This window comes from Pseudomonas sp. Mn2068, assembly GCF_049319725.1.
Classification (GTDB): domain Bacteria; phylum Pseudomonadota; class Gammaproteobacteria; order Pseudomonadales; family Pseudomonadaceae; genus Aquipseudomonas; species Aquipseudomonas gingeri.
Genome location: NZ_JBMOUG010000023.1, coordinates 1 through 57,106, shown reverse-complemented (window position 1 = coordinate 57,106; position 57,106 = coordinate 1). Strand labels below are relative to the sequence as shown.

Below are 57,106 nucleotides of genomic sequence, written 5' to 3'. Positions count from 1 at the left end.
GTGGGTTGGGCTGCATATGCTTGGTCAGGGTTTCCCAGCGCTTGAGGGCCTTTTCGCTGGCGCCGTTGTCCAGCAGCGCTTCGCGCATGGCGCGGCTCGGGTAGTAGTTGCCATGGCGCGGCCAGCGCTCCGTGGTCAGCAACAGTTTGTGTCCGCTCTTCTGTTTCAGCAGCAGCGCCAGGGCATCCCAGAACTGTTCGAAGGCGGTGGGGCTGGCGTCGGCAGCGGGTGGGTAGTGGAAGCTCTCGCTGGTGTTCTTGCTCTTGTTGTCGACGAACACCGTGCGCAAGGCCGGACCGTTGGCCGCGGCATTGAGCGAAGACTGGCGCGTGGCCCGACCGATGACGATCACCGAGTCGGCCCAGTTCGCGTCAATTTCCGCCTTGTAGCTGGTGTACCACTGGTAGGCCTCTTCCAGGGCGTTGCGGGTCGGCCCCTCCTTGACGAAGAGAAACACCGGCGCCAGCTTCAGTTCGACGACCCGTGGGCTGTCAGGCAGGGAATTGCGCCAGGCGGCGAAATCGGCGCTGTAGTCACGTGGCGTGAGCGAGTTGAAGCTGATGGAGTGAGTACCGCCGGAGGTGGTCAGCCGGCTGTTGCGATTGGCCAGGTGGCGCTTGACCTCTTCCTTGATCTCGGTGGAGGCGGTGGCGCTGACAAACGCACCGTACTCCGCCTCGACCATCGCCTTGAGGCTGGTCTTGCTGCTGAGGTAGCTCTTGGACGCGGTCATGGCATAGTTCAGCGAGCCGCCGACGAGCACTTCGTTGACGATATCGGCGCCGAAGTCGACGAAGAAGTTGAAGAACGTCTTGGGATCGGCCTGATCGAAGGTCTGGGGCAGTTCCTTGACGCGGTTCTTGAACACCTCGGTGGCATTGTCCGGATTGACCGCCAGGGTCAGTTTCCACAAGCGCACGGTGTGGCTGTAAATGGCGGCTTCGCGCTCTTCAAGCTGGGAGATATCGCTGCCGAAGGTGGCCTTGAAGCCCGCGGAGAAGGCACCGTAGCTGCCCTTGGCCTCGATGCTCGACTGGGTGTGCTTTTCATACTCGTCATGGGAGGAAAAGCTTTCCGTGAAATAGTCTTCCTTGCTCATCGGATCCAGCGTGACGTGCTGGCCGATGCTGTAGGACTTGTTGTCATGGGTCACCGTACGCTTGGCGCTTTCGGTATCCCCGACTTTCTGGCATTCCTTGCTTTCGCTGGCCCAGTCCAGTTTGTTCAAACCACGTCCCAGCAACTGTGAACCACCGATGTCATTGCTCATCGTTTTCTCCCTCGGCCCGGTTGTATTGATTGGTTCCAACTGACGGGAACCAGTATCGGAAGAGCGGGGCGGAGGAGACAGTTCAGAGCGGTGTCAGTCCGGTATCAGTTCGGTATCAGTTAAATCACCAAACAGTCGGTTCAGCCAGTGATCGCGGCCAGGATGCTGGGGTACACTCGACCGGCTGCCAGGCCATCACGGCCCGGCATTCGCTGATCTCGACATCCGTTTGTGCGGTTATTGGCGTGCCTGCCCAGGGTGACGGGGCGGCCGGGGCTATCGACATGGATTCCAGGAACCCTTCATTTTCCGCCACGGCCAGGACTGAGCCGGTGATTTCCGACGGCCGCGTGTTGCTCGATGGCGGGTTGCTGAAAGGCCTGCGCAAACAGCATGGCCTGAGCCAGGAAACCCTCGCCGAAGCCTGCCTGAACCGTCACCTGTGTGTGTCCATCGCGTCCATCAAGCGGGCCGAGACGGGCAAGCCCGTGCTGTATCGCACCGCTCGCCACCTGGCCAGCGCCTTCGACGTCGATGTCAGTGCCCTGCTCGGGCAATCGGTGGCGACGGCACTGGACGAGATCGAGCAGGCCATTGGCGAATTCCACGACAGCGTATTTCCGGCGCAGGCGGCGGATTATGCGGTCATTCGTTATGTGCTGGAATTGTGCTTCGTCACCGACCCACTCTCCGATACCACGGCCTCGGCGCTGCTGTTTGCCGAAGAAATCCAACGCTTGATCCGGCAGTTCGGCGGTGTGCCGGTCGAGGGTGCGCCGGGTCTGGTCATCGCCCGGTTCGGTTCGCCACAGGCCTATCGCAGTGACAGCGAACGCGCTTTGCTGTGTGCCCTGGCGCTGAGCCGCGAGCAGTTTGTGCGGGCGGGACACGGTATCGCGCTGCGGCTGGTTCGCGAGAGTCGCGACGTCGAGGCGCTGCCGGCCGAGGCGTTGGCCCTGATTCACCATGGGTTTCCCGTGCAACATGGCAATGCCCCGGTGCATGTCGCGCAGAACCTGGTCGAGCAACTGTCGTCGCGGTTCGAGTTCGCCGCGGGTGATGCCGCGTTTCCCGCCTATCGGCGATGCCAGCGCCAGCGCAGCCTCGATGAGAACGCACTACGGCCGCTGGTGGGCCGGGCGATAGAAGTGCTGCAGTTCAAGGGGGTGATCGAAGCCACCCAGGAGTGCCAGGACGGTCATGTGGTCTACCTGCGTGGCATGGCCGGCATCGGCAAGACGCGGCTGGTCAGCGAGTTTTTCGAGATGGCCCGGCAGGGCGGTTTTGCCTGCCATCGCGGCGATGTGCTGGATTTCGGCATGGACCACGGCCTCTGGCCCCTCGGACAACTGGTGTGCAGCCTGCTGGCGCCGGGGACGTCGGCACCCATGAGCGGGACGGTGCTGGAAGCGGCGGCGATGGGCTTGAAACTGTCAGCCGAGCAACTGATGTTCCTGCAGATGCTGACGGGCCTGCATCCCGCCGGCGAGTCGTTCAAGGCGCAACAGGCGCTGTATGCGGCGATGAGCAGTGAGGCACGCACGCAAGGCCTGTTCAACGGGTTGCTGCACCTGCTGCTGCGGATCGCGGTGCAGCAACCCTTGCTGATTGCCATGGAAGACCTGCACTGGGGCGACGCGACATTTTTCGCCATGCTCGGCAAGCTGCTCAATGCCACCGACGAGGCTCCGATCGTCTGGCTGCTGACCTCCCGCCCGGAGGGCGATCCGCTGGAAAGCCAGCTGCGCCCGCACTGCGCCAATCCCATGAGCCTGCTCGATATCGCGCCGATCCGCACCCGCGAGGCGGCCGTGCTGGCGGAGCAGTTTCCCGAGATCGATCCGGCCTATCGCGCCGACTGCGTGACGCGGGCCCAGGGCAATCCGTTGTACCTCACGCAATTGCTGTCGAGCCAGGAGGGCGTGCTTCCGGACAGCCTGCGGCATCTGGTGCAGACCCGGGTGGACCGGTTTGCCCCGGAACAGCGCCGGGCCCTGCATTACGCCGCCGTGCTCGGCAATCGCTTCGAACTGGCGCTCTGGCGCGAGGCGCTGGGCAAGCCCGACTACGTCCCCGACGTGCAGTGGCGCCAGAGCCTGTTGCGAGAGGTCGAGCCGGGCAGCTACATGTTTGTCCACGATCTGGTCATGCACTGTCTCTACGACGCGATGCCGCAGGCCCTGCGCGAACAATTGCACCGCGCGGTGGCAACGCTCTACCGCCATCGCGACCCCATCCTGCATGCCCAGCATCTGCTGCGCGCCGACGCGCCGGAGGCCTTCGACGCGCTACTGGTGGCGATGCGCGAAAAGCTCCAGGCCTGCCAGTACGACAGCGTCCTTGCCCTGGGACAGCAGGCGGCCAGTCGGGGCGAGCGGGCCGCGAGCAGCTTCGACCTGGCCTTGCTCCGCGCCCAGGCATGCTCGGGCCTGGGCCGGACGCTCGAGGCGCGTGACAGTTTCCAGCAGGCACTGACACTGGCCGCCCGGGACGAAGAACGGATCGAAGCGGCGCTGGGACTGGCAGCGGTACTGAACACCCTCGATTGCCTGGACGAAGAAGAGCACCTGATCGAACAGACCCTGCCCGTCGCCCGGGAGCAGCAGGCACATACGGCACTGGCCCGGCTGTATCACCTGCGCGGCAACATCTATTTCCCGCGGGGCGACTATGCCGAGTGTCGTCGCCTGCACGAAGAGTCCCTGTCCTTTGCCCGCATCGGCCTGCACCTCGAAACCCAGGCCAAGGCCCTCAGCGGCATCGGCGATTCCTACTATGCCCAGGGCAGCATGCAGACCGCCTACGAGGTCTTTGATCAGTGTGTGCGCCTGTGCGAGCGTCATGAGCTGGTGCAAGTGGAGGCGGGCAATCGCAGTGCGCGGGGTTCGGCGCAGTTCTACCTGGGCCACTCGGAACCGGCCCTGCGCGACGCGATGCAGGCCATCGAGAGCAGTCGCCGGATCGGCAACCACCGGGCGGAAGTGTTTTCCCGCCTGACCGCCGCCTGGGTGCTGTCGGCGGCCGGCCGCGATGGCGAAGCGGGGCAGGCGTTGTCCGCAGCCCTTGAGCTGGCGCGTAACCTCGGTGCCAGTCGTTTCGAGGCGATTCTCCTGGAAGGGCTGGCGCGGGTGGCGCTGCGCCAGGGCGAGCGGGGACGGGCGCAGGGCTTGATCATGGAGGCGGTGGAGCGGGTCGAGCGTTTTGGCCTGCAACGCTATATCGGCCCCTGGGTCTACGGCAGCCTGGCATTGATGCTCGACGACGAGGTTCTCAAACGCCAGGCGTTGGAGCGGGGCGAGGCCCTGCTCGACCAGGCGTGCCTGGCGCACAATGTCCTGCAGTTCCGTGTGAGCGCCGCCGAAATCTGCCTGCTGGCGGGCGATATCGAACAGGCGATCAGTCATGGACAGCGGATGGCGGTTCTTCCCGAGTCGGCTTCCTGTGCCTGGATCCGACACCATGTGCGCCTGATCGGCGCGGCAGGGCACTGGCTGCGGAATGGCGATCGTTCGAGCGCCGAGTTGCTGCGTGCCATCCGCCGCGAAGCCGAGCAGCTCGGCTTTGCCGCGACCATGCCCGAGCTGCTGGCGGTTCTCGACCGGTCTGCCTGAACGCCGGCTCAGGTTTTCCAGTTCGCCCGCTGTTCCAGCAGGAAATCGACGAACGCCTTGAGCCGCTGCGGTACATGTCGGCCATGGGGATAGAGCAGGGTGAAGGGGCGCGAGCGTCCGGTGTAGGGCTTGAGTACTTCCACCAGCGTACCCTCGGCGAGTTCCTGCTCGACGATAAAACGGTAGGTCTGGAACAGGCCGGCGCCATGCCTGGCCAGGGTCACGCCACCGAGTACGTCCTCCGAGCAGCAATAGCCGCTGTCCGCCAGCACTTCCCGGTCCTTGCCGTCTTCCTTGAACAGCCAGGCGATCCGTCGACCGCTGCTGGGCAGCTCGAACTGGATGCACTCGTGCTGTTGCAGGTCCTCCAGGCACTGGGGTGTTCCGGCCCGCCGCAGGTAGTCGGGGCTGGCGACCATCACCAGCGCCGCGTCCTCCAGGTGCCGGGCAATCAGCCCGGAGTCGGGCAGCACGCGGACGCGGATCGCCAGGTCATACCCTTCCTCGACGAAATCGATATTGCGGTTGCTGATATGGGTCTCGACCTTCACCGCCGGGTAGCGGGCGCGGAACGCCGGCAGCAGTGGCAGGATCCGGTGGTGCGCATAGGTGGTGGGGATGCTGATGCGCAGGGTGCCGGCGGGTTCCTGCTGCTTGCCCATGACCTCGCGCTGGGCCTCCGACAGTTGGGTCAGCGCCTGCCGGCACTGTTCGAAATAAGCGCGGCCGCCTTCGGTCAGGCGCACGCTGCGGGTGGTGCGGGTAAACAGCCGCACCCCCAGGCGTTCCTCCATCCGCGAGATCGACCGGCTCACCGCCGCCGGCGTGACCCCGGCCACCGAGGCGGCGGCGGTGAAGCTGCCGGCTTCGGCGGCCAGGCAGAACAGCTCGATGCTGCCAAGGAGGATGTCATCGAATTGTCTACGCATGATTGATTACACCGAGGATCAAATAAAGGTCGGGGCTCGATATTGCCCCGACCGCGGTTGATCAATACAGTGAGTTCAACGTGGACGCAATCCCTTGGAGAACAACATGCCTTTTGTCAGTGTGCGCATCACCCGTACGGGCGTGACCCGGGAGCAGAAAGCCCAGGTCATCGCCGAAATCACCGAGACCCTGGAGCGGGTGCTCGGCAAGGCTCCGGACCTGACCCATGTGGTGATCGAGGAAATCGATACCGACAACTGGGGGCACGGCGGCTTGAGTCTCACCGAGATCCTCAAGTCCGAATCCAACCCCCTGTAGGAGCCGGCTTGCCGGCGATCCAGGCAACGCGGTCCGGCAGGAGATCGTGTCGATACCATCGCCACAGCAAGCCGCCTCCCATGGGGCGAACTCAGTGTCCGCCCACCACCCGTGCCGAACCTGGCGCGGGTTCGGCATACACCGGCCCCAGGCGATCGAGGCGGCCGCTCCAGGCGGTCAGCGCCAGGGCGACCAGTACCACCAGCCCGCCGATCCAGGCGGTATGAATCAGACCCAGATGGGCGACGATCAGGCCGCCGGCCCAGGCGCCGCCGGCGATACCCAGGTTGAACGCGGCGATATTCAAGCCTGACGCCACATCCACCGCTTGCGGCGTGTGATGCTCTGCCTGGCGGACCACATACACTTGCAGGCCTGGCACGTTGCCGAAGGCGACCGCACCCCAGACCAGCACTGTAGCCAAGGCCAGCCACGGGTTGCTGGCGGTGAAGGTGAGGACGAACAGCACGGCGGCCAGCAGCAGGAAGATCAGTTTCAGCGCGCCGATCGGGCCACGCTTGTCGGCCAGCTTGCCGCCCCAGATATTGCCCACGGCGACCGAGATGCCATACACCAGCAGCACCAGGCTGACGGTCCCGGCGCTGAAGCCGGAGATGTCCTGGAGAATCGGCGCGAGGAAGGTGAAGGCGATGAACGAACCGCCGTAACCCACCGCCGTCATCGCATACACCAGCAACAGGCGTGGCTGTTTCAGCACCTGCAATTGTTGCAGCAGCGACGCTGGCTTGCTGTGGGCAATGTTTTTCGGCACGTAGATCAGGCTGCCGATAAAGGCGATCACACCCAGGGCCGAGACCGCCAGGAAGGTTTCCCGCCAGCCGAAATGCTGGCCGATGAAAGTCCCCAGGGGCACGCCGGTGACCAGCGCTACGGTCAGGCCGGTAAACATGATCGCAATCGCGCTGGCGGCTTTTTCCTTGGGCACCAGGCTGGTGGCGATGGTCGAGCCGATGGAGAAGAACACGCCGTGGGCCAGGCCGGTGACGATCCGCGCAATGATCAGCGATTCATAACTCGGCGCCTGCCAGGCCAGCAGGTTGCCGAGGGTGAACAGCACCATCAGCGACAACAGCAGCAACTTGCGCGGGACCTTGCCGGTGAGGGCGGTGAGCACCGGGGCGCCGATGGCGACACCCAGGGCATACAGGCTGACCAGCAGGCCGGCGGATGGCAGGCTGACCCCGAGGTCGGTGCCGATGGTGGGTAACAGGCCAACGATGACGAACTCGGTCGTCCCGATGGCGAAGGCGCTTAGGGTCAGCGCGAGCAAGGCAATGGGCATGGCTGCAAACTCCGGTGGGTTTAAATCAGGAGCGCAGTGTCGTTGTTTCACTTGTGCGGAAAAATACAGGTATCGGCACAACATATTTGAACTGAATGCAAATATCCCCTGGTTGATCGCTCCCATGCGCGGCGTGTGATGACCGCCGTGATACCGGGTGGCGGGGAATCTTCATCCACTTCGAACCGAACTTTGCTGATGCCCAGGGACTCAGTTTCTTACAGAGACTGCCGAAGAGGGCCCATCCGTGTTCCGGTTCAAGCTGGCAATCATGCTTTCGATTTTTCTGTTGTCCGTCAGTTGCGGCGTGGGCGCTGCGCCAGCCGCCGCGCCACCGACCCAGGCCTCACCGCCGCCGCTGGTGCAGGGTGGCCTGCTCGGGGCCCTGAGCTCCAGCATCGAGGACGTGCAGGACAAACTCGACCTCAACGAAAACCTGCTGGACGCCTGGCGCCTGCGCGCCGACCGGGCCGCCGATGAAATGGATCGGCTGGTCAGCCAGACTGTCGACCGCTCGCCCTGGAGCGTCGCCGCGGATTTCATCCTGCTGTCCCTGACCTGGATCGGCAGCTTTGCCGGGCTGGCGCTCCTCGGCCGACTCGCTGCCCGCCGGTTCAATCGCCATCGCCTGTTGCAGTCCCGCGAGCGCAGCCAATCGCTGGTGGGGTATGTGCTGCCCTACATGCTACCGGCGCTGATCAGCCTGCCGCTGACCCTCTACGCCAGCCACTTCCTGCCGACCTCCGTCGGTCGCGCGCTGGCGCTGTGCCTGGCCTATGCCACCAGCAGCGGCGTGTTCTCCACCGCGCTGCTGCTGTCCCTGAGTGTGCTGTTCGATGTCGGCCACAAGCGCCGGGCGGTTCGCATCATCCGTGACTACAGCCCGCGTCCGCTGTTTCTGATCGGCTTCCTCGCGGCCCTCAGCGATGCCCTGACCAGCCCGCAGATCGCCCGCCAGCTGGGCGGCAATATCACCAGCAGCGTGGCGGTGTTCACCGGCCTGTTCGCTTCGATCCTGTTCGGCGTGCTGGTATTCCGCCTGCGGCGTCCGGTGGCGCACCTGATCCGCAACCGTTCGCTGGCCCAGCGCCTGGGCCAGCCGGCGCTGCAGGAATCGCTGCGGATCTTTTCCGGCCTGTGGTACTGGCCGATCCTGCTGATGGTGCTGGTGTCGGCGATCAACCTGATCGGCGCTGGCGAGGACAGCCAGAAAGCCCTGCGCTGCGCCTTGCTGACCACCGTGCTGCTGATCGCCACGGTGTTTCTCAGCACCATTTTCCAGCACCTGTTCAAGGCCCGCGGAGCCCTGGCGATCCAGCGCAGCAGCGTCTACAAGGAACGCCTGCTGAGCCTGCTGCATGCGCTGTTGCGGATTGCCCTGGCCGTGACCTTCATCGAATTGCTCGGGCGGATCTGGGGGCTGTCGCTGTATGAGTTCGCCGTGCAGAACACCGTGGGCCGGGCCATCAGTGACGCCCTCAGCCGTATCGGCCTGATCCTGCTGGCCACCTGGCTGCTGTGGGTGGTGCTCGACACGGCGATCCAGGAGGCCTTGAAGCCGCCGATCAACCGCCGCTCCTCGAAGCAGCCGAGCATGCGGGTCAAGACCATCCTGCCGCTGCTGCGCAATGCGGTGAAGATCATCCTGGTGGTGATCTTCACCATCACCACCATGGCCAACCTGGGGATCAATGTCGCGCCGCTGCTGGCCGGTGCCGGGGTGGTCGGGCTGGCGATCGGCTTCGGCTCCCAGCAACTGGTGCAGGATGTGATCACCGGCTTGTTCATCATCATCGAGGACACCCTGTCCATCGGTGACTGGGTGGTGCTCGATTCCGGCCATGCCGGCACGGTCGAAGGCCTGACCATCCGCACCCTGCGCCTGCGCGACGGCAAGGGCTTCGTGCATTCGGTGCCGTTCGGCCAGATCAAGGCGGTCACCAACCAGTCGCGGCAATTCGCCTTTGCGTTCTTCTCGGTACAGTTCACCTACGACACCGATGTCGACAAGGCCAGCGCGCTGATTCGCGAAGCGGGGCGCTCGATCAGCGAGGACAGCTTTCTCAAGTTCAACCTGCAAGGCCCGCTGGAGGTGTTCGGCGTGGATCGCATGGACCTCAATGGCGTGGTCCTGACGGCACAGTTCCGCACCGTGTCGGGTGGGCAGTACAGCGTCAGCCGGGCGTTCAACGAGCGCCTGAAGAAACTGGTGGACCAGAGCCCGTGGGTGCATTTCGCGCAGACTTATCCACAGCAGGTGATGCTGCCGAACCGCACGCCGGTGCTGGAAGACGAGCCGCAGGTGTCTCCGGCAGAGGCTGCGCCGGTGGTCTTGTCGCGGCCCCAATAGCCGCCGGATGATCAGTGGCGGATCAGTTTCTGCCGGACCTCGGCCGCCGCCTGCTGCTCCAGCTCCAGCCAGAACAACGGCTTGCCGGCGATTTCAGCCGCTACGGGCACGCCATCGCGATACACCAGCCGATTACCCGCCAGCGCCGGGACCTTGCTGCCCGGCAACAGCGTGCCGGCGAGGTTCAACGGGTCGGCGCCACACACCGCGACGAGGCTGCCATCCAGGGGCCGGCGACGTACCTCGCGCAGCAGCGGGATGGCTTCGGGCAAGGCGAACTGTTCGCCGGCCAGGCCGCTGACAAAACGTCCGCCGCGAATCTCGCCACGGGCTTCCAGGCGATGCAAGGTGCGTAGCAACTCGCGCCAGCTCGGCAGCCATTCCGCTTCCCGTTCCAGCAGACGCCAGAACACCACGCCATAACGACGCAGCAAGGTCATGGCAACCTGTTCAAGGGTTTCCTCCGGCAGTCGCTCGGAGCCGGTCGCCTGCGTCGACGGCCGGCGCAGCAGCGCCCAGCGTCCGGCGTCGTCCATTCCGCCGACAAAGGCCCCGCGCCCGCGGCGACCGGGACGCTGCTGGCGTTTGCTGGCCGGGGTGATCAACGCCCGCAGCCCGGCGAAACTGTCGGCATTCACCAGGCCGGCGCCCACCAGTTCCTGCAACGCCGTCTCCAGCTCGGTGGGCAACAGATGGGCTTCGTGCAGCAGTTCATCGAAGAACAGCGCGCCGTGCTCGCTCAAGGCCGTATGGACTTTCAAGGTTCGCGGCGACAGTTCCTCGATGGCCGTCTGCTGCGCCAGGCTGCTCCATAGCTGCAGCCGATTGCGGGGCAACAACACGATCGGGGTGCTGCGCAACGTGGTGCTGGCAGCCTTGTTGCGCGCGTTCAGGCGTGTCCAGACCAGCTTGCCCGAGCGACACAGGTCATCCAGCCAGGTCGACGAATAATCCTTCAGGCGCGCGCTCAGCAGATCGCTGTCCCAGGCTCCGGCGGCGGCCGCATAACCTTCGAGCTGGCTGACAATCATCGGCAACGCGGCGTTGCCCTGGGCCTGGCTGGTACTGGACAGGTGCTGCCAGTCGAACAGGAAACGCATGAAGTCCTGGAGGGCCACGGGTTCGATCTCCCGCCGCAGGCGCTTGACCGTATAGCGGTGAATGCGCGCCAGCAGATGCCGTTCGCACCATTGCTCCGATGTCGCCCCGGGGGTGAATTGTCCCCGCAGCACATAACCTTCACTTTCCAGTTTCGCCAGGGCCTGGGCCAGTTGAGCTTCGTTCAGCGCCAAGGGCGCGGCGATCTCGCCCAGCGACAGCGGGCCAAAGCCGCTGAGGCGGGCACGCAGCACTTCGACGGCGGCAGCGTCCGCCTCCCAGGCCTGGTCGAAATCCGCCAGTGGCAGCAACGGCGGTTGCGCAATGGCCTGTGGATAAAGCGCCAGCAGGCAGGTCAGGCGCTCCAGGGCGACCCACAAACCGTGGCCGTCGACTCGCAGGCAGGTGGCGCGCCCGCTGGCGGCCAGGGCCTCGAGCCAGCCCGGCCAGTGCTCATTGGCCTCGGCCTCGACTGCGCCGATCACGGCGAGACTCATCAGCGCCTCATGCATTTCATCCGTGCCGTTGGGCTGTGGCCAGGCTTCCGCGCGCACCGCGGCAATGGCCTCGTTGTCCAGCGCGCCGAGATCGTCGGTACTGCTCGGATCGCTCCAGCGGCGATTGAGCACGGCCTGGGTCCGCCGCTCTTCCAGCGGTGCATCGTCGAGAAAGGTATAGGGTTTGGCGCTGAGGATTTCCGCCGCCAGCGGCGATGGCGCCGGCAGGTCGCGGGCGATCAGGCGTACCTCTCCGGCCTCCATGCGCCGCAGCAGGGCCAGCCAGCCTTCGCTGTCCATGGCTTCGTGCAGGCAATCGTCGAGGGTCTGCTCCACCAGCGGATGGTCGGGAATCTCGCGCTCGCCGGCGAGGTTTTCCAGGCAGGCGATCTGGTCCGGAAAGACACAGGCCGTCAGGTCCTCGCCTTTCATCCGCTGGATCTGCGGCGGCACCTTGCGCCCGCCGACAAAGCGCGGCAGCGCCAGCGCGACCCCGGCATTCCAGCGCCAGCGCACGCCGAACAGCGGCGCGTCGAGCACCGCCTGGACGAGGATCTGCTCGGCACTGTTGCTGCGCAGATAACGCCACACTTCCTCCAGGGCAAAGCTGTGGCTGGTGGAGAGCGACAGGACAATGGCGTCCTCGCTCGCGGCGGCCTGCAATTCGAAATTGAAGGTACGGCAGAAACGCTTGCGCAGGGCCAGGCCCCAGGCGCGGTTGACCCGGCTGCCGAACGGTGTGTGGATGATCAACTGGGTGCCGCCGGACTCGTCGAAGAACCGCTCCATCACCAGGGTGTCGCGGGACGGCAGGGCGCCCAGGGCCAGGCGGGCGCGGGCGAGGTATTCGACGATCTGTTCGGCGCCGGCCGGCTCCAGGCCTATGCTGTCGCGCAGCCAGTCGAGGCTGGGCTGCAAGTCACCGGGCGTGGCCCCCAGCAGTTGATCCAGATGCCCGTGCAGGCGTGCCACGGCGAAGGACAGTTCGTTGCTGCGTCCCGGCGCTTCGCCGAGCCAGAAGGGAATGCTCGGCGGCTGGCCATGGGCATCCTCGACCCGCACCTTGCCGGTTTCGACCCGCAGGATCCGGTAGGAACTGTTGCCCAGCTGGAACACGTCGCCGGCAATGCTTTCCACCGCGAAGTCTTCATGGACGCTGCCGATATTCAGCGCCTGGGGTTCCAGCAGCACGGCGTAGTCGGCGTTGTCCGGAATCGTCCCGCCACTGGTGAGTGCCGTCAGCTGGCTGCCGCGACGCCCGCGCAGGGTACGGGTCAGCGCGTCCCGATGGAGGTAGGCGCTGCGCAGTCCCTGACGACTGTTGAACCCCTCGGCGAGCATCTGCAGCAATGCCTGGTAATGGGCTTCGTCGAAGCCGGCATAGGGGCTGGCGCGGCGGATCATGTCCAGCAGCGCGGCTTCCTGCCACTCCTGGCAACTGACCTCGGCGACGATCTGCTGCGCCAGCACATCCAGCGGCGCCCGGGGAATCAGCAGGGTGTCCAGTTCGCCCCGGCGCACGCAATCGAGCAGGGCGGCACATTCGATCAGGTCATCGCGCGAGGTCGGGAACAGGCGGCCCTTGGGGGTTCCATCGATCTTGTGACCGGAGCGACCCACTCTTTGCAGGAAGGCCGAAATGGACCCTGGCGAACCGATCTGGCAGACCAGTTCGACCTCGCCGATATCGATGCCCAGTTCCAGCGAAGCGGTGGCGATCAGCACTTGCAACTCACCGCGCTTGAGCCGTTGCTCGGCCTCCAGGCGCTGCTCCTTGGCGAGACTGCCGTGGTGGGCGGCGACCGCTGCCTTGCCCAGGCGCTCGCTCACGTGGCGGGCCAGTCGTTCGGCCAGGCGCCGGGTGTTGACGAACACCAGGGTGGTGCGATGTTCCCGGGCCAGTTCGGCGAGTCGTTCGTAGACCAGCTCCCAGACGTCATTCGCCATCACCGGGCCCAACGGCACCGGCGGCACTTCGATGCCCAGGTCCCTTGGGCGGGCATGGCCGATATCGATGATCTCGCAGGGACGTTCGTTGCCCGCGAGAAAACGCGACACCGCGTCGATGGGCTTTTGCGTGGCGGACAGGCCGATGCGCAACAACGGCTCGCGGCACAGCGCCTGCAGGCGTTCGAGGCTCAGGGCCAGGTGGCTGCCGCGCTTGCTGGCGGCGATGGCGTGGATTTCGTCGACGATCACCGTGCGGGTGGTGGCGAGCATGCGCCGCCCGGAGTCGGAGCCGAGCAGCACGTACAGCGATTCCGGGGTGGTGACCAGGATATGCGGTGCGCTCTTGCGCATCTGCGTGCGGTCTTTCTGCGGTGTATCGCCGGTCCGCACCGCGGTGCTGATCTGCAAGGGCGGCAGGCCCTGCTGTTCGAGCTCGGCGGTGATGCCGGCCAGCGGTTCCTGCAGGTTGATGCGGATATCGTTGGACAGCGCCTTGAGCGGCGAGACATAGACGACGAAGGTTTCGTCCGGCAGCTTGCCGCCCTGGTCCAGGCCCTGTCGCACCAGCTCATCGATGACTGCGAGAAAGGCCGTGAGGGTCTTGCCGGAGCCGGTGGGCGCGGCGATCAGCGTCGAGCGGCGCTGGCGGATCAACGGCCAGGCACGCGCCTGGGCGGCGGTGACGTCCGGGAAGGTCCTGCGAAACCAGGCACTGACGGCCGGATGGAACGCCGCCAGAGCGCCGGGGGCTGGTTCGGGAAGGTTCATACCCTACTTTATGCGGGCGATGCGGATAAAGTGCAAGGCTGTGGGGACCGCAAGGCACTTTCCCCGTGACGGTTGCATCCGAAACCCGCAAAATGCAACGATTGTGGTTATTGCCAACGGGAAAACCTCGGTTTTGCCGCCAACCTCCATCGTTCTGAACAGACCTGGGCCTGCTGAATCTATGCGAATGCGCCTTATGTTGTTGGGCGGCGGGAATGCCCTCGGGCAGGCGCTGATTCGCCTGGGAGCAGAGGAAGACATCGGTTTCCTCGCCCCCCGCCCGCCGCAAGACGGCTGGGATGCCGCGAGCCTGACGCAACTGCTCGACGACACCCGTCCCGATGCGTTGATCAACCTTGCTTACTATTTCGACTGGTTCCAGGCGGAGGCGGTGAGCGAAACCCGCCTGTCCAGCCAGGAATCCGCAGTCGAGCGCCTGGCCGAACTGTGCCAGCATCACAATATCGTCCTGGTGCAGCCCTCCAGCTACCGGGTGTTCGACGGTTCGCGGGCGACCGCCTACAGCGAAAAAGACGAACCGGTTCCCCTCGGCCTGCGCGGCCAGGCGCTGTGGCGTATCGAGCAGAGCGTGCGCGCGACCTGCCCGCAACATGTGCTGCTGCGTTTCGGCTGGCTGCTGGACGACAGCATCGACGGCGCGCTGGGGCGTTTCCTCGCCCGCGCCGAGCGCCCCGAAGAATTGCTGATGGCCGATGACCGGCGCGGCAACCCGACGCCGGTGGACGACGCGGCGCGGGTGATCATCTCGGTGCTCAAGCAGCTCGATTGCGCGGCGCCGTTGTGGGGCACCTATCACTATGCCGGCCATGAGGCGACCACGCCGCTGTCACTGGGGCAGGCGATCCTCGGCGAAGCCCGCAATTTCCATGCGCTGGCGATCGAGGCACCGACCGCCCAGGCCCACGCGGCGCGCCCGGATGCCGCCGAAGAGCCGCAGCATGCGGTACTGGCCTGCAAGAAAATCCTTCACACCTTCGGCATCAAGCCCCGCGCCTGGCGCGCCGGACTGCCGGCTTTACTGGACAGGTTCTATCGTCATGGCTGATGCGCCGATTCTGATCACCGGCGGGGCCGGCTTCATCGGTTCCAACCTTGCCGAGCGGCTGCTGGCCAAGGGTTACTCGATCCGCGTGCTGGACGACCTGTCTACCGGCAAGCGCGGCAACCTGGCCCTGGACGACCCGCGGGTCGAGCTGATCGAGGGTGATGTGGCCGATGCCGCGCTGGTCGCCCGGGCGATGCTCGGTTGCCAGGCGGTGGTGCACCTGGCAGCGGTGGCGTCGGTGCAAGCCTCGGTGGACGATCCGGTGCGCACGCACCAGAGCAATTTCATCGGCAGCCTGAATGTCTGCGAAGCCATGCGCGAGGCCGGCGTGAAGCGGGTGATCTTCGCCTCCAGCGCAGCGGTCTACGGCAACAACGGCGAAGGTGAGTCGATCGACGAGGACACGCCCAAGGCGCCGCTGACGCCCTATGCCTCGGACAAGCTGGCCAGCGAATACTACTTCGACTTCTACCGCCGCCAGCATGGCCTGGAACCGGTGATCTTCCGTTTCTTCAATGTCTTCGGGCCGCGCCAGGATCCGTCCTCGCCGTATTCCGGGGTCATCAGCATCTTCAGCGAGCGCGCCGAGAAAGGTCTGCCGATCACCGTGTTCGGCGATGGCGAGCAGACCCGCGACTTCATCTATGTCGGCGACCTGGTGCAGGTCCTGGTGCAGGCGCTCGAGGCGCCGCAGGTGCAGGAGGGCGCGATCAACGTCGGCCTGAACCGCTCCACCACCCTCAACCAGATGCTGCAGGCCCTGGGTGAAGTCGTCGGTCCCTTGCCGCCGGTGACATTCGCCCCGGCCCGCTCCGGCGATATCCGCCATTCCCGGGCGAACAACCGGCGCCTGCTGGAGCGCTTCGCCTTCCCCGAGCCGACGCCGATGAGCGTGGGACTGGCGCGGTTGCTGGGGCACTGAGAGCTGGCGCGGGTAATGAAAAAGGCGCCTTTCGAGGCGCCTTTTTTCATTCGGGGGTGGGCTTAGAACTTGTAGCCCAGGCCGACCATGTAGACCATCGGGTCCACGTCGACATTGACCTTGGCACGGGTGCCGCCGGCCACGGCATTGTTGTCCACGTAGGCGGTGGTGTCGATGTCGATGTAGCGGACCTGGGCGTTGATCATCACGTTGTCGGTGAGCATGTAGTCGGCACCGACCTGCCAGGCCACGCCCCAGGAATTCTTCGCGCGGAAATTGTCGAAGCCGGCGGCATTGGCTTCGCTGCCGACGTGCTCGTCGTAGATCCAGGTGTAGTTGATGCCTGCACCGACATAGGGCTGGAATGCCGACTTGTTGTCGAGCGGGTAGTACACCACGCTCAGGGTCGGTGGCAGGTGCTTGAGGGTGCCGAGCTTGCCGTTGGCGGCGCCGAGGGCGGTGTTCTTGAGTTTCACGTCGTGTTCGAACGGGGTGGCGGCCAGCAGTTCGAGGCCGACGTGATCGGTGAGCATGTAGGCGAAGTTCAGGCCCAGCTGGGTGTCGCTGCTCATGGTCGCCTTGCCGCCGAGGTCGGCGCCGGCCAGCGGGCCGCGGTCGACCTTGACGCTGGAACTGTCGGCTTTCGGATTGACCGTGATCGCCCCGGCGCGAACGATGATGTCACCGGCATCGTGGGCATGGGCGAGCGGGGCGGCGAGGGCGAGCGCGACGAGGGACGCGCTGAGCAGGGACTTGTGCATGGAAGGCTCCAGAGGACGTTTCGAATTCACTGGAGCCAATGGTAAAGAGCGAGCTGATCCGGTCTTTGACTCAGCTCAATGAAAGGCGAGTTGCCTTATTCCGGCAACTCGTACACGTAGATCTTCTGCGCCTCCATGCTATAGCCGGCATCCGCCAGCTCGCTGGTGCTCGGCTTGACCTGCAGTTCGCCCTCGATCCAGTACGGCTGGTACAGCTCGTCGAGCTTGACCCCCAGCTCGCTGGTCACATGCACGATCTGGTTCGACGGCGGTGGCGGCACATGGATGCAGGCGCCGAAATACGGCACCAGCAGGAACTCGGTGGTGCGGCCTTCCTCACTCACTTCCAGCGGCACGATATAACCCGGCAGGCGCACATGCTGACCATCGAGGGCCTTGACCACCGGGGCATTCGGCAGGTCCTGCCTGGCTGCAGGGGCGGCCTCGGGGTCCATGTTGCCCAACTGCGACAGGTCATGCAGCGGGCGCATATCCGGGACTTCCGGCGGTGCGTCCGGCGGAATCATCTCCTGCCAGGCCAGCTCCCGCGGCTCGTCCTTGGCCCATGACGGCAGGGGCGCGAGCAACAGCAGCGCCAGCAGCAGGTGGGACAACACAGGCTTTTTCATCGCACAGACACTCATAAACGGATGGACAGGCCATCGGCCAGGGATTGTCGATAGGCGCGCCAGGCCGGCACGCTACCCATCAACAGGGCGGCGACGAGGATACCGCCGAGCAGCGTCCATTCATATTCGCTTGGCCAGGACAGCGGCAGGTACAGCCCGTAGTTCGACTGCACATAACCCTGGGCCAGGGCGATGCACAGATACAGCAGGCCCACCCCGGCGACCACCCCGGACAACGCCAGGGCAAAGGCTTCCAGCACCAGCAGGCTGGCGATATGCCAAGGCCGCGCGCCCACCGAACGCAGGATCGCCATCTCCCGGCGGCGCTCGTTGAGGCTGGTGAGGATCGCCGTGAGCATGCCGATCAAGCCGGTCAGCACCACGAACAGCGAGACCACGAACAAGGCCTTTTCCGCCGTGCCCATCAGGCTCCAGAGTTCCTGCAAGGCCACGCCCGGCAGGATCGCCAGCATCGGCTCGCCCCGGAACTCGTTGATCTCGCGCTGTACGGCGAAGGTCGCGATCTTGCTCTTGAGGCCGAGCATGAAGGCTGTGATCGCCTGGGGCGTGAGGTCCATGTTGCGCGCCTGGTCGGCGCTGATCCGCCCGGCGCCGCGGGCCGGTACGCCGTTGTGCCAGTCGATGTGGATCGCTTCCATGCCGCCGAGGCTGATATGCAGCGTGCGGTCCACCGGCGTCCCGGTACGCTTGAGAATGCCGACCACGGTGAACGGCTTGTCATCGTGCTTGACCAGGCTGATGGCCGCGACGCCATGGGCCAGCACCAGCTTGTCGCCGAGCTTGTAGTGCAGGGCGTCGGCGACTTCGGCGCCGAGCACCACTTCGAACGGATCGCTGGCGAAGGCGCGGCCGGTGGCCAGTTCCAGGCTCTGCTGGTGACCGTACTGATAATGCTCGAAATAGGACTCGTTGGTGCCCATCACCCGATAGCCGCGATGGGAGTCGCCGAGGGAGATCGGGATGGCCCATTTCACCTGCGGATTGCTGGCGAAATGCTCGTAGCTGTCCCAGCGGATGTTGTTGGTGGCGTTGCCGATGCGGAACACCGAATACAGCAGCAGGTTCACCGAGCCCGAGCGGGCGCCGACGATCAGGTCGGTGCCGCTGATGGTGCTGGCGAAGCTGGCGCGGGCTTCGGTGCGCACGCGTTCCACGGCCAGCAGCAGACAGACCGAAAGGGCGATGGCAAAGGCCGTGAGAATGGCGGTAAAGCGGCGGTTTGCCAGGCTGGCCAGGGCCAGTCGTAACAGATACATCTCAAACCTCCGCGGGCGCGGCCGCGCGATTCAGTTCGGCCAGGGACAGGTGACGATCGAACAGCGGTGCCAGGCTCTGGTCATGGCTGACGAACAGCAGGCTGGAACCGGCTTCCCGGCACTCGGCGAACAACAGACGGATAAAGGCTTCGCGGGCGTCGTAGTCGAGGGCCGAGGTCGGCTCGTCGGCGATCACCAGTTCCGGCTGGCCGATCAGTGCGCGGGCGGCGGCGACCCGTTGTTGCTGGCCGATGGACAGGGAGTCGGCACGTCGTTCCAGCAATGCCGGGTCCTTCAGGCCGAGGTGAGCGAGCAGGGTTGCCGCGGCCTGGTCGATGCTGCCGTGGCGTTGGCTGGCGCGGCTGGCGCGCAGTTTGGAAAAATGGCAGGGCAGTTCGACGTTCTCGCGCACAGAGAGAAACGGCAGCAGGTTGAACTGCTGGAAAATGTAGCCGGTGTGATCGACGCGAAAGCGGTCGCGGGCGCCTGCTCCGAGTTCGGTCAGTTCCTGGCCGAGCAGGCGGATGCTACCCCGGCTGGGCTTCTGCACGCCGCCCAGCAGGCCGAGCAGGGTGGTCTTGCCGCTGCCGCTGGGGCCCTTGAGAAACAGGGTCTCGCCGGGCTCCAGGCGGAACGCGGGAATGTCCAGCAACTGCGGGTGACCGGGCCAGTTGAAGCCCAGGTCGGACAGTTCGATAAGTGCTTGGGTCATGGGAGCCGATTCATGTGGGGCATACCCCTGTGGAAGCGGGCTTGTCCGCGAAGCGTGGTCATGCGGTATCACACGGGAACCGGGTCACCTTCTTCGCGGGCAAGCCCGCTCCCACAGGATTCATGGATGTCAGAACTTCAGGGTGGCGGCCTTCGGCGTCGCATCCACGCCCTGCTGGCCGCTTGGCGAGATGAGTTGTACCTGAATTTTCTGGGTCGCGGGGAAGGTCTTGAAGACCTGGGTCAGGTCGAGCTGCTTGAGGGCTTGCGGGGTGCTGCAGGTGAACTGGTAGTGGGCGTGGATTTCGCTGTGGTCGTGATGATGTTCGTGCTCGTCGGTGCCCTTGGCGTGATCGTCGTCATCGTCATCGTGGTCGGCGTCTTCCGGGGCCGGATCACCGAACAGCGGACTTTCCAGTTCCTGGTTGGCGACCACGCAACCGGCCTCCCTGGGCAGGTTGAACAGCGCCAGCGGCTTGTCGAGCAGGGCGCGCACGGCGGCGACCCTGGCCTTGTCGGCGTCGCTGGTGGCCGCGTGCTCGAAGCCCACGAGGTTCATCGCCGGGCTTTGCAGTTCCAGCTCCAGGGTCTGTGCGTCGAGGGCTGCGTTCAAGCGGCCGACACCATGTTCGTGGGCGCCGAGGCTGCCATGTTCTTTTTCATGGGCCTGGGCGGCGACCAGGGGCAGCAAGGCAAAAGGCAGGGCGAGAAGCAGGCGGCGCATAGCGTTTCTCCGGAAACGACGAGAGGGTGTTTTGTTATGTGATCTTATAACAATTTATCGCGCTTGCGGCCACTCGCTTGGCGATCCGGCTGACCCATGGGAGCATGCGCGCAGGACTATTCGGTCAAGGGTATCGAGGACGGTTTTATGGTGCGGATTCGCGGAACCATCGGTGAGTGGCCGGTGGATTTGACAGTGGAGTTGGATGACGGCGATTGGGCCCGGCTTGGCGCGCAGTTGCAGGTGGAGACGCCGCAGGAGCCGGTGGTGGCGGCCAGGCCGGTGAGCCAGGACGATGCGCTCTGGCAGTTGACCAGGGATCTGGTGCGTCAGGCCGGGCAGATCAGCGGACCGGAGTTGCTGGAGCAACTGGAAGGCTTGACGGGCAGCACCGCGGCCGCCAAGCGGCTGCTGGTGCGCCTGCGTCATTGCGCCGAGGTCAAAGTGCTGAGCGGCGCTGATTCACCGCTCTACAGCTGGGTCGGGGTTTGACCGGCGGGCACGGACCTTGTCTCGCCTGCATACGACAGGGATCCTGCAGGAGCCGGCTTGCTGGCGATGAACGATAACGCGGTCTGACGGATGCACCGCGGCGCCTGCATCGCCGCGCAGACCGTTTTCGTACAGAGCCTAGTACAACGCCGCGAACAACTTGCGCCGGTAGGTGGTCACCAGCGGATGGTCGTTGCCCAGCAGGTCGAACACTTGCAACAGGGTCTTGTGGGGCAGGCCTTCGCTGTAACCGCGGTTGCGGGTGAACAGCTTGAGCAGGGCATCCAGCGCGGCGTCGTACTGCTGGCGGGCCAGTTGCTGGATCGCCAGTTGGTAGACCGCCTCGTCGTCTTGCGGATCCTGCGCCAGGCGGGCTTTCAACTCGGCGGCATCCGGCAGGTCGGCGGCCTGGCGCAGGAACGTCAGCTGGGCCTTGGCGCCGGCCAGGGCGGCCTTGTGTTCGTCGCCCTTGACCGCCTCGAGCACGCTTTGCGCTTCGCCCAGCTCACCCCGTTCGGCGAGGCAGCGGGCATACAGGATCAGCGCCTTGGCGTTGCTGTTGTCTTCGCCCAGCAGCGTCACCAGGACCGCTTCGGCGTCGGCGATCCGGCCTTCGGCGAACAGCGCCTGGGCCTGTTCGAACGGATCGGCTGCGGCCGGCGGCGGCATCTGTACATGGGGTTCGAGCATGGCGCGTACCGCCGACTCCGGCTGAGCCCCGGCGAAGCCGTCCACCGGCTGGCCGTCCTTGAACAGCACCACGGTCGGCAGGCTGCGGATACCGAAGCGGGCGACGATGTCCTGCTCGGCGTCACAGTCGACCTTGGCCAGCAGCAGTTCGCCCTGATAGCTCTCGGCGATCTGTTGCAGCATCGGCATCAGCGCCTTGCAGGGCGCACACCATTCGGCCCAGAAATCCACCAGCACCGGTTTGTGGAACGAGTTCTGGATCACCGCCTGGTCGAAGTTCAGGGCGGTGGCGTCGAAGATGTAGGGCGTGTCCTGAGTCATCGGGAATCTCGAAGAGCGTGGAATGGTGCAACTATAAGGCCTGGGGCGGGTTGGCCGAAAGCGGCGGTTGCGCCTCAGGGCCGGCTGGCGTGGTACAGGCTGACCTGGCGAAACTCATGCGGCTCCATCAGGTCCGGCAGGGTCAGGGCTTCGAGCATTTCCAGGCGCCGGTACAACGGGTGATGGAAGTCCCGTACCCGTGAGTCGGCCACCAGCGTTTCGCGGCCACGGCTGAGGAACTGATCCAGCAGTGGCAGGTTTTCCCGGTCATAGAGGACGTCGGCGACCAGGATCAGGTCGAAGCGGTCGCTCTCGGCGAAAAAGTCCGCGGAATAACTCAGCTCCACGCCATTGAGCGTGGCATTCGCCCGGCACGCGGCCAGCGCCAGCGGATCGAGGTCGCAGGCCACCACTTCCAGTGCCCCGGCCCTGGCCGCGGCAATCGCCGCCACGCCGGAGCCGGCACCGAAATCCAGCACCCGCTTGCCGGCCACCCAGTGGGGGCGTTCAGCCAGGTAGCGGGCCAGGGCCAGGCCACTGGCCCAGCAGAAACTCCAGTAAGGTGGCTCGTGGAGGATCCGCAGGGTCTCTTCCGAGGTGAAGGCGCGGTCCATGTTCCCGGCGTCGATCAGCCACAACTGCAGATCGGTCTGCGGCAGAGGGCAGGCCACCAGTCGCGCATCCCCCAGCAGCCCGCTCAGTGACTGTTGCAGGTCGAGCGGTGGATTCATGGTGCGCCGACGAATTGCAGTTGGCCCATGGCCTGGGTGGTCGGCTGGGTCACCGATACGGAGGGCAGGTGCAGGATCAGTTGCCCGGACTGGCTGGCCCGGCCGCGCAGTTCGACGCGGCTGTTCGGCGGAAACACCTCCGGATTGAAGCGCAGGCGGAACGGCAGCGCCTGGCCGGTGCCATTGATCTTGCTGCTGGCCAGCAATTGTTGCGGACGACCACGCTCATCGATCACCAGCAGGGCCAGCTCGACCTCGGCATTGGCCGGCACGCCGAGCAGGGTGCCGCTCAGTTCACGCTGGAACGCCGGCAGCGGGCCGAGTTCTTCGTAGGGGCTGACCGGTTTTTGCGTCTGGACCTGGGGGACGGGTGCCGGCACGGGCTTGGGGGCGCTGCCGCAAGCGACAAGCAGGCCGGCGAGACTGAGCAAAACAAGCGGTCGTACTGACATCTACAGCTCCAACTGAGGCAGAAAACGGCGGTTCTGATGGGATAACGTTAGTCTGCCGACTGTATACCGCAAACCCTATGGCTTGTCTTGCCACGGGGATGCGCTACCATGGCCCTCCCATTTTTTGTTGCCTGCCACCATGCACTGTCCCTTCTGCGGTGCCAACGACACCAAAGTCATCGACTCGCGTCTGGTCGCCGAGGGCGAACAGGTGCGCCGCCGGCGTGAATGCCTGGCCTGCGGTGAGCGTTTCACCACCTTTGAAACCGCTGAACTGGTTTTGCCGCGCCTGATCAAGCAGGACGGCAGTCGCCAGCCCTTCGACGAAGAAAAACTCCGCGCCGGTATGCAGCGGGCCCTGGAAAAGCGCCCGGTGAGTGTCGAGCGCCTGGAAGCCGCGCTGGTGCACATCAAGCACAAGCTGCGGGCGACCGGCGAGCGCGAGATCAAGTCGCTGATCGTCGGCGAACTGGTGATGGCCGAGTTGCAGAAACTCGACGAAGTCGCCTACATCCGTTTCGCCTCGGTCTATCGTCGCTTCCAGGACCTCAACGAGTTCCGTGAAGAGATCGACCGCCTCGCCCGGGAGCCCGCCAAGGAATGAGTCTTTCCAGCGAACAGGCGGTGCTCGACGCCCACTACATGGCCCGTGCCCTGGAGCTGGCCCGCAAGGGGCGCTACTCGACGCACCCGAACCCGCGGGTCGGTTGCGTGATCGTGCGCGACGGCGTGGTGGTCGGCGAAGGCTGGCATGTGCGTGCCGGTGAGCCTCATGCCGAAGTGCATGCCTTGCGCGAGGCGGGCGAAAACGCCCGTGGTGCGACGGCCTACGTGACGCTGGAGCCGTGCAGCCACTTCGGGCGTACGCCGCCGTGCGCCGATGCGCTGGTCAAGGCCGGCGTGGGCCGGGTGGTCGCGGCCATGCAGGACCCGAATCCGGAAGTCGCCGGGCGCGGCCTCAAGCGCCTGGCCGACGCCGGGATCGCGGTGCACAGCGGCGTGCTCGAAGGTGAAGCGCGGGCGATCAACCAGGGTTTCCTCAAGCGCATGGAACATGGCCTGCCGTTCGTGCGGGTCAAGCTGGCGATGAGCCTCGACGGCCGCACCGCCATGGCCAGTGGTGAAAGCCAGTGGATCACCGGTCCCGCCGCGCGTTCCGCGGTGCAGCGGCTGCGGGCCCAGTCCAGCGTGGTGCTTACCGGCGCCGATACGGTGCTGGCCGACAAGGCCCGGCTGACCGTGCGCCCCGCCGAACTGGGCCTGGACCCCGAACTCACGGCCCTGGCCGAACGCCGGCCGCCGTTGCGGGTGCTGATCGACGGGCGCCTGCGGGTGCCGCTGGATGCGGCCTTCTTCCTGGCCGGTCCGGCACTGGTGGTGACCTGCGCAACGACCGTCGGCGCCGACTACCAGGCCGCCGGGCATGAAGTCCTGAGCGTGCCGGGCAGCGACGGCCAGGTCGACCTGCGCCAGTTGCTCGGCCTGCTGGCGGCCCGTGGCGTCAACGAACTGCTGGTCGAAGCCGGTCCACGCCTGGCCGGGGCCTTTGCCCGACAAGGCCTGGTGGACGAATACCAGATCTTTGTCGCCGGCAGGTTCCTCGGCTCCAGCGCGCGTCCGTTGCTGGACTGGCCGCTGGAGCGGATGAGCGAGGCGCCACGGCTGAAAATCACTGAAATGCGCGCGGTGGGCGATGACTGGCGAGTCACCGCGATACCTGACCCGGCACCCGGCGTATAATTTGCGGCTTGCGCCCTGCGCTGGCTCGTTCTCGAGGAGGATTTCATGTTTACCGGCATTATCGAATCCATCGGCAGTATCCGTGCGCTGAGCCCAAAAGGCGGCGACGTGCGGGTCTATGTAGAAACCGGCAAGCTCGACCTTGGCGACGTCAAGCTCGGCGACAGCATCGCGGTCAACGGCGTGTGCCTGACCGCCGTGGAGCTTCCGGGCGACGGTTTCTGGGCTGACGTCAGCCGCGAAACCTTGGACTGCACCGCGTTCAACGAATTGAAGGCCGGCAGCCGGGTCAACCTGGAAAAGGCCCTGACCCCGACCACCCGTCTCGGCGGTCACCTGGTCAGCGGTCACGTCGACGGTGTCGGCGAAGTCGTGGCCCGTGAAGAAAACGCCCGGGCCATCCAGTTCCGCATCCGTGCGCCGAAAGACCTGGCCAAGTACATCGCCCACAAGGGTTCGATCACCGTCGACGGCACCAGCCTGACGGTCAACGCGGTGAATGGCGCCGAGTTCGAGCTGACCATCGTCCCGCACACCCTGGCCGAAACCATCATGGCCGACTACCGCCCCGGTCGTCAGGTCAACCTCGAAGTCGACCTGCTGGCCCGTTACCTGGAGCGCCTGCTGCTGGGCGACAAGGCTGCCGAGCCGTCGAGCGGTGGCATCACCGAAAGTTTCCTGGCCGCCAACGGCTACCTCAAGTCTTGAAAGAAGGGGGTGCCGCGTGGCGCTCAACACGATTGAAGAGCTGGTCGAAGACATTCGCCAGGGCAAGATGGTCATCCTCATGGATGACGAAGACCGCGAGAACGAAGGCGACCTGATCATGGCCGCCGAATGCTGCAAGGCCGAGCACATCAACTTCATGGCCAAGCACGCCCGCGGCCTGATCTGCATGCCGATGAGCCGCGAGCGTTGCGAGCTGCTCAAGCTGCCGCTGATGGCGCCGCGCAACGGTTCCGGTTTCGGCACCAAGTTCACCGTCTCGATCGAGGCCACCGAAGGCGTCACCACCGGCATCTCCGCCGCCGACCGCGCGCGCACCGTGCAAGCGGCGGCCGCCAGGGATGCCAAGGCCGAAGACATCGTCAGCCCCGGCCACATCTTCCCGCTGATGGCCCAGCCCGGCGGCACCCTGGCCCGCGCCGGCCACACCGAGGCTGCCTGCGACCTGGCGCGCATGGCCGGTTTCGAACCGAGCGGGGTGATCTGCGAAGTGATGAACGACGATGGCACCATGTCCCGTCGTGCCGAACTCGAGACTTTTGCCGCCGAACACAACATCAAGATCGGCACCATCGCCGACCTGATCCACTACCGGATGATCCACGAACGTACCGTTCAGCGGATTGCCGAGCAGCCGCTGGACAGCGAACTGGGTCATTTCACCCTGGTGACCTATCGTGATTCGGTCGAAGGCGACGTGCACATGGCCCTGACCCTGGGCAATGTCTGCGCCGAAGAGCCGACCCTGGTTCGCGTGCACAACATGGACCCGCTGCGCGACCTGCTGATGGTCAAGCAACCGGGTCGCTGGAGCCTGCGGGCCGCCATGGCCGCGGTGGCCGAGGCGGGCAGCGGGGTGGTGCTGCTGCTCGGGCATCCGCTGGATGGCGACGTGCTGCTGGCGCATATCCGTGAAACCGCCGACCACGCGCCGGCGAAAAAACCGACCACCTACAGCATTGTCGGTGCCGGTTCGCAGATCCTGCGCGACCTCGGTGTGCGCAAGATGCGCCTGATGAGCGCGCCGATGAAGTTCAATGCGATATCCGGTTTCGACCTGGAAGTAGTAGAATACGTGCCCTCCGAATAAAAGGCTGGCGGGTGCCGGCCTTGATTCGCGGTTCAAATATCACTGAGGGGCGCGTACTTGACGCGTCCCGGCTCTTTAAGAGATTTGTCGAATGACCCTGAAGACCATCGAAGGTACCTTCATCGCCCCTAAAGGCCGCTATGCCCTGGTGGTCGGCCGCTTCAACAGCTTCGTCGTCGAAAGCCTGGTGAGCGGTGCCGTTGACGCCCTGGTTCGTCACGGTGTGAGCGAAAGCGACATCACCCTCATCCGCGCGCCTGGCGCCTTCGAAATCCCGCTGGTCGCGCAGAAAGTCGCCCAGAAAGGCGATTTCTCGGCAATCATCGCCCTCGGTGCGGTCATTCGTGGCGGTACCCCGCACTTCGAATACGTCGCCGGCGAGTGCACCAAGGGCCTGGCCCAGGTGTCCATGGAGTTTGGCGTGCCGGTAGCCTTCGGCGTACTGACCGTTGACTCCATCGAGCAGGCCATCGAGCGTTCCGGCACCAAGGCCGGCAACAAAGGTGCCGAAGCTGCCCTGTCCGCCCTGGAAATGGTCAGCCTGCTGTCGCAGTTGGAGGCGGTGTGATTAGCGACGAAAGCGATCGTTTCAACCCGCGCGATCCGAAGCCTGAAGGCAGCGGCAAGCCGTCCAAGAGCGCCAAGCGTCGCGAAGCCCGTCAGCTCGCGACCCAGGCACTCTACCAATGGCACATGGCCAAGCAGTCGCTGAACGAAATCGAAGCGCAGTTCCGGGTCGATAACGACTTCAGCGATGTCGACGGCGCCTACTTCCGTGAAATCCTCCACGGCGTGCCGCAGTTCAAAAGCGAGATCGACACCGCGCTCAAGCCATGCCTGGACATCGAGATCGACGAACTGGACCCGGTCGAGCTGGCGGTCCTGCGCCTGTCCACCTGGGAACTGCTCAAGCGCGTCGACGTACCGTACCGCGTGGTGATCAACGAAGGGATCGAACTGGCCAAGGTCTACGGTTCCACCGACGGTCACAAGTTCGTCAACGGTGTGCTCGACAAGCTGGCACCGAACCTGCGCGAAGCCGAAGTGAAGGCGTTCAAGCGCTGACCGGCGCTTGCACTTCCCATGGGTGAGTTCGAGCTGATCCGCAACTTCTTTGCCGCCGCGCCCTGTGCGCAGGCCGGCGAAGGCGTTGACCTGGGGATCGGCGACGACTGCGCCCTGCTCAGTGTTCCTCCCGGGGAACAGCTGGCGGTTTCCACCGATACCCTGGTGGCCGGGGTGCATTTCTCCGACCCCTGCGATCCTTTCCTGCTCGGACAGCGCGCTCTGGCCGTCGCCGCCAGTGACCTGGCCGCCATGGGCGCCACGCCCATTGCCTTTACCCTTGCCCTGACCCTGGCGCATAACGAAGCGGGCTGGTTGCAGGCGTTCGCCCAAGGGTTGAACCAGATGGCGCAGCACTGTGCCCTGCGGCTGGTGGGGGGTGATACCACGCGCGGCCCCCTGAGCGTGACACTGACGGTGTTTGGCCGGGTGCCGGTCGGGCAGGCACTGACTCGCGGCGGTGCGCAGGTTGGCGACCTGCTGTGCGTGGGTGGCGAACTGGGCAATGCGGCAGGCGCCTTGCCGTTGGTGCTGGGCCAGCGCACGGCCGCGCCGGCAATTGCCGAACCGCTGCTGGCCCACTACTGGTCGCCTCGGCCGCAGTTCGCCCTGGGCCTGGCCTTGCGCGGCAAGGCGAACTCGGCGCTGGATATTTCCGATGGACTGCTGGCCGATTGCGGGCATATCGCGAGCGTGTCCGGCGTGCGTCTGCTGATCGAGCGCGAAAAGCTGCCACTGTCCCCGGCATTGCTGGCGTTTCTCGGCCAGACTTCAGCCGGGGATGCAGCGCTGAGTGGCGGTGACGACTACGTGCTGGCATTCACCCTGCCACCGGCTGAGCTGCCCGGACTGTTGCTCAACCATCCTTCGGTGCGGGTGGTCGGGCAGGTGGTCGCCGGACAGGGCGTGGCACTGCTGGATGCCGACGGCCAGGACATCACCCCGCAGATCCGGGGCTACCAACATTTTCCGGAGACACCGTGACAGATCATCCCAAACAGGTCCCCGCTGAATTCGTGCCACCGTCGGTGTGGCGCAATCCCTGGCATTTCCTCGCCTTCGGCTTCGGCTCCGGCACCTTGCCCAAGGCCCCGGGCACCTGGGGGTCGCTGGTTGCGCTACCCTTTATCCCGTTATGGCAGATGTTGCCGGACTGGGGTTACTGGCTGATGCTCGGCATCACCATGCTGTTCGGCTTCTGGCTGTGCGGCAAGGTGGCCGACGATCTGCGGGTGCATGACCACGAAGGCATCGTCTGGGACGAAATGGTCGGCATGTGGATCACCCTCTGGCTGGTGCCGGAAGGCTGGTACTGGCTGTTGGCGGGGTTCCTGATGTTCCGCTTCTTCGACATCCTCAAGCCGTGGCCGATCCGCTGGATCGACCGGCATGTGCATGGCGGCGTGGGGATCATGCTGGATGACGTGCTGGCCGGGGTGTTCGCCTGGCTGGCCATGCAGGGATTGGTGCATTTCCTTACCTGAGGGATTGGGTATGTCTGGCTGTCGCTTGTGGGGGCTGCTGTTATCGCTGTTGCTCTGTCCGCTGGCCTGGGCCGCTGAGAACCCGGGCCTGCCCGCGCAGATCCGCCTGGTCAGCGAGGAGTGGATCGACTACACCAATGCCGATGGCAGCGGGCTGGCCTGGGATGTGCTGCGGGAGATATTCGAGCCCCGGGGCGTCAAGGTCGAGATCCGCAGCGAACCCTACATCCGCTCGGTCGGCCTGGTGGAGCGCGGCGAGGCGGATGCCTGGGTCGGCTCCTACAGCAAGGAAATCAGCGACGCCCTGTACCCGCGCTGGAACTTCGATACCGACCATATCTACGCCCTGGGGTTGGCCAGCAACCCGGCCCCCAGCCTGGAAACCCTGGGTGCCTATCGCCTGGCCTGGGTGCGCGGCTACAAGTACCAGGACTACCTGCCCAATGTGCGCCACTTCAACGAGGTCCGCCGTCGCGACGGCATCCTCTCGATGCTGCAGCACAGTCGTGCCGACTACTACATCGACGCCGTGGCCGAGGTCGACTATGTCCTCGGCCAGGCCCCGGACCCCACGGTCTTCCGGCGTACCCATCTGCTGGAACTGCCGCTGTACCTCGGTTTTTCCGACAGCGAGCGGGGACGGGCGTTGCTGGCCCTGTATGACCAGCGGATGGATGAGCTGGTCAAGGGCGATCGGTTGCGCCATCTGTTCGAGCGCTGGAAACAACCTTATCCGTTCGAAACCGGCAGCGCCCCGGCGGCAACCAATCAAACTTATTGATAGTTATCATGGATAATTCGGCCTAAGCGTCTGTAGGAACCTCCTGTTACAATGCGACCTCTGCGAATTTCCAGTCCTCATACTGATCAGGAGCACACGGTGCCCGTCGTTTTCGTCGCCGCTTCCAAACTGCCCACCCCTTTTGCGACCTTCACCATGAACGGCTTTCTCGAAGAAGCCACCGGTCGTGAACACGTCGTGCTGACGCTCGGGGATGTGGCTGATGGTGCACCGGTTCTTGGCCGCGTGCACTCCGAATGCCTGACTGGCGATGCCTTGTTCAGCCAGCGTTGCGACTGTGGTTCGCAACTGGAAGCCGCCTTGCAGGCAATTGCCCGCGAAGGGCGTGGCGTCCTGCTGTACCTGCGCCAGGAAGGCCGTGGCATCGGCCTGATGAACAAGATCCGTGCCTACGAATTGCAGGATGGCGGTGCCGACACGGTCGAGGCCAACGAGCGCCTGGGCTTTGCCGCCGACCAGCGCGACTACGCCATCTGCCTGCCGATGCTCGAACACCTGGGCATCCAGTCCCTGCGCCTGATGACCAATAACCCGCGCAAGGTCAAGGCGTTGACCGACATGGGCATCACCGTCGCCGAGCGCGTGCCGTTGCACACCGGCCACAACCCGCACAACAAACTCTACCTGGCCACCAAGGCTGGCAAGCTCGGCCACATGATGGGCAATGAGCACCAGAGCGAGGCCGATCCGGCGTGACCCGTGGTCAGGTCAAGCGTCGACTGGCGATCGGCTGGTACAAGCAACTGGTGCTGAGTGTGTTGCCGCTGTTTGTCGCCAACTGGTTTTTCGCCCGGTCGGAGTCGTTGTTGCCGGTGCTGGCGATGCCGTTCTTCATTGCCGGCGTGGCTTCGATGTTTATCAGCCTGCGGTTTTTCGGCGCCTACAAGCGTTCGCTGATCGCCACCCAGGCTGCCCTGGATACCCCCGAAGAACCGGCGGCCTGGATCGCCCTGGCGAATGTCCGGCGCAAGGCGCTGGTAGTGGCTGCACTGCCGACCTGGATCGGCACCCTGGCGGTCTTCGTCGGCCTGGAGGCGGTGCCACTGGTCTTGCTGGTGCTGTCCACCGTGGTGCTGTTCTACCTCTACCGCATTCCGCGTCAACTCGGCTGACGCATCGCTGGCTGGCGATTCTGCTGCCAGCCGCAGCGACCCCTGCCAGGCCATCGAGACACCCGATTCAGAGTCCCGGTGTCCAGATCACCCCGAACAGACTTTCCTCAGACCCGGCCGCCGCGCTGGCATTTCGGGCAATGCGACCGCTTGCGGGAACCGGCCAGCCGATTCCCGCAGGGGAGAGAGTTTTTTACAGCCCCAGCAGTTGCATGCGCCCAGTGACCGAAGCTTCGATCCCCGCCACATCCAGTCCGCATTCGGCGAGCATCTGTGCCGGCTTCGCGTGTTCCACGTAGGTGTCCGGCAGGCCCAGGTGCAGGATCGGCTTGAGCAGGTTGTCGCGCGCCAGGAACTCGCTGACCGCCGCACCGGCGCCGCCCATGATGGCGTTTTCCTCGATGGTCACCAGCAGTTCGTGGCTGCCGGCGATCTCGCGCACCAGGGCTTCATCCAGCGGCTTGACGAAACGCATGTCGACCACGGTCGCGTCGAGCTTCTCGGCCACCACCAGGGCTTCGGCCAGTTGCACGCCGAACACCAGCAGGGCGACCTTGCTGCCCCGGCGGCGAACCACGCCCTTGCCGATCTCGATCGGTTCCAGGTCTTTCTCGATGGTCGCGTTCGGGCCGTTGCCGCGTGGGTAGCGCACGGCCGCCGGGCCGTTGTACAGGTGGCCGGTGCTGAGCATCTTGCGCAGTTCGTTCTCGTCGCTCGGGGTCATCACCAGCATGCCGGGGATGCAGCGCAGGTACGACAGGTCGAAACTGCCGGCGTGGGTCGGGCCATCTTCGCCCACCAGGCCGGCACGATCGATGGCGAACAGCACGTCGAGGTTCTGCACCGCGACGTCATGCACCAACTGGTCATAACCGCGCTGCAGGAAGGTGGAGTAGATCGCCACCACCGGCTTTGCGCCTTCGCAGGCCATGCCGGCGGCAAAGGTCACCGCGTGCTGCTCGGCAATCGCCACGTCGAAGTAGCGCAGCGGGAAACGCTCGCTGAAGGCCACCAGGTCGGAGCCTTCCTTCATGGCCGGGGTGATGCCCACCAGCCGTGGGTCGGCGGCGGCCATGTCGCACAGCCATTCGCCGAACACACCTGAATACTTTGGTCCGCCGGCTTTCTTCGGCGCGGCGGCGGGAGCGTCCAGCGGTTCGAGCTTGGTGATCGCGTGATAGCCGATCGGATCTACCTCCGCCGGGGCGAAGCCCTTGCCCTTCTTGGTCACCACGTGCAGGAACTGCGGGCCCTTGAGGTCACGCATGTTGCGCAGGGTGGCGATCAGGGTCGGCAGGTCGTGGCCGTCGATAGGGCCGATATAGTTCCAGCCCAGCTCTTCGAACAAGGTGCCGGGGACCAGCATGCCCTTGGCGTATTCTTCGGTGCGGCGGGCGATTTCCCAGGCGCCGGGCAGGCGCGAGAGCACTTTCTTGCTGCCCTCGCGCATGCTCGCGTAGGTGCGGCTGGAAAGAATCTTCGCCAGGTAGTTCGACAGGCCGCCGACATTGCGCGAGATCGACATATCGTTGTCGTTGAGGATCACCAGCATGTTGGCGTCGACTTCCGGCGCATGGTTCAGCGCTTCGAACGCCATGCCCGCGGTCAGGGCTCCATCGCCGATCACCGCGATGGCCTTGCGGTCGCTGTTCTGCAGCCGGGCGGCGATGGCCATGCCCAGGGCGGCGCTGATGGAGGTGCTGGAGTGGCCGACGCCAAAGGTGTCGTACTCGCTCTCCGAGCGGCGCGGGAAGGCGGCCAGGCCGTCCTTCTGACGCAGGGTATGCATCTGCTCGCGACGACCGGTCAGGATCTTGTGCGGATACGCCTGATGACCCACGTCCCACACCAGCCGGTCATCCGGGGTGTCGAACACGTAATGCAACGCGATGGTCAGCTCGATGACCCCGAGACCGGCGCCGAAGTGCCCACCGGTCTGGCCGACCGAATAGAGCAATTCCAGGCGCAACTCATCGGCCAGGGTTTCCAGCTCGGCTTCACCCAACCGGCGCAGGCCGGCCGGCGTATCGGCACGGTCCAGCAGGGGCGTGGTCGGGCGCTTGCGGGGAATCTCATGGAACGTCGTGGGCATCAGGCGAATCGTTATAGGTATGGAGAGGCGGCAGTTTACCTTATGGAGCGCACGCTGCCCACGCGCTGTGACATCGGCGGGTCGGACGAGAGCCCCGCGCGGGTGCGAAAGGCCCGTGGCAACGCCAGGTCAGCTGCGCCGTTCAACGATATAGCGGGCCAGCTCGCGCAGCGGTTCGGCGGCCGCGTCAAACGGTCGCAGGGTGTGCAACGCCTGGTCGCGCAGTTCCAGGGCGTAGGCCTTGGCGTTGTCGAGGCCGAGCAGGGCCGGGTAGGTCGGCTTGTCCCGGGCGATATCGGCGCCCTGGCGCTTGCCGAGGGTCGCGGTATCGCTCTCGACGTCGAGAATGTCGTCCTGCACCTGGAATGCCAGGCCGATGGCCTGGGCGTAGGTCTGTAGGGACTTGAGCTCGTCTTTCTGCGCATCGCCGCTGGCGAGGGCGCCGAGGACGACACTGGCCTCGATCAATGCGCCGGTCTTGTGCCGGTGCATGTATTCCAGGGCTTTCTGGTCGAGCTTGAGGCCCACCGAGCCGAGGTCGATGGCCTGGCCTCCGACCATGCCGGCGGGGCCGGCGGCCTGGGCCAGGGTGCTGACCATGGTCAGGCGGATCTCGGCGCTCAGGTTGCTCAGGCGCGGATCGAGCAGGGCGCTGAAGGCCAGGCTTTGCAAACCGTCGCCGGCGAGGATGGCACAGGCTTCGTCGAAGGCCTTGTGGGTAGTCGGCTGGCCGCGACGCAGGTCGTCATCGTCCATGGCCGGCAGGTCGTCGTGGACCAGCGAGTAGGCGTGGATCAGTTCCACCGCGCAGGCCGCGCCATTGGCCTGTTCCGGCTTGCCGCCGAGGGCTTCGCAGGCGGCGTAGGCGAGCAGGGGGCGGACACGCTTGCCGCCGTTCATCACGCTGTAGCGCATGGCTTCGTAGAGGCGGGCGAGTTCGCCGCTCGGGGCGGCGAACAGCGTGTCCAGCGCGGCGTTGACCCGTTGCTGGCTGCTGTCCTGGTAGGCTTTGATCATTCTGGCTGTTCCGCGTCGAAGGGTTCTTCGGCCAGCTCGCCATCGCGCTCCAGCAGGATCTGCACCTTTTGCTCGGCCTGGGCCAGGGCGCCCTGGCAGTCGCGCGTCAGGCGGATGCCTTGTTCGAAAGCGGTCAACGAGTCTTCCAATGACAGCTCGCCGTTCTCCAGGCGCTCGACCAGCGTTTGCAGGTCAGCAAGGGATTGTTCGAAATCCAGGGAAACTTTTTTGCGGGCCATGGCGGCGATCTCGATAGGCGTTAAACCGGCGCGACACTAGCAGACAGCGGGTTTCGGGGCAAATGCGAGGGAGTTGCAGTCACGGTCCTGACGGGCCACCTATCCCTTGTAGGCGCTGGCTTGCCAGCGATGAGGCCCTTGAAGCTTGCATCATCCTTGCGGATGCCATCGCCAGCAGGCGGCTCCCACAGGTGGGAGATTATCCCGATTCCTGGCGAGGGGCATCCCGGTTTGTCCCGCTAGTCGGTACAAAGTCGTCTCTTTATAGTAGTCCATCGATCAAGGATGAATGATCGACATGGACCGCCCTCTCGTCGCCCCCGATATTCTCCTGCGCTTCTACACATAAGGCTGTCATCCATGGCGTCTTCTTCCGCTCGTACTCCCGGGACCGGTGTTCTGTTGCTGATCATCCTGGCCTGCCAACTGATGATAGTGCTCGACGTGACGGTGCTCTACACAGCCCTGCCACATATCCAGAAAGCCCTGGACCTGTCGCTGCCCGACCTGACCTGGGTACAGAACGCCTACACCCTGACCTTTGGCGGGATGATGCTACTCGGTGCGCGTTCCGGCGACCTGCTCGGGCGGCGCCGGGTATTTATCGTCGCCGTCACGGTCTTCACCCTGGCCTCGCTGCTCGGCGGGCTGGCGCAATCGGCCCACGAGTTGCTGATTGCCCGTGGCGTGCAGGGCATCGCCGCGGCGTTCCTCGCGCCGTCGACCCTGGCCCTGATGATGACCCACTTCGCCGCCGGTCCCCAGCGGCTGCGGGCGATCAGCTTCTACACGGCGGTGTCCGGCGGCGGTGGCGCGGTCGGGTTGGTGCTCGGTGGGGTATTGACCGACATGCTGTCCTGGCGCTGGGTGATGTTTATCAACCTGCCGGTGGGCATCGGCCTGTTCCTGCTGGCCTGGCGTTATCTGAAGGAAACCGAGCGACATACCGGGCATTTCGACCTGTCCGGCGCGCTGACGGTTACCCTGGGCATGAGCGCCCTGGTCTACTGCTTTGTCCGTGCCGGTGCCCAGGGATGGGACGATGCACCGACCCTGATCGCCCTGGCCTGTGCCCTGGTGCTGCTGACCCTGTTTGTCTGGATCGAACGTCGGGCCGAGCAACCGATCATGCCCTTGCACCTGTTCGCCAGCGCCGAGCGTTCCGGCGCCTATATCGGCCGGATGTTGCTGGTGGGCGGTATGGTCGGCACCTATTTTTTCCTGATCCAGTACGTGCAGGAGGTGCTCGGCTACAGCGCGCTCAAGGCCGGTGAAGCGTTTCTGGCGTTGACCATCACCCAGTTCGCCATGTCGATGTACGGCGTGAAGTGGCTGGCGCGGCATATCAGTGCCTCGACGATGCTGTTCTTCGGCCTGGGCACGGCGCTGGTGGGCATGCTGATGCTCACCGGGCTGGGTAGCGAAGTGGACTACTTCCCGCGGTTGATGCTGCCGTTGATCATTCTCGGGATCGGCTGCGGGGCGGCCTTTGTGCCGCTGACCAGCGCCGGGATCGCCGGGGTGGAACCGCAGAATGCCGGGGCCGCGTCCGGCCTGGTCAACGTCGCCCACCAGGTTGGCGGCTCCCTTGGCACGGCGGTGATCATTGCGATTGTCGGCATGGTTGCGCGGCTGTCGCCGCAGCCCGTCGCGGCGGGGGCCGATGCCCAGGCCCGCTTGGCCTTGAGCCAGGCGTTGTCGGTGGGCGCGACCAGTTCCGCGACCTTTTTCGCGCTGGCGCTGGTGGTGCTGTTCCTCACCTCGCGCCATACCCGGCGGCGGGAACGGCTTCAAGCGGCTGACGCGGCCTCCTGAACCCGGCTGGCCACCGCGCTCAGTTGCGAGCGCAGCCAGCGCTGGGCCGGGTCTGCATCATTGTGGCTGTGCCAGATCAGTTCCAGCGACCTCGACACGCAGTGATAGGGCAACTCCTGGGTCACCAGGCCCAGGGTCCGGCTGAACACGGCGGCGAGGGGGCGTGGGACGATCGCCATCAGGTCACTGTCTTCCAGCAGCATCGGAATGGCCATGAAATGCGGGATCAGCACCTGCCGGCGCGGCTGCAACCCCAGGGTTTCCAGGGCGTTTTCGAGGGCCGCGCGGTCGTAGCCGTCGGTTTGCCGGGACAGGCCGCGCTCCAGGATATAGCTCGGTGGCGCACCATCGGCGGCGGTGCCCAGCGACATGACCACCAGCGAATAGGCCGCCATGTCCTGCAGGGTCACGCAGCGCTGTGCGGTCGGGTGGTGTTTGCCGGTCACCAGCACTTCTTCCTGCTGCCACAGGGTATGCGAACGCAAGCGTTCCGGGCGGTCCTGGAACATGCCGAGGGCGACATCGATGCGCCCCAGGTCGATCTGTTCGGCCAGGTCCAGGCGGGTCGACGGCGTGATGACCAGGTTGACGCCCGGGGCCTCGGCAGCCAGCAGGCGGTTGAACGGCGGCAGCAGCACTGTCGACGAGTAGTCGCTGGCGGCGATGACGAACGAGCGCCGCGCCGAAGCCGGGTCGAAGGCCGTTGTCGCCCGGCTCAGCACGGCGTTGATGTTCAGCAGCGCCTCGCGCACCGCACCGCTGATCTCGAAGGCGTAGTGAGTCGGCGTCATGCCCTTGCCGGTGCGCACGAAGATCTCCTTGCCGACGCTGTCGCGCAGGCGTGACAGCGCATGGCTGACCGCCGACTGGCTCAGGTGCAGGCGCTGGCTGGCGCGCAGGACACTGCGTTCCTCCATCACGGCATCGAAGACCCGCAGCAGGTTGAGGTCGAGACGGTCGAAAGCAATCATTCACGGGGCTCCGGTGGCGATGGCGAATTCTGTGCCGAGCTGGCGCCGTGGGCAATCGGTGATGCAGGTTCCGTTGCTGATGATTGTTGTGCAGATTCGGCGAACGTTGAGAAGTGAATCCTGTGCACTTCGACAGTGCAGGAATGTCCCTTCAGTCGCCCACGTCCCTATGTGACCCTATTGCCCATGCCGCACGATCGGTTTCGAGAAAAGGTGGAAAAGTGCAATGTTCGACAACGTCAGGAATCATCGAACCCTGTGTGCCGATCCGCATGTGCAATGGCAACTGGCCGGGCAACTGGGCGCCGGACTCGAGGCATCGGTTGCCGATTACCTGCTGGATCCGGGGTCATTGACCCAGCGTCTGGTCGAGATTTCCGGTGGTCGCTTCGCTATCACCCCGCTGTATGAGCGCGAAGACGTTTTGCTGGACAGCGAATGCACGGCGCTGCAATTACCCGCCGGCAGCCGTGGCTGGATTCGCGAGATCTATCTCACCGGCCAGGGCGTGCCCTGGGTTTTCGCCCGCACGGTTATCCCGGCTGCGGTGCAGCAGATGACCGGCCAGGACTTGCGGACCCTGGGCGATCAGCCGATCGGACCTCTGCTGTTCGGTGACCTCGACTTCCGGCGTGGGCCGATAGAGTTCTGCCGTTACGAGGACTCGGCCCGCAACGGTCAGTTGACGGCATCCCCGCTGTGGGCGCGACGCTCACGCTTCGAACGGGGCGACCTGGGCATTCTGGTATCGGAAGTGTTTCTGCCGACGTTCTGGGCGAAGGTGGATGAACCGGCACTCCTGGAAAAGCGCAGGGCCTGAAAGGATGGGGAGCAGGGGCGTCGACAACCCACGGGTGCGGCTCAGACCCTACTGCGGGTCGCCAGCCAATACCCCGAAGCCCTGCGTGATCTGCAGCCGGTGTGACGCTGCTGAATAGTGGCCTTTGGCCTTGTTTTTCGCGGCTTTCACGGGATTGAGTGTGCACGACCTCTCATTTGCCGATCCGCCCGGCAAATAGCGCTTTTGCGCCATTGTGCAAGCAGATGTGAATCGCTAACCTCTGCGACTTCCCGACCTGTCCTCGACAGGTCCTTTCTGATTTCAGTGTTTCAGTGGTGCGCCGTGGATGGATCGGGCGCAGGGTTTCGTGATGTCTGGCAAGGAGGCATAGATGCGCCGGTTTTTCCCCATCCTGATCGCCCTCTGGGCCGCGAGTGCCTGGGCCGAGCCCTCGGCCGAGTTGCAGGAGCCGACAGGCGGCTGGCGCTATTCCGGTTTGCTCGATCGCAGCGATGCGCCGCAGGTCGCCTATCCGACGCCGCCCATCGACCGCGGTATCCAGCGCAGTCGCACGCCGATCGAGGGCAAGGTCAATCCGCCGTCCGGCCCGCGCCAACCTCATACCTTGTCGGTCAACGGCAACCCACTGAATCTCTACACCGATGACAACGGCCGCTTCGTGCGGCCCTATGCCTTCGGTGCTGGCTCCAACAGCGTCGAAGTGCGCAGCTCCGCCGGCAAATCCCTCAAGCGCGTGCAGTTCTACGAAGCCAACCGCTCGGTCACTCCGGCGCGTATCCGCGTGGTGCTCGGCTGGGACGACCCCAAGGCCGAACTGGACATGCACATCATCACCCCGGATGGCCAGCACGCCTTCTTCGGCCATCCCGGCCTGACCAATGGCGGCGGCCTCGACCCGGATGGCGTCGACGGCCCGGGCCCGGAAATGTTCACCATGACCGCGCCGCTGCACGGCACCTACCTGATTTACGTCAACTACTGGGGCAACTTCGGCGCCGAAGGCTATAACTTCGATGAAGGCAAAAACCAGAACGAAGTGATCACTTCGCAGATCAACCTGATCCTCGATGAAAACACCGTCAACGAGAAACGCGAGACGTTTATCGTGCCGATGCGCGCCATCGGCGACCTGATGCTGGTCAAGACCTTCAACTACTGAATATTTTCAATTACTGGGCATCCCGCTCCACGGATGAATGGGCTTTGTGAACATGAGCGATAACACTGCTTCCCCGGACGCCGGCACACCCGCCGCGGCCAAACCCGCCGGCTCGCGCCGCTGGCTGGGTCTCGTACTCGGGCTGTGCGTGGTGGGTGTGGTCGGTGGCGGGTTGGGCTGGTTTCTCCACCACAAGCCCAAGGCTCCGGCGCCGGAGCTGGCCCTGGAAAAGCTCGGTCTGAGCCGGCCGGACGCCCTGCTGGAAACCGCGTCCCTCAGTCAGTTGCCCAAGGACCTGCTCAGCGTGCCGTTCCTGCGCGAAACCCTGACCGAGGATTTCGTCTTCTACTACGAAACCCATGGCGACCGCCTGGGGTTGATCGGCAGCCTGCGCCGGATCATCTACGAGCATGACCTGAAACTGCAGGACACGCTGATCGAGCAACTGTTCGACCAGCCGGCGGACGTGGCGCTGTGGCGCGGCAAGGACGGCCGACTCAAGGACTTCCTGCTGGTGCTGGATCGCGGTGGCCTGGCCAAGGTGCTGGAGCCGCTGGCCCAGGTCGCGCTGGACGATACCCAACTGAGCAAGGTCGGCGAACTGAAGGTGGCCGGCGACAATGTCTCGCTGTACCGCCTGGCCTACAACGCCAGCAAATCGCTGCTGTTCGCCTCCCGTGGCGACAAGATGGTGGTGCTGTCCAACCCGGACAAACTCTACGACCACACCGACGATGCGGTGGCCGAGCAGGGTGAAGTCTCGCTCCAGGCCATGGCCGCGCTGCTCAATGGCGACAAGTTGTTCCCCGAGGCCTTTGGTCTCAAGCCACGGGAATCCACGGTGAAACAGCGCATCTCGGTCGGTGCCAGTGTCCTCGCCATGGGCTACCAGCGCTTTATCCCGAACTTCGTCGGCCTGCGCCTGGACATGGACGACAAGGGCTGGCACAGCTTCCTGGCCATGGACGAGCTGGACAACCAGCCGGATTTCGACTTCAAGCCGATCTGGCAAGCCATGCCGGTGGGCGCCAGCGCCTGTGTCGCCTTGCCGGTGGCGGCCGAGCAACAGAAGCCGTTGCTGGTCAAGCTCGGTGCCGACGAGGCCACCGCGCAGAAGCTTACCGAACACATGAACGGTGCCGCCGGCCTGTGCTGGTACGCCGACTCGCGTCTCTACACGCCGTTGCTGGTGGCGAGCCTCGACAGCAAGGCCGGGGACGCTCTCGACGCTGACCTGGGCAAGCTGTTCGGCTCCATGGTCGGTTCCAACGAAAGCAATGTCGAAGGCGGCCTGTTCCCCATCGACGAGCAGAAGAAAGACAGCGTCCACCAATGGAAGCGCCAGGTCAGCTCGACCTTCGGCCAGTACGCGGCCAAGGAAGCGCCGCAACCGGATGCGATCACCGGCAAGGGCTTCTTCCGCGTCAGCCTGGCCCGCCATGGTTCGACGCTGCTGTTCTCCCTGGACGACAAACTGGTGGACAAGGCCCTCGGCACCCTCGACAAGCACTTCCCGCCGTTGGCCGATGTGCTGCCCAAGGATGTGCTGATGCCGATCTACTTCGGCCCGGACTCCCTGGCGCAACTGATGAAGCAGGAAACCCTCGACAGCCTGCCCCAGGACATGGAACCGGTATTCCGCAACGCCGCGCAGACCCACCTGCTGCCCAAGCTGCAGAAGCTCGCCGGCTACGGCAAGTACGCCCTGACGCTGCCCGAAGGCAGTGAGCCGGACGGCCACTGGCAGTGGTTGCCGTTGCAATGGCGGGCAATGTGACGCCTATGCTCGGAATTGGCACAGCGCTATCGGGATGGCAACGCAGCACTACTGTGGCGAGTGGGCTTGCCCACGCTCGACTGCGCAGCAGTCGCAAAACCGGCCAACTCATTGCGCCAGATAAACCTCGCTTGCAGGTTTCAGGGCGGTTTCGCAGCCCAGCGTGGGCAAGCCCACTCGCCACAATGGGTGGGCGTGCTCGCAAATATCTGGGGGTGCTGGCGTTGCTGTTCAGCGCGCCTGCGTTCGCCCTTGAAACACCGTCCCTGAACGTCGAGCAGTCCCAGGTGTTCCGCGCCTGGTTCGTGCGCATCGCCCAGGAGCAACTGACCCAGGGCCCGAGCCCGCGCTGGTACCAGCAGGACTGCGCGGGTCTGGTGCGCTTCGCCGCCAATGAAGCGCTGAAAGTCCACGACGACAAGTGGCTGCGGGCCAATGGCCTGTCCAACCGCTACCTGCCGCCGGAGTTGGCGCTGGATGCAGGACAACGCAGCCTCGCCCAGCAATGGCAGCAGGGCGGCGGCAAGGTCGGGCCCTACGTCAATGCGATCAAGCTGATCCAGTTCAACAGCCAGTTGGTCAGCCGCGACCTCAACCAGGCGCGGCCCGGCGACCTGTTGTTCTTCGACCAGGGCGACGACCAGCACCTGATGATCTGGATGGGCCGCAACATCGCCTATCACACCGGCACCACCACCCCTACCGACAACGGCATGCGCTCCGCCAGCGTGCAGCAACTCATGACATGGAAGGACACCCGATGGATACCCGATGCAACGAACCCCAACTTCATCGGCGTCTATCGGCTGAACTTCCTCTCTCGATGAACGGGTCTCGAATGATGCGTCTGTTATCCCGAATGGTTTTTGCCCTGGCCGTGCTGCTGCCGGTGGCCGCCGGTGCCGCCGACGACTCGGTGCCGCCGAGCAATTACACGCCGGTTGCCGGGGAGAGTTTCTTCCTGCTGGCCGACACCAGCTTTGCCAGCGACGAACAGGCGATGGTCCGCCTGGAAGCGCCGGGTCGCGACTACCGGCGCTTCCGCATGGAGCCCTATGGCGGCGCGGACATCCGTGTGTACCGCATCGACCAGCCGCTGGAATTCCTCAAGCGCCAGAAGAACCTGCACCGAGTGGTCAGCGACGCCCAGTTCAAGGGCGAAGGACTGTCCAACACCCTGGCCTACCTGTGGGACAACTGGTACGCCAAGTCCCGCCGGGTGATGCAGCGTGCGTTCTCCTACGAGTCGCGCAAGCAGGTTACCGAGGAAGTGCCGGAACTGAAGATGGGCGACACCCTTGGCGCACCGACGCCTTACGACGCGCATCCGCAATACGCGCCGCTGCCGGGCCTGCCGCTGGTCAGCCAGTTCCGCTACCCGCTGTGGGAAGCCAAGCCGATCCAGCCGCCGAAGGGCGTCGACCTGGCGGGTTCGTCGAGCCAGTTCATCAGCGTTTCGCCGGGCAACGTCTATGTGCCGCTGGGCAAGCTGAAACCAGGCCTGTACCTGGTGGAAGCGCTGATCGGCAAATACCGCGCGACCACCGTGGTGTTCGTCTCCAACACCGTCGCGGTGAGCAAGATCACCGGCGACGAACTGCTGGTCTGGGCCGCGCGCAAGCATGAAGGCAGCTCGGTGCCCAAGGTCAAGGTGCTGTGGACCGACGGCCTCGGCGTGATGAGCAGCGGCGAGACCGATGCCGATGGCCTGCTGCGGCTCAAGCACGTCAGCCCGGAACGCTCGTTCATGATCGGTGAAGATGAGGAGGGCGGGGTCTTCGTCTCCGAAAACTTCTACTACGACAGCGAAATCTACGACACCAAGCTCTACGCCTTCACCGACCGGCCGCTGTACCGGCCGGGTGATTGGGTGTCGCTGAAGATCGTCGGCCGCGAATTCAAGAACGCCCGTGACTCGGTCAACCCGACCACCGCACCGGTGCGTGTCACCGTGCTCGATGCCACCGGCACCGCCTTGCAGTCCCTGGACCTCAATCTGGACGCCAAGTCCGGGACCCAGGGCCGTTTCCAACTGCCGGACAATGCCGTGGCCGGTGGCTACGAGTTGCGCTTCAGCTATCGCGACCAGACCTACAGCAGCGCCTTCCGCGTCGCCGAGTACATCAAGCCGCACTTCGAAATCTCCATGGACCTGGCCAAGCAGGACTTCCGTACCGGCGAGGCGATCAAGGGCAAGTTGCTGCTGCTCTATCCGGACGGCAAGCCGGTGGCCGACGCCCGCGTGCAACTGAGCCTGCGGGCCCAGCAACTGTCCATGGTCGACAACGAGCTGCAATACCTCGGGCAATTCCCGGTGGAACTGACCAGTGCCGAACTGACCACCGATGACAAGGGCGTTGCCGTCCTCGACCTGCCGGCGGCGGAGAAACCGAGCCGCTACATGCTCACGGTATTTGCCAGCGACGGCGCCGCGTATCGGGTCAAGACCACCAAGGAAATCCTCATCGAGCGCGGCGCGGCGCGTTATCGCCTGTCGGCGCCGCAGCGCTTCAGCGCCACCGGCGAGAAGGTCCAGTTCGGCTACGTCAGCGAAGCCAGCGCCGAGGCGGCCGCGCGCCAACCGGCGAGTTACAGCTGGGTGCGCCTGGAAGACCAGTCCACCGGCGGCGGCAAGCTCGCGGCGGTGGACAAGGGCTTCAGCGTCACCTTCGATCGTCCGGGCACCTACAACCTGTCGATCAAGGACGACCACGAGCGCATCCTCGGTGCCACCGGCCACTCGGTGACCGGCGATGGCGTCAAGGCCGTACCGGGCACCGTCGAAATCCTCCTCGACAAGCCCGAGTATCAGGCCGGTGACGAAGCCCTGGCGTTGATCACCTTCCCGGAACCGGTCAGCGATGCACTGCTGTCCCTGGAGCGGGACAAAGTCGAGGCCACCGCGTTGCTGTCCAAGGGCGCCGACTGGTTGCGCCTGGAAAAGCTCAGCGACACCCAATACCGCGTGCGCATCCCGGTGAAGGACAACTTCGCCCCCAACCTGACCTTCTCCGTGCTCTACACCAAGGGCGGCGAATACAGCTTCCAGAACGCCGGGATCAAGGTCGCCGCGCCGCAGATCGACATCGCCGTCGCCACCGACAAGGACAGCTACCAGCCGGGCGACACCGTCTCCGTGGACCTGACCACGCAGTTCGCCGGCAAGCCGATTCCGGCGCACCTGACCGTCAGCGTGGTGGATGAAATGATCTACGCGCTGCAACCGGAAGTGGCGCCGAGCATCGACCAGTTCTTCTATCATCCACGGCGCAACAACGTACGCACCAGCGCCAGCCTGTCGTTCATCAGCTACGACGTCGCCCTGCCGGGCAGCCCCGGCGCACCGGGCAAGGCCAATCGCAGCGAGCGCGGCGTGAAGGTGCTGGAGCGGCCACGGCGTGAAGACGTCGACACCGCCGCCTGGCAGCCGGAGCTGGTCACCGATGCCAACGGCAAGGTGCGTTTCACCTTCCGCATGCCCGATTCCCTGACCCGCTGGCGCATCACCGTGCGTGCCATGGCCGACGCCGGGCAGGTCGGGCAGAAGAACCAGTTCATCCGCTCCGACAAGCCGCTGTACCTGAAATGGAGCGGACCGACCCACTTGCGCAACGGCGACAAACCGACCTTCGGCGTGTTCGCCTTCAGCCAGGCCGACAAGCCGGTCAAGGCCGAACTGCTGATCCGCCTGGCCGGCCAGGAACAGCGCCTGCCGCTGTCGCTGAACAAAGGCATCAACTACATTCCGCTACCGAGCAGTGCCTTGAGCAGCGGCGAGTGGAGCGCCGAGCTGCAGCAGGATGGCAAGACCCAGGATGCCCTGGAGGTGCGCCTCACGGCCGTCGGTGACGGTTGGCAGATCACCCAGAGCCAGAGTCTCGGCGTGGCGGCGGGCGATACGCCATTGAGCCTGCCGGCGGACGCCAGCGATATCCGCCTGCGCCTGGACGACAGCCCGCAAGCGCTGTTCCGCGCCAGCCTCGACGACCTGCTCAGCTACCCTTACGGCGGCGTCGAACAGACCGCCAGCCAGTTGTTGCCGTTGAGCATCGCCTACCCGGCGCTCTCGGCCAATGCCCAGGTCCGCGACCGTCTGCGTCTGATCATGCAGAACAGCCGCCTGCGCCTGGTGCAGATGGCCGGCCCGGATGCGTGGTTCACCTGGTGGGGCGAAGACGTCACGCCGGATGCCTTCCTGACCGCCTATGCCTATTACGCCGACTGGAACGCCAGCAAGGCCCTGGGTATCAGCCTGCCGCCGGAACACTGGCAGCGGGTGCTGGACGTCTACGCCAAACAGGCCGCCGCCACACCGCTGTTGCAGCGGGCCCTGGTGGTGGCGTTCGCCAAGGAAATGCAACTGCCGGTGAACACTCTGTTGAGCGGCCTGGTGGACGAACTGGCGAAAGCCGGGGAAGGCGACAACACCAACCTGCTGGACGATGGCGAAGACAGCCTGGTCATGAGCGCACCGGATTCGGCCCTCGGCCTGGCCAGCGCGCGGGTGCTGACAGCTGCCTTGGCCCGTCAGAACAAAGTGGCCTTGCCGGACGCCTTCACCAAGCAACTGGCTACTGCCGAGCAGCGCCTGGGTGCCAGCTCGCAACCGTTCGCCACGGCCTTGAGCCTGTCGCTCAAACCGTTCAATGCCGACCAGGCCCAGGACCTGTTGCAGCGTCTGTTGCCGCAGCAATCGACCTTGGAGCGTGCGCTGGCCCTGACCTGGCTGCAACGCAGCGTCGAACAGGCGCCGAAGACCGTGGCCCTCGCCCCGGGCGAAGGCTGGCAGCCGCGCCAGGGCGCGACCGGCGAAAACTACTGGCAGTGGCAGGGCGCGGGCGTGCCGTCCGTGCTCTCGCTGAGCGGTGCCCAGGAGCGTCCCGTGCGGGCGAACCTGAGCTACCTCAGCCAGACCAAGGTCCCGGACGACCTGCCGGTGACCCTCAAGCGCCGCTTGTTGCAACTGGTGCCGGGTGATGACGCCTACAGCTTCAGCCTGAAGGCGGTGGGCAAGGAGCCGCTGTCCAGCGACAACCTCTACCTGGACGAAGTCATCCTCACCAGCAAAGGCCCGAAACCGCTGCGCTACGGCATGCTCGAAGTGCCGCTGCCGCCGGGTGCCGACGTCGAGCGCACCACCTGGGGCGTGAACATCGTCGGCGCGCCGGGCACCGATTCCGCGCCGTTGGAGAAAGCCCGTTTCGAAGCCGGGCAACTGGCCTACGCCGTACCGGTGAACAGCCTGAGTGGCGAAGTGCGGGTCCGTCACCTGATCCGCTTCTCGCAGAAAGGTCAGTTCAACCTGCCGCCGGCACGTTTCAGCCAGATCTATGCGCCGGAGCATCAGGCCCAGGAGCAGAAATCGAGCCTTGGACAGATCACGGTCGAATGACATGACCCGTCGCCTGGCCTGGCTGTTGTTGTGTGCCCTTCCTCTGCTGGCGACGGCCGAGGAAGAGCCCGTGCGCCTGGCCTGGAAGGGCGCCGATGGCTACGAACTGGTGCAATTGAATCGCACCCAGGTGCTCGCCCGCGAGCCATTGCCGGCAAGCCTGCAAGCACCACTGGGCAGCCTGTGGAAGTTGTTCGTCTACGCCTGGCTGGTGGATACCGACCAGCAGGAGCCGGCCTACGATTGCCACGGCCAGGACCGCGACGAAGTCTATTGCTGCACGCCGGGTGGCAGCATCGCCCGGGATCCGGCGCTGGTGAAATCCTGCGGACTGTATTTCGAGCCCGAGCGGCTGCAGATCGACGCCGCCCGCTGGCGGGACTACTGGCAGGCACGACACGCTCCGGCGTGGCTGCTCGATCTCGACCAGCTCAAGCCACAGACCCGTGTGTCGATTGCCGAGCTGCTGGAAACCCTGCGCACCTTGCCGGCCCAGGAACCGGCTCGCAAACTGTTGCTCGATGTGGTGCTCGGCGCCGCCGATGGCCAGGCGGTCGGCGTGTTGGGCGCACGCCTGCGGGTCAAGACCTGGAGCTGGCTGGGCGACAACGATCCGCAATCGCGCCAGGGCGGCTTTGCCGGCTGGCTGGAAGACGGCACGCCACTCTGGGTCGGTGGGCGTGGCACCAGCCAGATGGTCCTGCGGCACTACTCGGACGTCCTCGGCAACTTCCTGCCCGCGCCGTCGCCCGCGGATGTCGGGCGTTGCGTGCAGGTCGAACTGTTTTCGCGCTACCCGCTGAAAGGCGTCAGCCGCGCGGACGGCCAGACGGCCTCCAACGGTGCGCTGCAAGGCCGCTACCGGGTCGACTTCGCCAATGGCAACCAGCTGGATATCGAAAGCGCCGGCGAACTGTTCCTGCTGCAGAACGCCGGCCGACCGCAACTGGTCGCCCGCCTGGATCGCGAAGAATACGTCGCCCGGGTCCTGCAGCGGGAAGCCAAGAGCGAACCGGTGGAAGCGGCCAAGGCCCTGGCTGTCGCGATTCGCACCTACCTGCTGCAAAACGCCGCGCGCAATGGCGATTGCCTGAGCATCGACGACAGCAGCAGTCGCCAGCGCGTCGCCCCGCGTCCTGCCACCGCCGATGCCCGCACGATTGCCGCCTGGACCAGCGACCTGGTACTGGCCGGCAGTCCCGTGACCTACCACAGCGACCAGCCCGGCCCGGACAAACTGTCCTGGCAACAGGCCGTTGAACAGGCCAATGCCGGTGCGCGCTACGACCTGATCCTGCAGCGCGCCTACCCGCGCGCGAGCCTCAGCCGCTGGGACAACCCGGTCGCTTCCTGCGAGCCGCTGCCCGCCGCCCGTGACTGGCTGCTCAAGCAGCGCCGTGGCTGGCGCCCGCGCCTGGACCAGGAAGTCGGCTATAACGAACTCAGCCAGTTCGCCGTCTGCCGGTTGTCGTTTGGCCGGCCATATGTCGACCGCGAACGCCAGCGCATCTACGTGCGCGGCGTGCTGACCCAGCAAGACCGGCTCGACCTGACCCATGAATACCTGCACCTGGCGTTCGAGGCCCATCCGAACGGCCAGGACGAAGACTATATCGAAGGGCTTGCCCGCCACCTGTTACTGGAATAGGCCATGACATTGCGTATCCACACCGTTGCCCTGTTCCTCAGCGCGCTGGCCGTGCTGACCCCGGCCCAGGCCGACAACGCCATCCGCCTCGACACCCCGATCGGCGGCTGGCGGGTCGGCTCGGCGGACGAAGAACGCTACAGCCAGACGGTCAACTACCCGGCCTCCTCGGTCAACACCCCGCAAGGCCAGGCCAGCACGGCGCGCATCCTCGGCCAGATCAAGGGCGCGCCGAAGGACGCCAAGGCACCGGGCAACCTGATCATCAACGGCATCAGCATGCCGCTGAAGCTCGACGAAGCCGGCGACTTCGATCGCCCGTACTCATTCCCGGGCGGCACCAACAGCGTCGAAGTGCGCAGCCCCGATGGCCAACAGCGCAAGCGCGTGCAGTTCCTCAACTCCGGCGGCGGGACCAAGGCCAAGCTGCGCATCCTGCTGTCCTGGGACAGCGACGGCACCGACCTCGACCTGCACGTGGTCACACCGGACGGCGCGCACATCTGGTACGGCGACCGCACGGCGCCCAACGGTGGCTCGCTGGACGTCGACGTCACCACCGGCTACGGCCCGGAAATCTTCTCCATGCCCGCACCGATCAAGGGTCAGTACCTGGTGTATGTGAACTACTACGGCGGCGGCTACCGTAGCGATGACGACGAAGACGGCGGCCAGGAAAACGCCGTCCAGGCCCTGACCACGGCCAAGATCACGCTGATCACGGAAGAAGGGACGGTCAACGAGAAGATGGAATCGTTCATCGTGCCGATGCGGGCACCGGGGGAGCTGACGTTGGTGAGGCGGTTTAGTTATCCGTAAAGCGCGGTACACCGTTGATGACGACATGAGTAGACCGGGCTAAACGCCTCCCCTCTAGGAGCGGTGCTTGCCCGTGAGGGGGCGGTGAGAACGCAAAAGGTCTTTCAGAGAACTCCAATTTTTAGATTAGCCTGATATCGCTTTTGGACCTCCGCGACTTGCAACCATCTGCGTTGTGAATGCACAACGCGATGGCAGTTGGCGCATAGCAATGCTAAATCGGCGAGTTTGGTCTTATCACCAGGCTGAAGCGTGTGTAGGGGCTTCGTGTGGTGAACGTCGATGATGCCCTCCGCCTCCGGGCCATAGGTTTTGCTGAAGTTGAAGCCACAGGCCTCGCACTGGAGTATGCCGTGTTTCTTGAGGGCTTCCTCTTTTTTGCGTTTGACGAGGTTTTTATCCCTTTCCCGTACCCGATGTACTCGGGTGAGCACTTTGCCTTCCTCTGCCTCGAAAAATCCCGGATCGTCATCTGCACTTAAATTTATCGATGTTGGCGCAGGGGACTCGACATGGGCGGTGATGGCCATCACTACCTCGGCGAGACGCTGCGGGTCATTCGCAAACTCTCGCCATACCAACTCTTCGTCTTTGTTACCCTTCGCAAGGCCGGTACGACCGCTATCGGTGTAGCTTGGGTCCCAGCGACGGAAATTGTTGAGTTTCATGTAAACGCCATTGGCGTTGCGAAAGCTCTGGTTCTTGCTCACCCCAGTGGCGTTGCCAATGAGATTGAGGCTCTGTGATAAGGCCTGGACTTCCGGATGGTCTTTCCCTGGTAACTTGGTGCGGTGGCGGAGGTACAGGTCCAAGGCAAGGACGAGTTCATCGCGGCTCCAGGCCGGGTTGGATTGATTGCTGGCAACTAACGAGGGCATGCGGCGCTGTCCGTATATATCCCATTTTTATGTGGGAAAAATCACTTTATGCGGACAGAATATTGCCTTCTGATGTCATTTGGGAATCATGCGCTGTGCGATATATCCAGCGTATGGGTTTTAGTCCGTGCCCCAGCGGCAAACAGGGAGTAGACGTATGGCCGTTTGGCTGGTCCGGGCGGGTTCTGCCGGAGAGTTCGAAGAGAAATTCATCAGTGAACGGCGGGTCTATCTGACTTGGAGTTTGCTGAATGTGAGTCTGAGCCGCTGCATTGAACGGGAGCAGGTGCAAAGCCTTTTGGCTGAGCTCTATCCTGAGCATAAACCCAAGACGTTGCAGAACTGGAGCAGTCAAGTCTGGCCCTTTGCCCAACGTATGCAGGTGGGTGACTGGGTTGTCATGCCATTGAAAACCCAACCGGTCGTCTACATCGGTGAAATCGTTGGCGACTACCAGTTTGAGGCGCAAGGCTCCAGCCCGTTCTTTCACTGGCGTTCCGTTCATTGGGTTGGCGAAGCGATTCCACGGGCTCATTTCTCCCAGGACTTGCTCTACAGTTTCGGCGCATTCATGACCATCTGCCGTATTCGTCGTAATAACGCCGAAGCTCGGATTCGCGCGATGGCAGCCAACAAGTGGCAGCCAGAAACGATGAAGCAACTGGTCGGCGATTTAGCCACTGCCTCGGACGAAGCAGCAGTAGAAGAGGCTGAAACTGATCTGGAATTGACCGGTAAAGATCATATTGCCCGGTTGATTTCTCGCCGCTTCAAGGGGCATCGACTTACTACCTTGGTGGCGGCGATCTTGAAGGCCCAGGGGTTCAGTATCTGGCAGAGCCCGGAAGGTGCCGATGGTGGCGTCGACATTCTGGCCAGCAACGGCGTTATGGGTTTTGGCGAGCAAACGATATGTGTCGAGGTGAAGTCGGGCGAAGGCCTTGTCGACCGGCCGACTGTGGATAAGTTGTTGGGTGCGATGAGCAAGTTCAACGCGAGCCAGGGGCTATTTGTGGCTTGGGGCGGGTATCGCAGCACGGTACAAAAGGAGTTGGCGTCCAGCTTTTTCCGCTTACGACTCTGGAATCAAAATGATTTGTTGGATCAGCTTTTCTTGTATTACGACCGATTGGACGAGTCCATTAAATCTGAGCTGCCGCTGAAACGCATCTGGACGGTTGCACTGACTGAGGACGTTTAGTCAGTGGAAAAGGGGGGCAAGCTCCCCCCTTCTGTCACGCTTCTTTCTGTCAGCTTGTTACCCCAGCGGGCAGTTCCTCGATCAGTGAATCCACTTGCCGTAGCGCTAGCTCGATCAAATGCACCAACCCCATAGCCACCTTGCGATTCGGGCCGGTGAGGTTGTCGGCGTGTTCATAAGCAGTGGCGGCAGCGGACTCCAGGATTGAACTGGCACTGACGAGGTGGTCCTCATGACTTTCAGGCAATGACAGGCGGCTGCCTGATGCCTGTGGTTGGATGTAGTGAGCCAGAGCTCGGTCGGCGGCGAGTGGATCGATACTTTTGACAGCGGATGAAACCGGCGGATTGGGCGTAACCTTGAACATGTCTGAAACTCCTAACGCGTTATAGGAGCTGCCAGCTTTCGCGACTAAACGAAGGGGTGGCAGCTGTACGCAGGTTAGTCGACCGGAGCGTTAGGAACCCGGCGCACCCGAAGGTGCCCTGCGCACAGCCACCATAAAACACAGGCATAAAAAAACACCTGGGGAAGGTGGCGCATTGCGCCTAACGACTGCCTGGGCGACTAAACCCGGTCACTGATTTGGCAGTGACGAATCGAAGACTAGCCACCCGAATTGGCAGGCACAAGCGCTCAGGATTTTCTAGGAAACTTCAGTCAAAGGAAAGCGAGTTGTCTTGCTGGCCGGGGCAAATCACTGCCAAAACGCTACATCCGCCGATGCTCCGTCATCGCCGACAGCACCACCGAAGTAGCCGCCGTCCGAGTCTCCACTCCCAGCTTGATATACACATGCTCCAGATGCTTGTTCACCGTGCGTGGGCTGAGGTCCAGGATGGTGCCGATATCGCGGTTGGTCTTGCCACAGGCCACCCAACGCAGCACTTCCACCTCGCGCCCGGTCAGTTGGAAACGCGCCGACAGGACCTTGCTCGCCGGTTCATCGTTCAGGCTCAACGCCGCCACCGGCTGCGACGCCGCCCGCGCCGATAACAGCGTACGCGAGGTGCGCAGATGCGCCGCGACCCGCGCCAGCACTTCGTCGATCTGGATCGGCTTGGTCACGTAATCGCTGCCGCCCACTTCAAAACCCTGGACCACGTGCCGGCTCTCTGTCAGCGCGGTCATGAACAGCACCGGGATATCGGCGCTCTCCGGCTGCGCCTTGATCCGTCGGCAGGTCTCGAAACCGTCGAGGCCCGGCATCATCGCGTCCAGCAGGATCAGGTCCGGGCGTCGGCGCTCGATGCGGTTCAGCGCACTCAGCCCGTCGAGGGCCACCAGCACCATATAGCCGGCATCGTTGAGGGCGTCGGAGAGCAGGGCGAGGTTGTCCGGGGTGTCGTCCACAATCAGCACGACGCCAGGTTCAGTGACTGTGGTCAGTGCATTCATCTTCTGCCTCCTTGAGGGCGCGGTTGATTTCGTCCAGGCGAAAGTTTTTCAGCAGTTTGCGGAGCGAGCCGATAAACGCTGCCGTGTCTGGCGTCTCGGCCTCGATGCTGTCGAGTTTTTCCTGCAGGCCACGGACATAGCCGATGGCGCTGAGTTCGCCGAGGGCGACAAGGTCGGGGTGCGCAGGCAGGATCCAGGGGGCGGGCAGGGCGGCAGGGGCCGGCGTTTCCCGACGCAGCCATTGCAGGTCGAGCTGCTTCTGGATGCGCTCCAGCAACTCCGGCGTGCGCACCGGCTTGGCCAGGTAGTCGTTGCAGGCGCTGGCCAGGCTGCGCTCGTCGTTGAAGGCGTTGGCCGAGATGACGATGATCGGCACCGTCGACAGGGCGTTGCGGCGGATCAGGCGGCTGGTTTCCCAGCCGTCCATGGTCGGCATCGACAGGTCCATCAGGATCAGGTCCGGCCCCAGCAGCGCCACCTGACGAATCGCTTCCTGGCCATTGCTGGCCTGCACCACTTCGAAGCCCAGCGGGCTGAGCATGCCGTTGAGCACCTTACGATGGTCGACATGGTCGTCCACCACCAGCACCCGCCGCCGTGGACCCTGGTAGCCGATGATGTCGTGCTCGACATGCACCACCGCCTGGGGCGCGCGGACCTGGGAGAGAAACAGCCGCACCTGGAAACAGGTGCCCTTGTCCTGTTGGCTGCGCACCTGCAGCTCGCCGCCCATCAGCGAGGTGAGCATGCGGGTGATGGTCAGGCCGAGGCCGACGCCCTTGTCCTGGCGCATCAGGTCGCCACGTTCGAACGGCTGGAAGATCCGCTCGATATGCTCGGGGTCGATGCCGATACCGGTGTCAATGATCTCGAAAGTCGCGGTTTCACGCATATAGCTGACCCGCAGGCAGACTTCGCCGCTGTCGGTAAAGTTGACCGCATTGCCCAGCAGGTTGATCAGGATCTGCCGTACGCGTTTCTCGTCGCCACGGACCACCGCCGGCATCTTGCCGATCAGTTCCAGGCGAAAGCGCAGGCCTTTCTCCCGGGCTTGCGGGGTGAACATCAGCTCCAGGTCGTGGATCAGTTCGGGGAAGGGAATCTCCGTCAGTTCCAGGCGCAGCTTGCCGGCCTCGATCTTGGCCACGTCGAGCAGGCCGTCGATCAGCGACAGCAGGTGCGAGCCGCTGCGCAGGATGGTCGCCAGCGCGTCCTGGTGCTGTTCGGGCATGGCCGCATCGCGCTGCAGGTTTTGGGTGAAACCGAGGATGCTGTTGAGCGGCGTGCGCAACTCATGGGACAGCCCGGTGATGTAGCGGCTCTTGGCCGCGTTGGCCGACTCCGAGGCTTCCTTGGCATCCTGCAAGGCCTGGTCGGTGACGCGGTGGGCGGCGATTTCCTGCATCAGCAACTGGGTCTGGCGGTTCGATTCCTCCTGGGCGACGTGGCGGCTTTCGCGGGTCAGGACGATCCACCAGGCGAGGATCGCCGCCAGCATCGAGAGCACCAGGAAGGCCTTGAAAAATGCCTGGTACAGGGTCGCCGAATGAGGCAAACCCTGGGAGGCCTGGCCGTAGATCAGGGCCAGGGCGCCGCTGAGCATCAGGATCAGTACCAGCAACAGGCCGAGGTAGTGCATCAGCCGGGTGTGCAGGCGCGGCACCATGGTGTTCGGTAGTAGCCAGCGCAACAGTGACTCGAACTGTGCGGACAGGCGGCCCTGGGGTTTGCAGCGGTCGCCGCAACGGGCGTCTAGCGAACAGCATAGCGAGCAGATGGGCGTGCTGTAGGCCGGACAGAAGGCCATGTCGGCGGTCTCGAAGGCATTGCGGCACAGACCGCAGGTGACCTGCAGGCTCGGCGCCACCGGCTGCAGCAGCAACGGATCGCTGGTGCGGGCGATGTAGTAGCGGCTGCGGGTCGCCCAGGCCAGCAAGGGCGCGGTGATCAGTGCCGTGCCGAGGGCGACGAAGGGCGGCGCGGCCTGGGCCAGGGCGCCGAACAGGCCGAAGTGGGCGAGGATCGACAGCAACGAGGCAATCAGCATCGAGCCGACGCCCACCGGGTTGATGTCGTAGAGGTGGGCGCGCTTGAACTCGATATGTTTCGGCGACAGGCCCAGGGGTTTGTTGATCACCAGGTCGGCGACCACCGAGCCGATCCAGGCGGTGGCGATATTGGCGTAGAGGCCGAGCACCTGGTCGATGACGTCGAACACCCCCAGCTCCATCAGCATCAGCGCAATCGCCACGTTGAACACCAGCCACACCACGCGGCCGGGATGACTGTGGGTGACCCGGGCGAAGAAGTTCGACCAGGCCAGGGAGCCGGCGTAGGCGTTGGTCAGGTTGATCTTCATCTGCGAGACGAACACGAACAGCACCATGGCGCCCAGGGCCCACTCCGGTGAGGAGAACACGTAACTGAAGGCCACCAGGTACATCTGTGTCGGTTCGGCGGCGCGCTCCATGGGGATTTCGTGTTGCAGGGCAAGAAAGGCCAGGAAGGCGCCGGCGGCCATTTTCAGGGCACCGGGGATGATCCAGCCGGGCCCGGCGCAGAGCAGGGCGGCCCACCAGCGTTTGCGGTTGGCGGCGGTCTTCTCCGGGAGGAAACGCAGGTAGTCGACCTGTTCGCCGATCTGCGTCACCAGCGACAGGGCCACGGTGCAGGCCGCGCAGAATGCCAGCAGATTGAAATCGCCACCGCTGGCACTGCGGCCCTGGAAGCTGGTCCAGTCGCTGAAGGCCTGGGGATTTTTCAGCAGGACGAACAGGTAGGGCAGCACCAGCAGCACCAGCCACAGCGGCTGGGTCCAGAGTTGCAGGCGGCTGATCAGGGTGACGCCGTAGGCCACCAGCGGGATCACCAGTACGGAGCAGATCACATAGGCGAAGGCCAGCGGGATATGGAAATACAACTCCAGGGCCAGGGCCATGATCGCCGCTTCGAGGGCGAAGAACAGGAAGGTGAAGCTGGCGTAGATCAGCGAGGTGATGGTCGAGCCGATGTAGCCGAAGCCGGCGCCACGGGTCAGCAGGTCCATGTCGACGCCGTAGCGGGCGGCGTAGTAGCTGATGGGCAGGCCGGTGAAGAAGATCACCAGGCTGACTGCGAGAATCGCCCAGAAGGTGTTGGTGAAGCCATAACTCAGGGCCAGCACCCCGCCGATCGCCTCCAGGGCGAGGAACGACACCGCGCCCAGGGCGGTGTTGGCGATGCGCAATTCCGACCACTTGCGAAAGGACTTCGGCGTGTAGCGCAGAGCGTAGTCTTCCATGGTTTCGTCGGCGACCCAGCTGTTGTAGTCGCGACGGATCTTGGCGATGCGCTGGGTACCCGGTGGTAGCACGGTGAAAGACTCCTGCGAACAAGGCGCTCCATGCCTGGCGGGTGGTGGTGAAAAATTGAGCAATTTCCGTGCCCCGTGTTGCCAGACCCTGCCGGCAGCTGCGCTCGTGCGTAGTCCCTGTGTCGCTGGGCAACACCAGGCGGGCCGGGGCTCGGGCGCTAGCCTGCGCCACCTTGGTGCGATTTTCCCTACGTCAAATGACGTATGCGCTTACGTCAGGCTGCGTATACCGGCCAGCGCTGCTCGCCGCCATGCTGATGCCATCACCGTTGCTGGCCGCCCCTGGGGCGAACCGGCAGCGCCACCGCAGAGGAGTAGCAGCATGGAACCACGATTGATCCGCACCAAAGGTCTGTTGCCGCGCCGTCTGGCGCTGGGAGCGGCGGCCCTGTCGTTACTGGCCGCCAGTGTGTTCAGCCAGGGCGTCATGGCGGATGACGCCAACAGCACCGGCCTGGCCGTGACCCCGACTGAAGTCACCGTCGGCCAGTTGCACTCGGCCACCGGCACCATGGCGATTTCCGAAACCGGTTCGATCCAGGCCGAGCGCCTGGCCATCGAGCAGATCAACGCCTCCGGCGGCATCCTCGGCCGGCAGATCAAGGTGATTCAGGAAGACGGCGCCTCCGACTGGCCGACCTTCGCCGAGAAGGCCAAGAAGCTGCTGGTCAACGACAAGGTGGCGACGGTGTTCGGCTGCTGGACCTCGGCCTCGCGCAAGGCCGTGCTGCCGATCTTCGAGAAGGAAAACGGCCTGCTCTACTACCCGACCTTCTACGAAGGGCTGGAACAGTCGAAGAACGTGATCTACACCGGCCAGGAAGCCACCCAGCAGATCCTCGCCAGCCTCGACTGGATCGCCAAGACCAAGGGTGCCAAGACCTTCTACCTGGTGGGTTCGGACTACATCTGGCCACGCACCTCGATGAAGATCGCCCGCAAGCACATCGAGAACGTGCTGCACGGCACCGTGGTCGGCGAAGACTACTACCCGCTGGGCAACACCCAGTTCGGTTCGCTGATCAACAAGGTCAAGCTGAAGAAACCCGATGTGGTGTTCGCTGCCGTGGTCGGTGGTTCCAACGTGGCCTTCTACAAGCAGCTCAACGCGGCGGGCGTCAACGCGGCCAAGCAGACCCTGCTGACCCTGTCGGTGACCGAAGACGAACTGCTGGGTATCGGCGGCGAGAACATGGCCGGTTTCTATGCATCGATGAAGTACTTCCAGAGCCTGGACAACCCCAACAACAAGGCCTTTGTCGAAGCCTTCAAGGCCAAGTACGGCAAGGACGCGGTGATCGGCGACGTGACCCAGGCGGCCTACCTCGGCCCATGGTTGTGGAAGGCCGCGGTGGAGAAGGCCGGTAGCTTCGACGTCGACAAAGTGGTCGCCGCCTCGCCGGGCATCGAGTTGAAAACCGCGCCTGAAGGCTACGTGAAGGTGCACGAAAACCATCACCTGTGGAGCAAGACCCGTATCGGTGAAGTGCAGCCCAACGGCCAGTTCAAGGTGGTCTACGAGTCCGATCTGATCGAGCCGAATCCGTTCCCCAAAGGCTACCAATAACGTTCGACCGCTATCGCCGGCAAGCCGGCTCCTACAAAGGTTGGGTACGACGATCCCTTTGTGGTGGAGCACCTATCTGTGGGAGCTGG

At 64.5% G+C, this 57,106-nt stretch carries 47 protein-coding genes and 1 pseudogene (1 of these 48 cut by a window edge); 28 read left to right on the top strand and 20 right to left on the bottom strand.

The genetic code is table 11. The features are described 5' to 3' along the window. Window positions 1-1,270: the 5' portion of an MAC/perforin domain-containing protein gene (locus ACL9RJ_RS31570; protein ID WP_017123263.1), read on the bottom strand. Its footprint begins 620 nt before the window's first position; 1,270 of the gene's 1,890 nt are visible here — the first part of the coding sequence; its start codon is at window positions 1,268-1,270; the stop codon falls past the left edge of the window. A gap of 284 nt (window positions 1,271-1,554) precedes the next feature. Between ACL9RJ_RS31570 and ACL9RJ_RS31565 the strand changes: the two genes are divergently transcribed. Then, window positions 1,555-4,881, top strand: a complete 3,327-nt coding sequence (locus tag ACL9RJ_RS31565) for an ATP-binding protein (protein ID WP_422765979.1) — start codon at window positions 1,555-1,557, stop codon at window positions 4,879-4,881. A gap of 8 nt (window positions 4,882-4,889) precedes the next feature. Here ACL9RJ_RS31565 and ACL9RJ_RS31560 read toward each other — a convergent pair whose 3' ends face one another. After that, window positions 4,890-5,810, bottom strand: a complete 921-nt coding sequence (locus ACL9RJ_RS31560) for a LysR family transcriptional regulator (RefSeq protein ID WP_177083872.1) — start codon at window positions 5,808-5,810, stop codon at window positions 4,890-4,892. A gap of 106 nt (window positions 5,811-5,916) precedes the next feature. Between ACL9RJ_RS31560 and ACL9RJ_RS31555 the strand changes: the two genes are divergently transcribed. Continuing rightward, window positions 5,917-6,129 (top strand): tautomerase family protein, encoded by a 213-nt coding sequence (locus ACL9RJ_RS31555; protein ID WP_017123266.1) that lies wholly within the window; start codon window positions 5,917-5,919, stop codon window positions 6,127-6,129. Window positions 6,130-6,220: 91 nt separating this feature from the next. Here the strand turns inward: ACL9RJ_RS31555 and ACL9RJ_RS31550 are convergent, their stop codons facing one another. Then, window positions 6,221-7,432, bottom strand: a complete 1,212-nt coding sequence (locus ACL9RJ_RS31550; protein ID WP_017123267.1) for an MFS transporter — start codon at window positions 7,430-7,432, stop codon at window positions 6,221-6,223. Between the two features lie 271 nt (window positions 7,433-7,703). Between ACL9RJ_RS31550 and ACL9RJ_RS31545 the strand changes: the two genes are divergently transcribed. After that, the gene (locus ACL9RJ_RS31545; RefSeq protein WP_422765978.1) at window positions 7,704-9,782 is read left to right on the top strand and encodes a mechanosensitive ion channel family protein; all 2,079 of its coding nucleotides are present in this window, start codon (window positions 7,704-7,706) and stop codon (window positions 9,780-9,782) included. Window positions 9,783-9,793: 11 nt separating this feature from the next. Here ACL9RJ_RS31545 and ACL9RJ_RS31540 read toward each other — a convergent pair whose 3' ends face one another. Beyond that, on the bottom strand, window positions 9,794-14,095 hold the full coding sequence (locus ACL9RJ_RS31540; RefSeq protein WP_422765977.1) for a DEAD/DEAH box helicase: 4,302 nt from the start codon (window positions 14,093-14,095) through the stop codon (window positions 9,794-9,796). A gap of 181 nt (window positions 14,096-14,276) precedes the next feature. Between ACL9RJ_RS31540 and ACL9RJ_RS31535 the strand changes: the two genes are divergently transcribed. Further along, window positions 14,277-15,161, top strand: a complete 885-nt coding sequence (locus tag ACL9RJ_RS31535) for a sugar nucleotide-binding protein (protein WP_178992166.1) — start codon at window positions 14,277-14,279, stop codon at window positions 15,159-15,161. Then, entirely contained in the window at window positions 15,154-16,083 is a 930-nt protein-coding gene (locus tag ACL9RJ_RS31530) for an NAD-dependent epimerase/dehydratase family protein (RefSeq protein WP_178992167.1), read from the top strand. Before ACL9RJ_RS31535 ends, ACL9RJ_RS31530 begins: the two co-directional genes overlap by 8 nt. Before the next feature lie 62 nt (window positions 16,084-16,145). Here ACL9RJ_RS31530 and ACL9RJ_RS31525 read toward each other — a convergent pair whose 3' ends face one another. The 5 genes from ACL9RJ_RS31525 to ACL9RJ_RS31505 form a co-directional block, all read right to left on the bottom strand. Then, window positions 16,146-16,844: an OmpW/AlkL family protein gene (locus tag ACL9RJ_RS31525; RefSeq protein WP_017123271.1), complete on the bottom strand. Its 699-nt coding sequence runs from the start codon at window positions 16,842-16,844 to the stop codon at window positions 16,146-16,148. A gap of 95 nt (window positions 16,845-16,939) precedes the next feature. Beyond that, window positions 16,940-17,473 (bottom strand): DUF3299 domain-containing protein, encoded by a 534-nt coding sequence (locus ACL9RJ_RS31520; protein ID WP_017123272.1) that lies wholly within the window; start codon window positions 17,471-17,473, stop codon window positions 16,940-16,942. An 11-nt stretch (window positions 17,474-17,484) separates the two neighbouring features. Further along, window positions 17,485-18,750: an ABC transporter permease gene (locus ACL9RJ_RS31515; protein WP_017123273.1), complete on the bottom strand. Its 1,266-nt coding sequence runs from the start codon at window positions 18,748-18,750 to the stop codon at window positions 17,485-17,487. 1 nt (window position 18,751) lies between these two features. Then, entirely contained in the window at window positions 18,752-19,462 is a 711-nt protein-coding gene (locus ACL9RJ_RS31510) for an ABC transporter ATP-binding protein (RefSeq protein ID WP_017123274.1), read from the bottom strand. 129 nt (window positions 19,463-19,591) lie between these two features. Further along, on the bottom strand, window positions 19,592-20,185 hold the full coding sequence (locus ACL9RJ_RS31505; RefSeq protein ID WP_017123275.1) for a DUF2796 domain-containing protein: 594 nt from the start codon (window positions 20,183-20,185) through the stop codon (window positions 19,592-19,594). Window positions 20,186-20,332: 147 nt separating this feature from the next. On the opposite strand from ACL9RJ_RS31505, the gene ACL9RJ_RS31500 reads away from it, so the two are divergent. Next, window positions 20,333-20,677 (top strand): hypothetical protein, encoded by a 345-nt coding sequence (locus tag ACL9RJ_RS31500; RefSeq protein WP_042934366.1) that lies wholly within the window; start codon window positions 20,333-20,335, stop codon window positions 20,675-20,677. 138 nt (window positions 20,678-20,815) lie between these two features. Here the strand turns inward: ACL9RJ_RS31500 and trxA are convergent, their stop codons facing one another. The 3 genes from trxA to ACL9RJ_RS31485 form a co-directional block, all read right to left on the bottom strand. Next, window positions 20,816-21,688 (bottom strand): thioredoxin, encoded by an 873-nt coding sequence (gene trxA / locus ACL9RJ_RS31495; RefSeq protein ID WP_177083885.1) that lies wholly within the window; start codon window positions 21,686-21,688, stop codon window positions 20,816-20,818. A gap of 74 nt (window positions 21,689-21,762) precedes the next feature. After that, the gene (locus ACL9RJ_RS31490; RefSeq protein WP_017123278.1) at window positions 21,763-22,419 is read right to left on the bottom strand and encodes a class I SAM-dependent methyltransferase; all 657 of its coding nucleotides are present in this window, start codon (window positions 22,417-22,419) and stop codon (window positions 21,763-21,765) included. After that, the gene (locus ACL9RJ_RS31485) at window positions 22,416-22,871 is read right to left on the bottom strand and encodes a YbaY family lipoprotein (protein ID WP_042934186.1); all 456 of its coding nucleotides are present in this window, start codon (window positions 22,869-22,871) and stop codon (window positions 22,416-22,418) included. The genes ACL9RJ_RS31490 and ACL9RJ_RS31485 overlap by 4 nt, the downstream gene beginning before the upstream one ends. Window positions 22,872-23,010: 139 nt before the next feature. Here ACL9RJ_RS31485 and nrdR point away from each other — a divergent pair, with 139 nt between their 5' ends. From nrdR to ACL9RJ_RS31430, 11 genes are all read left to right on the top strand, one after another. Beyond that, complete coding sequence (gene nrdR, locus ACL9RJ_RS31480; RefSeq protein ID WP_177083888.1) at window positions 23,011-23,475, top strand: transcriptional regulator NrdR; 465 nt, start codon at window positions 23,011-23,013, stop codon at window positions 23,473-23,475. After that, entirely contained in the window at window positions 23,472-24,611 is a 1,140-nt protein-coding gene (gene ribD, locus ACL9RJ_RS31475) for a bifunctional diaminohydroxyphosphoribosylaminopyrimidine deaminase/5-amino-6-(5-phosphoribosylamino)uracil reductase RibD (RefSeq protein WP_422765976.1), read from the top strand. Before nrdR ends, ribD begins: the two co-directional genes overlap by 4 nt. 45 nt (window positions 24,612-24,656) lie before the next feature. Beyond that, entirely contained in the window at window positions 24,657-25,319 is a 663-nt protein-coding gene (locus ACL9RJ_RS31470; protein ID WP_017123282.1) for a riboflavin synthase, read from the top strand. A 16-nt stretch (window positions 25,320-25,335) separates the two neighbouring features. After that, window positions 25,336-26,427 carry a bifunctional 3,4-dihydroxy-2-butanone-4-phosphate synthase/GTP cyclohydrolase II gene (gene ribBA, locus ACL9RJ_RS31465; protein WP_017123283.1) on the top strand — a complete coding sequence of 364 codons (1,092 nt, stop codon included), beginning with the start codon at window positions 25,336-25,338 and terminating at the stop codon, window positions 26,425-26,427. 91 nt (window positions 26,428-26,518) lie between these two features. Continuing rightward, window positions 26,519-26,995: a 6,7-dimethyl-8-ribityllumazine synthase gene (ribE, locus tag ACL9RJ_RS31460; protein WP_017123284.1), complete on the top strand. Its 477-nt coding sequence runs from the start codon at window positions 26,519-26,521 to the stop codon at window positions 26,993-26,995. Continuing rightward, complete coding sequence (gene nusB, locus ACL9RJ_RS31455; protein ID WP_017123285.1) at window positions 26,992-27,492, top strand: transcription antitermination factor NusB; 501 nt, start codon at window positions 26,992-26,994, stop codon at window positions 27,490-27,492. Before ribE ends, nusB begins: the two co-directional genes overlap by 4 nt. 18 nt (window positions 27,493-27,510) lie before the next feature. Further along, a complete protein-coding gene (thiL, locus tag ACL9RJ_RS31450) occupies window positions 27,511-28,476 on the top strand; it encodes a thiamine-phosphate kinase (RefSeq protein ID WP_017123286.1) in 966 nt (321 codons plus the stop codon). Further along, the gene (locus ACL9RJ_RS31445; RefSeq protein WP_017123287.1) at window positions 28,473-28,976 is read left to right on the top strand and encodes a phosphatidylglycerophosphatase A family protein; all 504 of its coding nucleotides are present in this window, start codon (window positions 28,473-28,475) and stop codon (window positions 28,974-28,976) included. Before thiL ends, ACL9RJ_RS31445 begins: the two co-directional genes overlap by 4 nt. 10 nt (window positions 28,977-28,986) lie before the next feature. Next, the gene (locus ACL9RJ_RS31440; RefSeq protein ID WP_017123288.1) at window positions 28,987-29,757 is read left to right on the top strand and encodes a substrate-binding periplasmic protein; all 771 of its coding nucleotides are present in this window, start codon (window positions 28,987-28,989) and stop codon (window positions 29,755-29,757) included. Window positions 29,758-29,856: 99 nt separating this feature from the next. Beyond that, entirely contained in the window at window positions 29,857-30,474 is a 618-nt protein-coding gene (gene ribA, locus ACL9RJ_RS31435; RefSeq protein ID WP_017123289.1) for a GTP cyclohydrolase II, read from the top strand. Then, window positions 30,471-30,890, top strand: a complete 420-nt coding sequence (locus ACL9RJ_RS31430) for an MFS transporter (RefSeq protein WP_103032665.1) — start codon at window positions 30,471-30,473, stop codon at window positions 30,888-30,890. The genes ribA and ACL9RJ_RS31430 overlap by 4 nt, the downstream gene beginning before the upstream one ends. A gap of 193 nt (window positions 30,891-31,083) precedes the next feature. Here ACL9RJ_RS31430 and dxs read toward each other — a convergent pair whose 3' ends face one another. From dxs to ACL9RJ_RS31415, 3 genes are all read right to left on the bottom strand, one after another. Then, entirely contained in the window at window positions 31,084-32,982 is a 1,899-nt protein-coding gene (gene dxs, locus ACL9RJ_RS31425) for a 1-deoxy-D-xylulose-5-phosphate synthase (protein WP_422765975.1), read from the bottom strand. A gap of 129 nt (window positions 32,983-33,111) precedes the next feature. After that, entirely contained in the window at window positions 33,112-33,999 is an 888-nt protein-coding gene (ispA, locus tag ACL9RJ_RS31420) for a (2E,6E)-farnesyl diphosphate synthase (RefSeq protein WP_017123292.1), read from the bottom strand. After that, complete coding sequence (locus tag ACL9RJ_RS31415) at window positions 33,996-34,238, bottom strand: exodeoxyribonuclease VII small subunit (RefSeq protein ID WP_017123293.1); 243 nt, start codon at window positions 34,236-34,238, stop codon at window positions 33,996-33,998. Before ACL9RJ_RS31415 ends, ispA begins: the two co-directional genes overlap by 4 nt. A gap of 360 nt (window positions 34,239-34,598) precedes the next feature. On the opposite strand from ACL9RJ_RS31415, the gene ACL9RJ_RS31410 reads away from it, so the two are divergent. Next, window positions 34,599-36,053, top strand: a complete 1,455-nt coding sequence (locus tag ACL9RJ_RS31410; protein WP_422765974.1) for an MFS transporter — start codon at window positions 34,599-34,601, stop codon at window positions 36,051-36,053. Here the strand turns inward: ACL9RJ_RS31410 and ACL9RJ_RS31405 are convergent. Next, entirely contained in the window at window positions 36,029-37,024 is a 996-nt protein-coding gene (locus ACL9RJ_RS31405) for a LysR family transcriptional regulator (RefSeq protein ID WP_177058208.1), read from the bottom strand. The two genes, ACL9RJ_RS31410 and ACL9RJ_RS31405, sit on opposite strands and share 25 nt — an antisense overlap. A 226-nt stretch (window positions 37,025-37,250) precedes the next feature. Between ACL9RJ_RS31405 and ACL9RJ_RS31400 the strand changes: the two genes are divergently transcribed. The 8 genes and pseudogenes from ACL9RJ_RS31400 to ACL9RJ_RS31365 all read left to right on the top strand — a co-directional run bounded on the left by ACL9RJ_RS31400 (window position 37,251) and on the right by ACL9RJ_RS31365 (window position 48,621). Continuing rightward, window positions 37,251-37,844, top strand: a complete 594-nt coding sequence (locus ACL9RJ_RS31400; RefSeq protein WP_177058209.1) for a chorismate--pyruvate lyase family protein — start codon at window positions 37,251-37,253, stop codon at window positions 37,842-37,844. Further along, window positions 37,845-37,949 (top strand): annotated as a pseudogene (locus tag ACL9RJ_RS31395) (transcriptional regulator); the annotation flags it as partial. A 247-nt stretch (window positions 37,950-38,196) separates the two neighbouring features. After that, entirely contained in the window at window positions 38,197-38,985 is a 789-nt protein-coding gene (locus ACL9RJ_RS31390; RefSeq protein WP_177058210.1) for a YfaP family protein, read from the top strand. 52 nt (window positions 38,986-39,037) lie between these two features. Beyond that, a complete protein-coding gene (locus ACL9RJ_RS31385) occupies window positions 39,038-40,762 on the top strand; it encodes a DUF2138 domain-containing protein (protein ID WP_177073229.1) in 1,725 nt (574 codons plus the stop codon). A gap of 185 nt (window positions 40,763-40,947) precedes the next feature. Next, the gene (locus ACL9RJ_RS31380) at window positions 40,948-41,589 is read left to right on the top strand and encodes a DUF1175 domain-containing protein (protein ID WP_177058212.1); all 642 of its coding nucleotides are present in this window, start codon (window positions 40,948-40,950) and stop codon (window positions 41,587-41,589) included. Then, on the top strand, window positions 41,586-46,154 hold the full coding sequence (locus ACL9RJ_RS31375; protein WP_422765973.1) for an alpha-2-macroglobulin family protein: 4,569 nt from the start codon (window positions 41,586-41,588) through the stop codon (window positions 46,152-46,154). Before ACL9RJ_RS31380 ends, ACL9RJ_RS31375 begins: the two co-directional genes overlap by 4 nt. A 1-nt stretch (window position 46,155) precedes the next feature. Further along, a complete protein-coding gene (locus ACL9RJ_RS31370; protein ID WP_422765972.1) occupies window positions 46,156-47,802 on the top strand; it encodes a DUF2300 domain-containing protein in 1,647 nt (548 codons plus the stop codon). A 3-nt stretch (window positions 47,803-47,805) separates the two neighbouring features. Beyond that, entirely contained in the window at window positions 47,806-48,621 is an 816-nt protein-coding gene (locus ACL9RJ_RS31365; RefSeq protein WP_422765971.1) for a YfaP family protein, read from the top strand. Between the two features lie 104 nt (window positions 48,622-48,725). On the opposite strand, the gene ACL9RJ_RS31360 is transcribed toward ACL9RJ_RS31365, so the two are convergent. Next, a complete protein-coding gene (locus ACL9RJ_RS31360; protein ID WP_422765970.1) occupies window positions 48,726-49,499 on the bottom strand; it encodes an HNH endonuclease in 774 nt (257 codons plus the stop codon). A 157-nt stretch (window positions 49,500-49,656) separates the two neighbouring features. Here ACL9RJ_RS31360 and ACL9RJ_RS31355 point away from each other — a divergent pair, with 157 nt between their 5' ends. Next, complete coding sequence (locus ACL9RJ_RS31355) at window positions 49,657-50,700, top strand: restriction endonuclease (protein ID WP_422765969.1); 1,044 nt, start codon at window positions 49,657-49,659, stop codon at window positions 50,698-50,700. Between the two features lie 49 nt (window positions 50,701-50,749). Here the strand turns inward: ACL9RJ_RS31355 and ACL9RJ_RS31350 are convergent, their stop codons facing one another. The 3 genes from ACL9RJ_RS31350 to ACL9RJ_RS31340 all read right to left on the bottom strand — a co-directional run bounded on the left by ACL9RJ_RS31350 (window position 50,750) and on the right by ACL9RJ_RS31340 (window position 55,450). Continuing rightward, window positions 50,750-51,067, bottom strand: coding sequence for a DUF6124 family protein (locus ACL9RJ_RS31350; protein WP_422765968.1), 318 nt, complete (start codon window positions 51,065-51,067; stop codon window positions 50,750-50,752). A gap of 344 nt (window positions 51,068-51,411) precedes the next feature. Beyond that, the gene (locus ACL9RJ_RS31345; protein WP_017123306.1) at window positions 51,412-52,098 is read right to left on the bottom strand and encodes a response regulator transcription factor; all 687 of its coding nucleotides are present in this window, start codon (window positions 52,096-52,098) and stop codon (window positions 51,412-51,414) included. Next, window positions 52,073-55,450 (bottom strand): ATP-binding protein, encoded by a 3,378-nt coding sequence (locus ACL9RJ_RS31340; RefSeq protein WP_422765967.1) that lies wholly within the window; start codon window positions 55,448-55,450, stop codon window positions 52,073-52,075. Before ACL9RJ_RS31340 ends, ACL9RJ_RS31345 begins: the two co-directional genes overlap by 26 nt. A gap of 322 nt (window positions 55,451-55,772) precedes the next feature. Here ACL9RJ_RS31340 and urtA point away from each other — a divergent pair, with 322 nt between their 5' ends. Further along, window positions 55,773-57,017 carry an urea ABC transporter substrate-binding protein gene (gene urtA, locus ACL9RJ_RS31335; protein WP_017123308.1) on the top strand — a complete coding sequence of 415 codons (1,245 nt, stop codon included), beginning with the start codon at window positions 55,773-55,775 and terminating at the stop codon, window positions 57,015-57,017. Window positions 57,018-57,106 lie beyond the last annotated feature (89 nt).

Bases quoted from the DNA above. Each gene is read 5' to 3' on its own strand.
- ACL9RJ_RS31530 (WP_178992167.1), top strand. From the start codon at position 15,154: ATGGCTGATGCGCCGATTCTGATCACCGGCGGGGCCGGCTTCATCGGT.
- ACL9RJ_RS31390 (WP_177058210.1), top strand. From the start codon at position 38,197: ATGCGCCGGTTTTTCCCCATCCTGATCGCCCTCTGGGCCGCGAGTGCC.
- ACL9RJ_RS31540 (WP_422765977.1), bottom strand. From the start codon at position 14,095: ATGAACCTTCCCGAACCAGCCCCCGGCGCTCTGGCGGCGTTCCATCCG.
- thiL (WP_017123286.1), top strand. From the start codon at position 27,511: ATGGGTGAGTTCGAGCTGATCCGCAACTTCTTTGCCGCCGCGCCCTGT.
- ACL9RJ_RS31490 (WP_017123278.1), bottom strand. From the start codon at position 22,419: ATGAATCCACCGCTCGACCTGCAACAGTCACTGAGCGGGCTGCTGGGG.
- ACL9RJ_RS31370 (WP_422765972.1), top strand. From the start codon at position 46,156: ATGACCCGTCGCCTGGCCTGGCTGTTGTTGTGTGCCCTTCCTCTGCTG.
- ACL9RJ_RS31560 (WP_177083872.1), bottom strand. From the start codon at position 5,810: ATGCGTAGACAATTCGATGACATCCTCCTTGGCAGCATCGAGCTGTTC.
- ACL9RJ_RS31345 (WP_017123306.1), bottom strand. From the start codon at position 52,098: ATGAATGCACTGACCACAGTCACTGAACCTGGCGTCGTGCTGATTGTG.
- ACL9RJ_RS31515 (WP_017123273.1), bottom strand. From the start codon at position 18,750: ATGTATCTGTTACGACTGGCCCTGGCCAGCCTGGCAAACCGCCGCTTT.
- nrdR (WP_177083888.1), top strand. From the start codon at position 23,011: ATGCACTGTCCCTTCTGCGGTGCCAACGACACCAAAGTCATCGACTCG.
- ACL9RJ_RS31365 (WP_422765971.1), top strand. From the start codon at position 47,806: ATGACATTGCGTATCCACACCGTTGCCCTGTTCCTCAGCGCGCTGGCC.
- ACL9RJ_RS31415 (WP_017123293.1), bottom strand. From the start codon at position 34,238: ATGGCCCGCAAAAAAGTTTCCCTGGATTTCGAACAATCCCTTGCTGAC.
- ACL9RJ_RS31440 (WP_017123288.1), top strand. From the start codon at position 28,987: ATGTCTGGCTGTCGCTTGTGGGGGCTGCTGTTATCGCTGTTGCTCTGT.
- ACL9RJ_RS31380 (WP_177058212.1), top strand. From the start codon at position 40,948: ATGGGTGGGCGTGCTCGCAAATATCTGGGGGTGCTGGCGTTGCTGTTC.
- ACL9RJ_RS31555 (WP_017123266.1), top strand. From the start codon at position 5,917: ATGCCTTTTGTCAGTGTGCGCATCACCCGTACGGGCGTGACCCGGGAG.
- ACL9RJ_RS31525 (WP_017123271.1), bottom strand. From the start codon at position 16,844: ATGCACAAGTCCCTGCTCAGCGCGTCCCTCGTCGCGCTCGCCCTCGCC.
- dxs (WP_422765975.1), bottom strand. From the start codon at position 32,982: ATGCCCACGACGTTCCATGAGATTCCCCGCAAGCGCCCGACCACGCCC.
- ACL9RJ_RS31470 (WP_017123282.1), top strand. From the start codon at position 24,657: ATGTTTACCGGCATTATCGAATCCATCGGCAGTATCCGTGCGCTGAGC.
- ACL9RJ_RS31505 (WP_017123275.1), bottom strand. From the start codon at position 20,185: ATGCGCCGCCTGCTTCTCGCCCTGCCTTTTGCCTTGCTGCCCCTGGTC.
- ACL9RJ_RS31400 (WP_177058209.1), top strand. From the start codon at position 37,251: ATGTTCGACAACGTCAGGAATCATCGAACCCTGTGTGCCGATCCGCAT.
- ispA (WP_017123292.1), bottom strand. From the start codon at position 33,999: ATGATCAAAGCCTACCAGGACAGCAGCCAGCAACGGGTCAACGCCGCG.
- ACL9RJ_RS31375 (WP_422765973.1), top strand. From the start codon at position 41,586: ATGAACGGGTCTCGAATGATGCGTCTGTTATCCCGAATGGTTTTTGCC.
- ACL9RJ_RS31550 (WP_017123267.1), bottom strand. From the start codon at position 7,432: ATGCCCATTGCCTTGCTCGCGCTGACCCTAAGCGCCTTCGCCATCGGG.
- ACL9RJ_RS31510 (WP_017123274.1), bottom strand. From the start codon at position 19,462: ATGACCCAAGCACTTATCGAACTGTCCGACCTGGGCTTCAACTGGCCC.
- urtA (WP_017123308.1), top strand. From the start codon at position 55,773: ATGGAACCACGATTGATCCGCACCAAAGGTCTGTTGCCGCGCCGTCTG.
- ACL9RJ_RS31405 (WP_177058208.1), bottom strand. From the start codon at position 37,024: ATGATTGCTTTCGACCGTCTCGACCTCAACCTGCTGCGGGTCTTCGAT.
- ACL9RJ_RS31520 (WP_017123272.1), bottom strand. From the start codon at position 17,473: ATGAAAAAGCCTGTGTTGTCCCACCTGCTGCTGGCGCTGCTGTTGCTC.
- ACL9RJ_RS31360 (WP_422765970.1), bottom strand. From the start codon at position 49,499: ATGCCCTCGTTAGTTGCCAGCAATCAATCCAACCCGGCCTGGAGCCGC.
- ACL9RJ_RS31410 (WP_422765974.1), top strand. From the start codon at position 34,599: ATGGCGTCTTCTTCCGCTCGTACTCCCGGGACCGGTGTTCTGTTGCTG.
- ACL9RJ_RS31545 (WP_422765978.1), top strand. From the start codon at position 7,704: ATGCTTTCGATTTTTCTGTTGTCCGTCAGTTGCGGCGTGGGCGCTGCG.
- ACL9RJ_RS31500 (WP_042934366.1), top strand. From the start codon at position 20,333: ATGGTGCGGATTCGCGGAACCATCGGTGAGTGGCCGGTGGATTTGACA.
- ACL9RJ_RS31535 (WP_178992166.1), top strand. From the start codon at position 14,277: ATGCGAATGCGCCTTATGTTGTTGGGCGGCGGGAATGCCCTCGGGCAG.
- ACL9RJ_RS31350 (WP_422765968.1), bottom strand. From the start codon at position 51,067: ATGTTCAAGGTTACGCCCAATCCGCCGGTTTCATCCGCTGTCAAAAGT.
- trxA (WP_177083885.1), bottom strand. From the start codon at position 21,688: ATGACTCAGGACACGCCCTACATCTTCGACGCCACCGCCCTGAACTTC.
- ACL9RJ_RS31385 (WP_177073229.1), top strand. From the start codon at position 39,038: ATGAGCGATAACACTGCTTCCCCGGACGCCGGCACACCCGCCGCGGCC.
- ACL9RJ_RS31485 (WP_042934186.1), bottom strand. From the start codon at position 22,871: ATGTCAGTACGACCGCTTGTTTTGCTCAGTCTCGCCGGCCTGCTTGTC.
- ribE (WP_017123284.1), top strand. From the start codon at position 26,519: ATGACCCTGAAGACCATCGAAGGTACCTTCATCGCCCCTAAAGGCCGC.
- ACL9RJ_RS31355 (WP_422765969.1), top strand. From the start codon at position 49,657: ATGGCCGTTTGGCTGGTCCGGGCGGGTTCTGCCGGAGAGTTCGAAGAG.
- ribD (WP_422765976.1), top strand. From the start codon at position 23,472: ATGAGTCTTTCCAGCGAACAGGCGGTGCTCGACGCCCACTACATGGCC.
- ACL9RJ_RS31565 (WP_422765979.1), top strand. From the start codon at position 1,555: ATGGATTCCAGGAACCCTTCATTTTCCGCCACGGCCAGGACTGAGCCG.